Origin of the sequence: Psychroserpens sp. (genome assembly GCF_047633235.1) — a bacterium.
Classification (GTDB): Bacteria; Bacteroidota; Bacteroidia; order Flavobacteriales; family Flavobacteriaceae; genus Psychroserpens.
This window is the reverse complement of record NZ_JBLIET010000004.1, coordinates 57,672-115,342: the sequence shown is the minus strand read 5'-3', so window position 1 is coordinate 115,342 and position 57,671 is coordinate 57,672. Positions and strand designations below refer to the sequence as shown.

Annotated in this window: 43 protein-coding genes (2 of these 43 cut by a window edge); 19 read left to right on the top strand and 24 right to left on the bottom strand. The window is 33.5% G+C overall.

The features are described from left to right. Positions 1–105 carry the 3' portion of an L-threonylcarbamoyladenylate synthase gene (locus ACJAZK_RS02335; protein WP_415222415.1) on the top strand. The gene continues 516 nt to the left of window position 1, outside the view, so the window shows 105 of its 621 coding nt (coding positions 517–621); the start codon falls outside the window, past its left edge; it ends in the stop codon at positions 103–105. A 224-nt stretch (positions 106–329) separates the two neighbouring features. Here ACJAZK_RS02335 and ACJAZK_RS02330 read toward each other — a convergent pair whose 3' ends face one another. The 3 genes from ACJAZK_RS02330 to ACJAZK_RS02320 form a co-directional block, all read right to left on the bottom strand. Continuing rightward, positions 330–1,187: a flagellar motor protein MotB gene (locus ACJAZK_RS02330; protein ID WP_415222414.1), complete on the bottom strand. Its 858-nt coding sequence runs from the start codon at positions 1,185–1,187 to the stop codon at positions 330–332. Between the two features lie 122 nt (positions 1,188–1,309). Then, positions 1,310–2,290 carry a glycosyltransferase family 2 protein gene (locus ACJAZK_RS02325; RefSeq protein ID WP_415222413.1) on the bottom strand — a complete coding sequence of 327 codons (981 nt, stop codon included), beginning with the start codon at positions 2,288–2,290 and terminating at the stop codon, positions 1,310–1,312. 1 nt (position 2,291) lies between these two features. Further along, positions 2,292–2,747 (bottom strand): type I restriction enzyme HsdR N-terminal domain-containing protein, encoded by a 456-nt coding sequence (locus ACJAZK_RS02320; protein ID WP_415222412.1) that lies wholly within the window; start codon positions 2,745–2,747, stop codon positions 2,292–2,294. A 104-nt stretch (positions 2,748–2,851) separates the two neighbouring features. On the opposite strand from ACJAZK_RS02320, the gene holA reads away from it, so the two are divergent. Further along, the gene (gene holA / locus ACJAZK_RS02315; RefSeq protein ID WP_415222411.1) at positions 2,852–3,859 is read left to right on the top strand and encodes a DNA polymerase III subunit delta; all 1,008 of its coding nucleotides are present in this window, start codon (positions 2,852–2,854) and stop codon (positions 3,857–3,859) included. Positions 3,860–5,233: 1,374 nt separating this feature from the next. On the opposite strand, the gene ACJAZK_RS02310 is transcribed toward holA, so the two are convergent. Then, positions 5,234–6,127 (bottom strand): hypothetical protein, encoded by an 894-nt coding sequence (locus ACJAZK_RS02310; protein ID WP_415222410.1) that lies wholly within the window; start codon positions 6,125–6,127, stop codon positions 5,234–5,236. Positions 6,128–6,242: 115 nt separating this feature from the next. After that, on the bottom strand, positions 6,243–6,713 hold the full coding sequence (locus ACJAZK_RS02305) for a hypothetical protein (protein ID WP_415222409.1): 471 nt from the start codon (positions 6,711–6,713) through the stop codon (positions 6,243–6,245). A gap of 103 nt (positions 6,714–6,816) precedes the next feature. On the opposite strand from ACJAZK_RS02305, the gene ACJAZK_RS02300 reads away from it, so the two are divergent. After that, a complete protein-coding gene (locus ACJAZK_RS02300; protein WP_415222408.1) occupies positions 6,817–7,647 on the top strand; it encodes an alpha/beta fold hydrolase in 831 nt (276 codons plus the stop codon). A gap of 89 nt (positions 7,648–7,736) precedes the next feature. Here ACJAZK_RS02300 and ACJAZK_RS02295 read toward each other — a convergent pair whose 3' ends face one another. From ACJAZK_RS02295 to ACJAZK_RS02240, 12 genes are all read right to left on the bottom strand, one after another. Next, positions 7,737–8,114 carry a DoxX family protein gene (locus tag ACJAZK_RS02295; protein ID WP_415222407.1) on the bottom strand — a complete coding sequence of 126 codons (378 nt, stop codon included), beginning with the start codon at positions 8,112–8,114 and terminating at the stop codon, positions 7,737–7,739. A gap of 12 nt (positions 8,115–8,126) precedes the next feature. Further along, on the bottom strand, positions 8,127–9,731 hold the full coding sequence (locus ACJAZK_RS02290; protein WP_415222406.1) for a class I SAM-dependent methyltransferase: 1,605 nt from the start codon (positions 9,729–9,731) through the stop codon (positions 8,127–8,129). A 207-nt stretch (positions 9,732–9,938) separates the two neighbouring features. After that, the gene (locus ACJAZK_RS02285) at positions 9,939–10,196 is read right to left on the bottom strand and encodes a hypothetical protein (protein WP_415222434.1); all 258 of its coding nucleotides are present in this window, start codon (positions 10,194–10,196) and stop codon (positions 9,939–9,941) included. A 7-nt stretch (positions 10,197–10,203) separates the two neighbouring features. Then, positions 10,204–10,347: a hypothetical protein gene (locus tag ACJAZK_RS02280; RefSeq protein ID WP_415222433.1), complete on the bottom strand. Its 144-nt coding sequence runs from the start codon at positions 10,345–10,347 to the stop codon at positions 10,204–10,206. After that, positions 10,341–10,583 carry a hypothetical protein gene (locus tag ACJAZK_RS02275; protein ID WP_415222405.1) on the bottom strand — a complete coding sequence of 81 codons (243 nt, stop codon included), beginning with the start codon at positions 10,581–10,583 and terminating at the stop codon, positions 10,341–10,343. The genes ACJAZK_RS02280 and ACJAZK_RS02275 overlap by 7 nt, the downstream gene beginning before the upstream one ends. After that, positions 10,574–10,747: a hypothetical protein gene (locus ACJAZK_RS02270; protein WP_415222404.1), complete on the bottom strand. Its 174-nt coding sequence runs from the start codon at positions 10,745–10,747 to the stop codon at positions 10,574–10,576. Before ACJAZK_RS02270 ends, ACJAZK_RS02275 begins: the two co-directional genes overlap by 10 nt. Before the next feature lie 140 nt (positions 10,748–10,887). Continuing rightward, complete coding sequence (locus ACJAZK_RS02265) at positions 10,888–13,299, bottom strand: thiamine pyrophosphate-dependent enzyme (RefSeq protein ID WP_415222403.1); 2,412 nt, start codon at positions 13,297–13,299, stop codon at positions 10,888–10,890. Between the two features lie 152 nt (positions 13,300–13,451). Beyond that, complete coding sequence (locus ACJAZK_RS02260) at positions 13,452–16,289, bottom strand: metalloprotease (RefSeq protein ID WP_415222402.1); 2,838 nt, start codon at positions 16,287–16,289, stop codon at positions 13,452–13,454. Further along, positions 16,286–17,548 carry an endonuclease/exonuclease/phosphatase family protein gene (locus tag ACJAZK_RS02255; protein ID WP_415222401.1) on the bottom strand — a complete coding sequence of 421 codons (1,263 nt, stop codon included), beginning with the start codon at positions 17,546–17,548 and terminating at the stop codon, positions 16,286–16,288. The genes ACJAZK_RS02260 and ACJAZK_RS02255 overlap by 4 nt, the downstream gene beginning before the upstream one ends. Positions 17,549–17,727: 179 nt before the next feature. Beyond that, positions 17,728–18,414 (bottom strand): TIGR00730 family Rossman fold protein, encoded by a 687-nt coding sequence (locus tag ACJAZK_RS02250; RefSeq protein ID WP_028873586.1) that lies wholly within the window; start codon positions 18,412–18,414, stop codon positions 17,728–17,730. Between the two features lie 449 nt (positions 18,415–18,863). After that, positions 18,864–21,695, bottom strand: coding sequence for an excinuclease ABC subunit UvrA (gene uvrA / locus ACJAZK_RS02245; protein WP_415222400.1), 2,832 nt, complete (start codon positions 21,693–21,695; stop codon positions 18,864–18,866). A gap of 123 nt (positions 21,696–21,818) precedes the next feature. Beyond that, positions 21,819–22,169, bottom strand: a complete 351-nt coding sequence (locus ACJAZK_RS02240) for a hypothetical protein (RefSeq protein WP_415222399.1) — start codon at positions 22,167–22,169, stop codon at positions 21,819–21,821. Positions 22,170–22,366: 197 nt separating this feature from the next. Between ACJAZK_RS02240 and ACJAZK_RS02235 the strand changes: the two genes are divergently transcribed. Beyond that, positions 22,367–22,894, top strand: coding sequence for a hypothetical protein (locus ACJAZK_RS02235; RefSeq protein ID WP_415222398.1), 528 nt, complete (start codon positions 22,367–22,369; stop codon positions 22,892–22,894). Between the two features lie 474 nt (positions 22,895–23,368). Here the strand turns inward: ACJAZK_RS02235 and ACJAZK_RS02230 are convergent, their stop codons facing one another. The 4 genes from ACJAZK_RS02230 to ACJAZK_RS02215 form a co-directional block, all read right to left on the bottom strand. Continuing rightward, positions 23,369–24,100: a hypothetical protein gene (locus ACJAZK_RS02230; RefSeq protein ID WP_415222397.1), complete on the bottom strand. Its 732-nt coding sequence runs from the start codon at positions 24,098–24,100 to the stop codon at positions 23,369–23,371. Between the two features lie 222 nt (positions 24,101–24,322). Beyond that, entirely contained in the window at positions 24,323–27,580 is a 3,258-nt protein-coding gene (locus tag ACJAZK_RS02225) for a S41 family peptidase (RefSeq protein WP_415222396.1), read from the bottom strand. A gap of 78 nt (positions 27,581–27,658) precedes the next feature. Continuing rightward, the gene (locus ACJAZK_RS02220; RefSeq protein WP_415222395.1) at positions 27,659–27,862 is read right to left on the bottom strand and encodes a hypothetical protein; all 204 of its coding nucleotides are present in this window, start codon (positions 27,860–27,862) and stop codon (positions 27,659–27,661) included. Positions 27,863–28,071: 209 nt separating this feature from the next. After that, complete coding sequence (locus ACJAZK_RS02215) at positions 28,072–28,680, bottom strand: ACP phosphodiesterase (RefSeq protein ID WP_415222394.1); 609 nt, start codon at positions 28,678–28,680, stop codon at positions 28,072–28,074. 75 nt (positions 28,681–28,755) lie between these two features. On the opposite strand from ACJAZK_RS02215, the gene glmM reads away from it, so the two are divergent. Together glmM and ACJAZK_RS02205 are read left to right on the top strand one after the other, a co-directional pair. Then, complete coding sequence (gene glmM / locus ACJAZK_RS02210; protein WP_415222393.1) at positions 28,756–30,144, top strand: phosphoglucosamine mutase; 1,389 nt, start codon at positions 28,756–28,758, stop codon at positions 30,142–30,144. Positions 30,145–30,168: 24 nt separating this feature from the next. Then, complete coding sequence (locus ACJAZK_RS02205) at positions 30,169–31,674, top strand: aminotransferase class V-fold PLP-dependent enzyme (RefSeq protein ID WP_415222392.1); 1,506 nt, start codon at positions 30,169–30,171, stop codon at positions 31,672–31,674. Here ACJAZK_RS02205 and ACJAZK_RS02200 read toward each other — a convergent pair. Further along, on the bottom strand, positions 31,664–32,566 hold the full coding sequence (locus tag ACJAZK_RS02200) for a lysophospholipid acyltransferase family protein (protein WP_415222391.1): 903 nt from the start codon (positions 32,564–32,566) through the stop codon (positions 31,664–31,666). The two genes, ACJAZK_RS02205 and ACJAZK_RS02200, sit on opposite strands and share 11 nt — an antisense overlap. Before the next feature lie 53 nt (positions 32,567–32,619). Here ACJAZK_RS02200 and ACJAZK_RS02195 point away from each other — a divergent pair, with 53 nt between their 5' ends. After that, complete coding sequence (locus ACJAZK_RS02195) at positions 32,620–33,270, top strand: rhomboid family intramembrane serine protease (protein WP_415222390.1); 651 nt, start codon at positions 32,620–32,622, stop codon at positions 33,268–33,270. Between the two features lie 56 nt (positions 33,271–33,326). On the opposite strand, the gene ACJAZK_RS02190 is transcribed toward ACJAZK_RS02195, so the two are convergent. Next, the gene (locus ACJAZK_RS02190; protein WP_415222389.1) at positions 33,327–34,475 is read right to left on the bottom strand and encodes a redoxin domain-containing protein; all 1,149 of its coding nucleotides are present in this window, start codon (positions 34,473–34,475) and stop codon (positions 33,327–33,329) included. 195 nt (positions 34,476–34,670) lie between these two features. Between ACJAZK_RS02190 and mnmE the strand changes: the two genes are divergently transcribed. Continuing rightward, positions 34,671–36,062: a tRNA uridine-5-carboxymethylaminomethyl(34) synthesis GTPase MnmE gene (gene mnmE, locus ACJAZK_RS02185; protein ID WP_415222388.1), complete on the top strand. Its 1,392-nt coding sequence runs from the start codon at positions 34,671–34,673 to the stop codon at positions 36,060–36,062. 180 nt (positions 36,063–36,242) lie between these two features. Here the strand turns inward: mnmE and ACJAZK_RS02180 are convergent, their stop codons facing one another. Then, on the bottom strand, positions 36,243–37,241 hold the full coding sequence (locus ACJAZK_RS02180) for a metal-dependent hydrolase (protein ID WP_415222387.1): 999 nt from the start codon (positions 37,239–37,241) through the stop codon (positions 36,243–36,245). A 303-nt stretch (positions 37,242–37,544) separates the two neighbouring features. On the opposite strand from ACJAZK_RS02180, the gene ACJAZK_RS02175 reads away from it, so the two are divergent. The 11 genes from ACJAZK_RS02175 to ACJAZK_RS02125 form a co-directional block, all read left to right on the top strand. Next, positions 37,545–38,429: an alpha/beta hydrolase gene (locus ACJAZK_RS02175; protein ID WP_415222386.1), complete on the top strand. Its 885-nt coding sequence runs from the start codon at positions 37,545–37,547 to the stop codon at positions 38,427–38,429. A gap of 130 nt (positions 38,430–38,559) precedes the next feature. Further along, complete coding sequence (locus tag ACJAZK_RS02170) at positions 38,560–41,346, top strand: triple tyrosine motif-containing protein (protein ID WP_415222385.1); 2,787 nt, start codon at positions 38,560–38,562, stop codon at positions 41,344–41,346. Between the two features lie 234 nt (positions 41,347–41,580). Continuing rightward, positions 41,581–44,625: a SusC/RagA family TonB-linked outer membrane protein gene (locus tag ACJAZK_RS02165; RefSeq protein ID WP_415222384.1), complete on the top strand. Its 3,045-nt coding sequence runs from the start codon at positions 41,581–41,583 to the stop codon at positions 44,623–44,625. A 12-nt stretch (positions 44,626–44,637) separates the two neighbouring features. Beyond that, entirely contained in the window at positions 44,638–46,098 is a 1,461-nt protein-coding gene (locus ACJAZK_RS02160) for a RagB/SusD family nutrient uptake outer membrane protein (RefSeq protein WP_415222383.1), read from the top strand. Positions 46,099–46,117: 19 nt separating this feature from the next. Continuing rightward, the gene (locus ACJAZK_RS02155; protein ID WP_415222382.1) at positions 46,118–48,205 is read left to right on the top strand and encodes a hypothetical protein; all 2,088 of its coding nucleotides are present in this window, start codon (positions 46,118–46,120) and stop codon (positions 48,203–48,205) included. A gap of 12 nt (positions 48,206–48,217) precedes the next feature. After that, positions 48,218–49,900 carry a family 16 glycosylhydrolase gene (locus tag ACJAZK_RS02150; RefSeq protein ID WP_415222381.1) on the top strand — a complete coding sequence of 561 codons (1,683 nt, stop codon included), beginning with the start codon at positions 48,218–48,220 and terminating at the stop codon, positions 49,898–49,900. A gap of 281 nt (positions 49,901–50,181) precedes the next feature. Then, a complete protein-coding gene (locus ACJAZK_RS02145; RefSeq protein ID WP_415222432.1) occupies positions 50,182–53,643 on the top strand; it encodes a hypothetical protein in 3,462 nt (1,153 codons plus the stop codon). An 11-nt stretch (positions 53,644–53,654) separates the two neighbouring features. Further along, the gene (locus ACJAZK_RS02140) at positions 53,655–54,944 is read left to right on the top strand and encodes a glycosyl hydrolase family 17 (RefSeq protein ID WP_415222380.1); all 1,290 of its coding nucleotides are present in this window, start codon (positions 53,655–53,657) and stop codon (positions 54,942–54,944) included. A gap of 51 nt (positions 54,945–54,995) precedes the next feature. Then, positions 54,996–56,015, top strand: coding sequence for a hypothetical protein (locus ACJAZK_RS02135; RefSeq protein ID WP_415222379.1), 1,020 nt, complete (start codon positions 54,996–54,998; stop codon positions 56,013–56,015). Positions 56,016–56,030: 15 nt separating this feature from the next. Beyond that, the gene (locus ACJAZK_RS02130) at positions 56,031–57,530 is read left to right on the top strand and encodes a glycoside hydrolase family 30 protein (protein ID WP_415222378.1); all 1,500 of its coding nucleotides are present in this window, start codon (positions 56,031–56,033) and stop codon (positions 57,528–57,530) included. A gap of 2 nt (positions 57,531–57,532) precedes the next feature. Further along, positions 57,533–57,671, top strand: partial view of an MFS transporter gene (locus ACJAZK_RS02125; protein WP_415222377.1) — the beginning only. It continues 1,502 nt past the right edge of the window; the window shows 139 of its 1,641 coding nt (coding positions 1–139); the start codon lies at positions 57,533–57,535; the stop codon falls past the right edge of the window.

Genomic DNA, 57,671 nt, shown 5'->3' with positions numbered 1-57,671 from the left:
ATTGACGGAGGATATGGTGACAATGAAGCCTCTACGGTAATTGATTTATCTGAAGACGAGCCTATAATTGTGAGAGAGGGTAAAGGGAGTTTAGAGATTTTTTAAAACACACAGTGATTGTTGTAGTGTTTTAAAAACTGTTATACAGGTATTTGAAAAGTATTACACTTAGACCATAGAGAATCATGTTTCTCTGGTTTTGAAACGTTTATCTTTAAAAAGATAAAAACTCGTCTAGAACTTCTTTAGACCTCTGCAAATTTCAATGTAACAACAAAAAAGAAGCCCAATATTTCGATTGAGCTTCTTTTACTATTTTTTATTCTGAATTAGTTACCTTGAGATAATGCTTTCATTTCTTCTTCAATCATTTTATAGAATTGGTCAATTTTAGGAAGTACTATTATTCGCGTACGTCTATTTTTAGCTTTATTGCTAGCAGTATCATTTTCCACTAAAGGCACATAAGAGCTACGACCAGCTGCAATTAATTGTTGCGGGTTAACTTGAAGTTCTTCTAAAACTCTAACAACAGATGTTGCACGTTTTACACTTAAATCCCAGTTATCAACTAATACACCTTTAGAATAAGGTACATTATCTGTATGCGATTCAACCATAGCTTCAAAGTCTGGTTTGCTGTTGATGACTTTCGCTACTTTAGCTAATACTTCTTTAGCTCTAGTTGTAACATTATAGCTTCCAGATTGGAATAACAACTTATCTGCAATAGATATAAATACGACACCTTTTTCCACATTTACTTCAATATCTGGATCACTAATTCCAACTGCTTTCTTTAAACTTGAAACAATGGCTAAGGTTACACTATCCTTTTTTGTTAAAGCATCTTGTAGTCTTGTAATTTTTAAATCTCTTTCCTTTAAACTTTCTAAGGACTTTTCTAAGTTATCAGCACCTTTTTGAGTTAAGGTTGTTAGATTTCCCTTTGTATCAATTAAATCTTGGTTTGTTTTACGTAAATCAGATAATTGATCTTTCATTATTTCTACACGCGCCATTGAAGCAGCATTATCAGATAAACAGCTGTTTAATTTCACAGTTGCAGAATTTAACAAATCTTGTGTATCTTTTTGCTTGGTTTCGAGTGCCATAAATTCTTTTTTAGACACACACGACGTCAAAATCAACATCCCAGCAACACTTAATAGCATTAATTTTCTCATAATTATTTTTAAAAATTAGTTATAACCTTCCATTTGTTCATTTCTTGGAACATATCAAAATTAGAGAAAAGAATAATCCCTTCTAGCCTATTTAACTAAAATTTTAACACATTTACTAATATTTAAAACGTATTTCGATTTTTTATGAAGTAAGACCATATAATAGACGTGGTTGGGTAATAATTTTTTTTCTTCGCAAACTGTTTGCGTTCTTTTAAAAGTCTTGGGAGATGCGCATAAAAACTGATATGTGCCTTTATTATAGCCACAAAGTGATTGACTTTTAAATTACATAAGAATTTTAAAGCTGCAATCCCATCGAGAGTTAATCTGGTAAAGATTATTCCGAAAAGAAAACCCTCTACATTTTTAGTGATTGTAAATAAGCTATTTCTAAAATTTAGATAAGTTTTTTTAGGATTTGCCACATTTAATGTGGCACCTCCAACATGATAAACTGTTGATGCACCAACATATTTAGTAATAAAGTTAGCATTGAAAGCTCGCCAACATAAATCAATTTCTTCAAAGTGGGCAAAATAGTTTTCATCAAAACCATGGAGTGCTTCAAAAGTTGATTTTTTAATAAAAAAACAAGCACCAGAAGCCCAGAAAATAGGAGTCGTATCATTATATTGACCGTTATCTTTTTCTACGGTATCAAAAATGCGACCTCTACAGTATGCGTAACCATATTTGTCTATGAATCCGCCTCCTGCACCAGCATATTCAAAATAAGATTTGTTTTTATAGTCTAAAATTTTTGGTTGAATGATAGAAGTTTCGGAATTAGTTTCAAATTCTGAAATAATAGGAGTTAGCCAGTTTGGAGTGACTTCAATATCACTATTTAGCAAACAATACACATCGCCTTGAACATGTTTTAGTGCATCGTTGTACCCTTTAGCATAGCCGCCATTTGTTCTGTTTTTAATGATTTTTATCGTTGGAAATTGGCTAGTCACAAAATCTATAGAATCGTCAGTAGACGCATTGTCTGCAACATAAATATCTGCACCTTCAGAATATTGTATGACAGATGGTAAAAACCGCTCTAACAATTGTTTTCCGTTCCAGTTTAGTATGACGATAGCAATTTTCAATCTAATACTTTGTATTAATGTGCGAAGGAATATCCTTTAAAAACTCATAACGCTCTTCTTTAAAATCCATGATACAATAATAATGATTAATTCCGTTAGTAACCATTAAATAATTGGCATTGAGCGCTAAGTTGTAACGTGCAATTTGATCAAAGGTTGTTTGGTCAATTTTTATTTTGTGTGATTTACATTCTACGACAAGATGTATGCTTCCATCAGAATTGAAAACGACGATATCGTAACGTTTCGATAATCCGTTTACCTTAAGCTCTTTCTCTACATTGATTAATGATTTTGGATAATTTTTATGCTGAATCAAATACTGAACGCAGTGTTGACGCACCCATTCTTCAGGTTGTAGAATGATGAATTTTTTACGAATCTCATCAAAAATAGAAACTTTATTTTCGTTACTTTTGAAACGGAATTCGAACTTAGGGAAATTTAATTCTTGCATCAAGATTAATTCAGATTTTCCTCAAAGTTACTCTACTACACCTGAAAACCAAAAAGCAATTCGTTTTTTGGGATTTGGAATTTTTAATTTGGAATTTTTTAAAATTGGACGACGTAAAACAAATCGTAGCAGATATAAAGAATGGTAATCTCAAGCCCATTTATTTTTTAATGGGAGAAGAGCCTTATTATATAGATGCTATTTCAAATTATATTGAAAAAAACATCCTTGCCGAAGAAGAAAAAGGCTTTAATCAAATGGTGTTGTATGGTAGAGATGTTACCATAGAGGATATTGTGGGCCATGCTAAGCGTTATCCTATGATGGCAGAGCGTCAAGTGGTGATTGTAAAAGAAGCTCAAGATCTATCTCGAACGATTGAACAATTGACTTCTTACATAAGTAATCCGCAACCTTCAACGGTTTTGGTGATGAATTATAAGTATAAAAAGATAGACAAACGTAAGGCGCTTTACAAAGCAATCAAGAAGAATGACGGAGTCGTATTTGAAAGTAAGAAATTGTATGAAAATCAAGTTTCAGACTGGATTCGTCGTGTATTGTCTGGTAAAAATTATACAATATCTCCAAAAGCGTCTCAAATGCTTGTTGAGTTCTTAGGTACAGACTTAAGTAAAATTAATAATGAACTAGAAAAACTTAAAATCGTATTACCTGAAGGCATCCAAATTTCTGCAGAACATATTGAGCAGCATATTGGGATTAGTAAAGATTACAATAATTTTGAATTACGAAAAGCTGTTGGAGCAGGTGATACGTTAAAAGCGTTTAAGATTGTTAAATATTTTGCAGACAATCCAAAGGATAACCCGATGGTGTTAACAGTGTCGCTTTTGTTTGGTTTCTTTTCTCAACTTTTGCATTATCACGGTTTAAATGATAAAAGCCCCAGAAGCGTTGCTTCGGCGTTAAAGATTAATCCTTATTTCGTAAATGAATATGTGGCTGCTGCTCATAATTTCCCTATGCGAAAAGTAAGTCAAGTTATTTCGATCTTGCGTGAATTTGATGTAAGAAGTAAAGGGGTTAATTCTAATGCTGTACCTCAAGGAGATTTGCTTAAAGAGCTTTTGGTTAGAATATTTTCTTAGATATCCATACCTCTTATTACCACAAATATTTTTTTGTTTTCCATTCAATTTTAGATTTCCATTTATTCTCAGAACATTGCCGTCTAATAAATCAACCCAATTATCACTTGTTTTTAATGACCTAACTTTAAAAACTGGTTTTCTATATTGATTTACCCATTCTAAAAAAGCTTTAGAATCCTTTAGGGGGTTAGTATTTGATATGAATCATAGACCTTGTTATACAAGATTTCCGCTTTTTATATGTTTTCGTCATTATAAGTGCGCTTCTATTGGGATAATATAAGAGTCTAACTGTTGCAAAGCTTCGATAATTTTCGGAGTAAAAAAATCAGCCCGACTTTTTTCTTAAGAAATAGTTTTGGCGGTATTAATTTTAACTGTAATTTTTTGCATAAGTTTCTATAAGGCTATTTACGGTAAAAGGCTATTTAGATCATCTAAATAGCCTTTTTATTTTTTGTAATTTACTTCTTTTTTACAGTCTGTATAGAAAGTTATTTACTATTTCGATCGTCTCCTGGTCTTGGAGACTTGAATACGTCCATACCCTCTTCTCTGTGTTCCACTACTTGTTCTTTAATAAAATCACGGAACTCCTTGTTGCTTTGACCCTCCTGTTTGGAGAATTCAGCTACTGTCTTGGTTATTCCTCTTGACTTGGTTATCAAATATGTTGTACTCATATATAATTGTTTTAATTATTAATCGACATGGTACAGGTTTAAAACTGAAATTTTATTAATACTATCTTAAAATCAAGAGATATCTTGTTAATAATAGTCATACTCTTTTAAGAGTTTTATTAAAAGATCCTCTTCTTTAAAACTATTAAATATTGCAATGGACTTAACTATAACAATAATATTGTTTTCATAAGGACCTCTCATTTATAAATTCTTTTTTATTTGTATCGGGTTAAGTTTAAGTATGTCTTGGCATGTTATCCTTGTGAAATCAAAAAAGTAGAAGAGACTACATTTTTCGGCATTAAAATTTCAGAGATATTATTTCTAAGCCTATTTCTAAAACAAGTAGGGAGTTCTCGTTCTCCTTTGGTAACATTTTTTATACCAATGGTATGAATGAAAATTAAACCAACGAACTAAATCTAAAGTTATAGAGTATTTACTAATACTATAATTGGACAAAATTTTTTAACTTGAATGGTATGCGGTGAGGTTAATTTCTTTATCGGTTAGTAGGTAACTGTACAAAATCATAAAATCTTATTTTAGAACTGGTCATTGTTAATAACGGCACGTCGTGTATGGGTAGTTGCGTTTTTAAGCAATTGATTTAGTAAACAAATACGAACCAGAGAAAAACCCATAGATTTTTGAGTATACCTAGAAATAATAACGAGTAAAAATACTAGTTAGTTAAAGCGTCGTTTTCGTATTTGTTATGGATCACTATTATTGCTAATCCAAAAAGAACAGCTACGACAATTAATATAGTACTAATTAACCCGCTTACTCCAAATGACATTCGAATTAAAATTGTTGAAATTACAAATCCAGAGTTTCTAATGATCTTATGAAACTGATCTGTAGAAAAGAAGGAAATTAAAAGCAGGACAACATCTACCAAAATTAGTACCGTAAAGAATTGATCAAAGAATAGATTGTTAATACTTTCAAATGACGGTAATGTGCTAGAATTCACAGAAATTCCTGTAGACCAATCGATAAGTGTATATAACGCGATAGCGAAAAACAATGGCACCAAAATAACAGCAATTAATTTTTTTCTCTCCACAAATCTTTCAATAATAGGTTTAATTTTTGTGTCCTGTGCTACTTTTCGTTTTCCCTGTTTTTGAAATAGAAATATTAAATAAAAGAGTAAAAGAGAAGCCACTAAATCATAAGTAAATTGAAGGTCTCCTTTTATTTCAAACCAATCTGCTGTAAGTTCTAAAGCCGATAAATCTTTAAATAACTTACGTATAATAATAAGTGTTATAATCTGATACTGTTTGGTTATATAAGTGGTAAATGACTTAGGTAGATAGTAAATTAAGAGATAAACCTCATAAATAAGAATAAAAGAAAAAGGGGTATATACAGCTGATATAGGATTCTTTAAAAGGTCTGAGTTTGATGGAAAATCTATAATATCAAATTTCAAAAAATAGATTAGCGCTAAATGGATAAAAAAACTAAATATTGCTACTTTGAGAATGATTTTTTCTGTTTTTTCACGAGTACCCTCTGAGAGTAGTTTATCAAACAGGAATGACACTATTTTATCTTTTTTAGTCATATCGACAAATTTTTCTAGATGTGTTTATGCAGGGTTAGTTGCGTTGGCTGTAACGAAGTTAGTAAAAGAAAACCAACCTTAATAGAGTTCCTGAAATTTAAGAGGTATTTATTTTCTAAAGAGCACTTAATAGTTGATTATAGTCATACTGCAAATCTTCATGTAGGCTGAGTATCTTCTTTGTAATAGCTTCCATATTGCGATCATACAAATTGGTTAATGTTGTATTGCGATGTATAGGCGGTGACATGGCTTTTAGCTTTTTACAAAAATAAAGGAGTAGTTCAACTTCTGTCTCTTTATTGAGAGAATAGCGAATGTACTTTTTAGTATTCCGTAGAATTTTACGAACACTTTTTTTAATATAGAAATAACTATTGGTATTCATACTTGCAAACTGCTCATCAATTTCGGTCTTTACTGTTTCTATATAACCTTCTTCACTATCTGCTTCAAATAATAAATAGGTGAGTAGCTCCTTGTTTTCTTTTTTAAAACGGGAGAGACGCAAACAGAGCTCTGCTAATTCTTCGTTTGATTTGTGTTTGAGTTCTTTTCTTATAGTAACTACTGAAACTGCTTTCATGAATGTATTAAAGTATTTTGTTTGAGTCAATCATTTATTTAAATCCGTCAATGCTTACCTTGAAATAAAGGTATCTTAAAAATGAATTTAAAATTAAACTTTTATGCCATTTATAACAAATAAAACACAAGAAGAAACAGTAGATGTTTTTTATGAAGATTATGGAACTGGTCAACCCGTCATATTAATTCATGGTTGGCCTCTAAGTAGTAAATCTTGGGAGCACCAAGTTTGGAAAATCGTAGAAGCGGGTTACAGATGTATTTCTTATGATAGACGTGGATTTGGGATGTCATCATCACCTTGGAATAATTATGATTATTCATCTCTTACGGATGACCTTAATCAATTAGTGAAGCAGTTAGAGCTCAAAGATGTAATCCTAGTAGGGTTTTCAATGGGAGGAGGAGAAGTTATTCGGTATTTTACGGACTTCGGAAATGAGAATATTGCAAAGGCAGCTTTAATTAGTAGTATAATTCCTTTGGTCAAGAAAAAAGAAGATAATCCAAACGGTATTCCAGAAGAAAATTTAAGCGGAATCAAAGATGCACTAGAAAATGATCGCGTTGGTTTCTTAAAAGAATTCTCAAAAGGCTTTTATAATTATGATAATAATAAAGATAAGGTAAGTCAAGCGCAGTTGGATTATGATTTTAGTATTGCCTCGCATGCGTCACCAAGAGCAACCATAGAAACAGCAAAAGCTTGGATGCATACAGATTTTAGACTAGAACTTAAAAATGTAAACGTTCCAACATTAATTGTTCATGGAGATGCCGATAATACAGTGCCAATTCAAACTTCTGCAAAGCAAGCAGCAAAAGTAATCAAGGATAACACTTTAGAAGTTATTAAGGGTGCTCCTCACGGTCTGAACGTCACGCACAAAGAAGAATTAAATAAAATTTTAATAGACTTTTTGAACAAGTGAGGTACATTTCAGAATATAAAGTAAAGCCATTCTCTATTTTGCATTACTCATAAATGATAATTTATATAAGGCTCTTTTGCAAATAAAAACTATTTTTTCATACCGTCAATAGAGAGTTTTCCAGCACCAGCTAAAAATATGACAGCAAATGCGATAAGGTATAATAAGGCATGTTCTTTGGTGCCTAAATCATCTTTTGCATGAATCACAAAAGCAGCGACAAACATTGTAATTGCAGCTGGTAATGCCGCCCATTTTGTTTTAAAGCCTACAATAATTAAAATAGGAGCTAAGACCTCTCCAATGAGACATAAAATTAACGATGGTAATCCACCGATACCTATTGGGTCTGGGAATTCAGCTGCATTTGATAGTTTTTCTATTTTAGGAATGCCGTGAGTTAGCATAAGTCCGCCAAATCCCAATCGCAGTACGAATAGCGCTAAGTCAATAAAGTTTTTTTTCATATTATAATTAAATTAGTTGCCTTTTAATAGGTTGACACTTACGGTTGCCATTTCGTTATTTGGAAATTTAGAAAAATAGTGCTCATCTGGATGCAAGCCTGCTTCTCTAGCTAGGGCATTAAACACATCCACTTCTAATATATATTGGTCACTGTATCCATGTGTTGCATCATAAGCTGTAGCTGCTGTTTTACCAATGTTTTGAGCGACGAGATTTGGTTTTACCGTATGCAATTCTATCATTAATAAACCAAAACGTTCTACATAAGGCTTCCATTTTGTGAGATGCTCTAATAAAGAGTCTTCTACGACATTGTTTGATAATCGTTTGCCTAAACTTGCGTAAGCTCCAGTTGATTTACTAGTTCTTTGTGTTTTGGTTTTTGGTGCTTCCCAAATGCGATTGTGATCTAAAAATGTGCGTACATTAAGTAAATCGCCTAGTTCTATATTATAATCTTCTTTTAAATCTTTGGCTAGAATATCTGGTCTGCCAATGTCTCCCCAAATCACTTTTGCCCAAATATCTGCTTTGATTAAATTAGCTCTCGTGACCTTTAGTGCTGCTTGATTAAAATCTGCTCCAACCAACAATAAAGGATGCTCATCAAGCATTTTACCACGAAGTGTTTGATATTCTATCACATCAAATATATGCTGAATAAAAGCACCATTACCACAACCCATATCCAAAATACCTTTGGGTTGTTCGTCGATAGGCTTATTAAATAGTTTGATGATCACTTGATCGATAACCTTAAAATAGGTAGAGTGCGCACCACCACTTCCCCAAACATTCATTTCACGATGTACGTGTTTCTCTGTGTCTTCTGGTGACGCGGTTTTCAGGATTTTTGCATTTCCGAAGATTAAATCATCCAAATGTACAAAAGTTGGCAAGTATGAAACGGTGACACCGTAAGCACTAGCCCGTTTGGCGAAAAACAGACCTTCGTCTGTGAATTGATAGGTGTTTTTCTTTTTCTTGAACCATCCTAAATGTGCAAAGAAATTCAATATTTTTTTGAAACTCTCAGGATCTTTGTGATACTCTTCTGCAGTAAATGAGGCCTCCATAAAATACTTATGAAATAAACCGTTAACTCCTAAAAGCACAATAATTGGTGCAACAATAACACCTTCAATATGTTTTAGAATTTGGTGTTCTACAGTGTTTTCATTGGAAACATCCAAACCAAATTTCTGTTCATAGGATATAAATACTTTTTCTAAAGCACTAAATGCATCTGGGCCAATAGGGTCCTCTGGAAAGCGCACAGAATACTTGAGTAAATTGACACATTGCTCGTACAACGGAACTAATTTAAAAGCCCTAGCGCTTACCTCATTAAGTGTATAAGAAATTTGATTTGTTTTATGATCTAGATTTTGTATCAACCAACCTTGAGAACAGAGTACACGTAAAGCGACATTGAGATAACCTTCATTAGCGTTGAATGTTTTTGTCAACGTTTCTAGAGGTACAGTCTTGTGTTCTACAAGGTAATCTAAAATGCCTTTCTTGTATAAAGCATAGGCTGAAGTAGCCGTCGCAATACCATCTAAGTGTCTAAAAATAGTACCTCTTAGTTGTTCTTTATCTAGTTTTGAAAGCATAGTTTGTTGTGATTTGCTATAAAGATAAAAAAATCTTCCATAGTGTGATAGATTGTTATTGGTGATTCAAAGTTAAGTCATTATATGTCTACTTTAAATCGAGATTGCTATTGTCATATAAGAAAATAAATAGTACAGATACAGTGTTTATTTTGCACAATAACTGTAGTCTCAATACTGATAATAGTAGTTGTATCTACTACAAAATTATTCATTAATAATAGAACGCAATGATTTATGACGAATGGTTTCTTTGTCTTTTACTTCATAAGGTGCTTTTTTTAGAATATATTCAATAGCGTTTATGCTTGCATTCGTTTTTCTATTAGCTTTAATAATCTTCCATGGTGCATGTTCTTGTGCGTTTTCAAATATTGCCTCTTTATACTTTGTGTATTCTTTCCAAAGCACCAAAGCTTTTTTGTCAATATTACTGTATTTCCATTTCTTAATAGGGGGATTTATAATGTCTTTATTGCTCTGTTTTTGTCATAGAAAAGTAAAGTTTAATGAGATGTATTCCTGATTCTTGAAACATCTTTTCGAATTCGTTTATTTGACTCATGAAAAATTCATAATATTTTTGGGTACAAAAGTTACTTATTGGCTCTACAATTGCTCTGTTATTTCAACTTCTATCAAAGAAAATGATCTGACCAGCATAGCGAAGTTCCTTAATATATCTATTGAAATACCATAAGTTTTTTTAACCTTGGTAGCTTGATTTAAAGCAACAATGCACACGGCTCTTGGATTGAAGTATTCTTTAAAGCACTTTATAGTGCTACCTTTATCAGAGGCATCTCTTCTTTCAAAAATGATGGCTATTTTTTTATTCTCTTTTAAACCCAACGTTGAAAGTCCACAAGTTTGGCTTGTAATAGTAACAGTTCCTGTTCTAAATCGTATGTATCAATAACCGATTGATAACTTGGATTAGCATCTTTATGAGAGTTTAAATAGTTTAAAAGATTTGTATTGGTCTTAAGTGAATTAATAACCTCTTCTATAATCACATAATTACAGTTGAGATGTACTGACTAAAATTAAGAAATATAGAATACATACATTTATAATATATGTCAGTTTAGGAGATGTTTTAAACAAAAAACCTTCCGTTTTAGGAAGGTTTTTTTAATATTTAAAATAAGAAAATTTATCTCAATCTTGGAAAATCACTAGGACTCGCTTCATGCATCACTTCGTAAACAGCTTCAAAAATATCTTCAGAAGATGGTTTTGAGAAGTAATCACCATCTGTTCCATAAGCAGGACGATGTGGTTTTGCAGTTAAGGTTTTTGGCTGGCTGTCTAAATGCTGATAACCGTTTTGAGTATTTAATATTTCATTTAAAATATAAGCAGATGCGCCTCCAGGAACATCTTCGTCAATGACCATCAAACGGTTCGTTTTTGAGACACTTTTTACAATATCATGGTTAAGATCAAAAGGTAATAATGATTGTACATCTATAACTTCTGCATCAATTCCAACTTCTAGTAACTCTTTAGCTGTTTGTTCAATTATTCGCAGCGTAGAACCGTAAGATACTAGAGTAATATCACTTCCTTCTTTAACTGTTTCTATAACACCAAGTGGCGTTTTAAATTTGCCAATATTATTTGGCATTTTTTCTTTTAAACGGTAACCGTTCAAACATTCTATGATCAGAGCAGGTTCATCACAGTCTAAAAGCGTATTGTAAAATCCTGCAGCTTTAGTCATGTTTCTTGGCACGAGCACATGAATTCCTCTAATTAAGTTTATGATACCTCCTAATTGGGATCCAGAATGCCAAATGCCTTCTAGCCTATGACCTCGCGTTCTAATAATTAAAGGTGCTTTTTGCTTTCCTTGTGTTCTATATTGAAGTGTTGCTAAATCATCACTCATGATTTGCAAGGCATAGAGTATATAATCTAAATATTGAATCTCGGCAATTGGTCTTAATCCACGCATTGCCATACCGATACCTTGACCTAGAATTGTAGCCTCTCTAATACCGACATCTGCAACACGAAGTTCTCCATACTTTTCTTGAAGGCCTTCTAATCCTTGATTTACATCACCAATGTTTCCAGAGTCTTCTCCAAAAATTAAAGCGTCTGGATAATTACCAAATATAGAATCAAAGTTGTCTCTTATAATTAATCTTGCGTCTACTAGTTCTGCATTGTCGTCATAAGTTGGTTTTACTTCTTTAGCATGCAGTGTCGACCATTTCGATTCACTATACAAGTGTGAGCTGTATTTAGGTTGCACCTCATTGAAATAAGATTTGATCCAATTTTGAAGTGCTGTCTTTTCGGTAGAATCTTCACCAACGAGGTATCTTAATATTTTTCTGCATGCAGAAAGGACATCTTTTCTTCCTGGTTCTTGAATATTTTTTAAATCATCGATGACTTTTGTAATAAAAACGCGATTAGAACTCTTTTGTGCTACAGAAGTAATTAGTTCAATAGCTTCTGCTTTCTCTTCGAGAATAGGTTTTAAAAAGGCATCCCAAGCCGCTTTTTTACCATTACTTACGTCTTTTTTAATATTTTTATGAATGTTGTCTAGCTCTTCTTCTGTAGCTATGTTATTGTCAATAATCCAAAGCTTCATTTGAGAAAGACAATCGTATTCTTTTTCCCAATCTAAACGCTCTTTACTTTTATAACGTTCATGACTACCAGATGTTGAGTGACCCTGCGGCTGAGTCAACTCTGTGACATGAATTATAACAGGTACATGTTCTTCGCGAGCAATGCGCTCTGCTTTTTGGTAGGTCTCAATTAATGCTGTATAATCCCAACCTTTAACTTTTAAAATCTCATAACCTTTGTTATCCTTATCTCTTTGAAAACCTTTTAATATTTCTGAAATGTTCTCCTTTGTCGTTTGGTGCTTTGCATGAACAGATATACCATAATCATCATCCCAAACACTAATGACCATAGGTACTTGAAGTACACCAGCAGCATTTATTGTTTCAAAAAACAAACCTTCGCTAGTACTTGCATTACCAATTGTTCCCCAGGCAATTTCATTACCTTTCACAGAGAATTTTGTGGTATCAATACCCTCTACATTTCTGTAAATTTTTGAGGCTTGGGCCAGTCCTAAAAGCCTTGGCATTTGACCAGCAGTAGGAGAGATGTCTGCACTCGAATTTTTTTGTTCTATGAGATTTTTCCAGTCTCCATTTTCATCTAGGCTATGGGTTCCAAAATGTCCACCCATTTGACGTCCAGCACTCATTGGATCTGCGTCTATTGATGTATGTCCATATAGTCCAGCGAAAAACTGTTGTATGGAGAGTTCGCCTATAGACATCATTAGGGTTTGATCACGATAGTATCCTGATCTAAAATCGCCATTCTTGAATACTTTTGCCCAAGCGAGTTGAGGGATTTCTTTACCATCACCAAAGATTCCAAACTTAGCCTTTCCTGTAAGGACTTCTCTACGACCTAGAAGACTACACTCCCTACTTGTCATAGCAGTTTTGAAATCATCCAATATTTCATCTTTGAAATCTTGAAAAGTCATGTCAGAAGTGGCTTTGGTCATCGTTGTCATAGCTGTCTATTATTTAATGCAAATTTAGCTAAAATTTGCTAATGTCACAATGTTGAATATTGTTATAATACTGAGAATATCATAAAAAATACACTAAATTCAAGAATAATTGTTAAAATCTCTTAATATTTATCCTTTTTATTAAGAATGTATTAATACCATTTTCTTCGAAAAAGTCCTAATAAGGCTTGAGGGTCTAATGTGAATTTAATTCTAATTCTTTGATCATAGCCAGGCTGACCGATTTCCCAACCTAGATTTGAATATATGGGAAAGTACAATTCGAAATAATCGGTAACAAGATCTAGTTTTATTCCAGAGTCATATGCAAATACAGGATTGAGTCCTTTGTTTTTTACGATCCCAATATCGCCATAGGCTTCGATATATTTCCAAATTGTAGTACTTACATTAGCAGTGGTCATCCATTGATTAGCAAAAGGTGTTTCTAATCTAGATTTAAAACCTCCTTCGGCAATAATAATTTGTTGACTAAAAATACCGGAAGCTTCAGAGCGACCTAAATAGTTGTAATCAAATAAATAATCTGTAGGTCTGTCTAAGGCAAAGCTAAAATAATCTGAATTTGGGTTTGTGTTATTGTATAAGAACATTCCTGCGAATAAACGCAGATTAAATTGTCTATTGCTCTGAGATAGTTTTCTGTATTCGTAATTTAAAGCAATCTTTCCAAATTTCTCAGCAAATTGAATATCATAATACCACTTATAAAAGTTTACCAGACCTGGGTTGGAGTTTACATACCTTAAATTTAACACACTATAATCTGGTTCTAGTAAATCCTCTATGATGGCATTTTGTCCTACTTCTCTAGAGATATCAAGAAAGCGTAAATTTAAAAATTTTGATTTATCAGATCTAAAGTCATCATTATCTCTAAAATATAAGGAAACACTAGGCGTAAAAACAGTTACGAAAGAATCTTCAGCGAAGGAGTTATATTTAGCTCCCATGCCATAGGTCACATTATAGAGGTTCATATCCTCAATAAGATGTGTGTGAAAAACTGAACCACCTCCAGTTAATGACTTTGATTTAGTAGCGTATTGTGGTGAAAATTTATAATTTAAACGCTTTCTTAAAACAGTTTTATTGTAAAATTTAGCTCCTAATGTAAGTCCATCATAAATATTATTAAACTCGACTAAAGGCATGAGGAAGATTTGATTGTAATAAGGGTCTTCAATATCTTTAAACAGCTTAAACTGGAAAGGTTTATTATTAAATAAGAAACCTTTCATTGACTTATAATTATCTCTTAAATTAAATTCTGGGATAGTGTTATAATAGTTTAAGGCCAGTTTGTCGACACTGTCTCTGGGAATAGTTATGCGTTTTTCTTTTCCAATATTTTCAAACCAAGATTTAGAAACAACAGAATCTTTACTGAGTGTAAATAATGAAATAGGCATACTGTTATTTCGCTTATTTCTAATTGTAAATTGTATAGAGTCATCAAATTTCTCAATTTTATTGATTTTAAAATCTATCTTTTTTCTTGAATCTATATAATCTGTAAAAAACCAATTGATATCTTTTGAAGTTTTGGATTTAATAAGGTCTTCAAAATCTGTTGAACTCGTAATTTGTAGTTTGTGCTTTTTTAAATAATCTGAAATTGTATGCTCAACCACATTAGAGTTTACAAAGTCATCTAAATAACGTAAGCCAATTCCTGCTTTATATTTTCCAGCGATATTGGCATTAAATTTTAATAACGAATCTTTTGATGTTGTTAACGGTTGGTCGAGATTATTTCTTGCCATTTGCATAAAAAACAGCACGAAATGATCATTGTAGGCTAAATCTGCAGCATGAAAAGAACGAATCCCCCAAAAATCAGCTAAAGTTCCTAATAGTTTGGTGTCTGGATAATAGGTTTCAACATATTTCATTAAGAAATAGATTTGAATCCCGTCCCTTAACCAATAATCTTTTCGAGGATTAATTAATAATGTGTTTTCTAAATAATTGTTGAGTACTGTTTTTAGAAGTTTTAACTCGTACTGAAAATTATCTGAAAATGGACGAATAAAATCTGGTAACTGATTTAGTCCATATAAAGGATCTTTCTTGTAATCATTATTAGTTATTAAGAGACGTTCGTGTGGGTATTCTCCAAGGTTGTCTGTTATAAAACGTGTGATTTTATCTGTAATTATTGCTTTTTCTTCCGCAGGTATTCCTTTGCTAGATAAGTCTGAATAAATAGTGAAATCATCGGTTTGAACAAATTTAAATTCTGAAAATCGCGATATTATCAAATGGGTGTTAACACGATCTTTTCCGTATAAAAAAAATGTTTGCTTATCTTTATATTGTTTAATATCTATTGTATTAAGCTCGCTTATAAGTTGGTAATTGAGAGGGAATTCGATTTGAATCGTCATATCTGCTTTTGAGATATACAAGTCATCTAAATTTTTATTGCTGTAATATTGCCATTCGCCATTATAAACGGTAGGAGTGATGTACCAATATTTTAAATTGAAATCCTTTGCAGGACTGATTCCATAACCGGTAAAATTATCATCAGGTAAAACCACATCATAAGCTAAAGTAATGTCGTAAGATTGATTTGGTAATAAAGGGGTTTGAAGTTCTACTTTAACGACATCAGGAAATTCTTTTAAGTTTTCATAGGTTAACGAGGTACCTAATTTATCTTTAATGTTAGTAATGATAGTGTAACCACGTTGTTCGCTTTTTGCAAAATGAAACTTGTCATTAAATTCTTCTGTAAATCGTTTTGCTAATGGGGTTTTTTTTGTAGAATAAGAATTATTCCAATCATTGAGATAAATAGTAGATAAGGTATCATTACTTTGATTTTGATATACGATACGCTCATTTATTTTTATTGTTTTAGTCACAACGTCAATTGATGCTGCAAGGTCGATTTTATCTTGACCTATAGCGACGAAGTTCCAAAAGATGAAAGTAATATATAAAACAGAATTTATTCTCAATGGGTAACTACAAATTTTAAGGGTTTAAACTGAAATTTTGAACTTGTAATGTAATAGATGCCATTGCTCATTTGTGATGCATCTAAATATATTAACGTATTATTTATGACAACAGTTTTTACTACCTGACCCAGACTATTAAAAATGAGAAGTTCTAGATTGTTTTGTAAACGTGCATTTGCTCTAATTTTTAATACATTATCAATAACATTTGATCCTAAAATCGTGAGCATTTGTAGTGCGTTAATTTCTGTAGTTCCTAATGATTGATTAGTTCGTAATTCTAACGTAACGGGTAAATGATCACTAAAATTGTATAATGCATCTCGAACAGCAAATGAGAATTCTGGTCCAGCACAATCCGTAGAATTTATAGATTGGTTGTAACAAACTGTATTTTCATTATTTCCATATACGTCATAACTTCCAACGACAAATGATAACTCTGGGTTGGTAGACATATTTTCTGAAGTCATTATAAAATCAAAGCGGTCATCAAAACCACCTGTAGCGCCTCCAAGGCCAGTTTGTGTTCTGGTGGATTGCGTCATAACATCGACATAGTTTGTATTGTTATGCCAGCTTCCAATACGATCTGCCGGATCAATAAAAATAATTGTATTTCCAGTATCTATAAGTCTTTGAAATGCAGGCTCAGAGTTTGTATATACATTGAAATCTCCTGCGAGGACGACATTACTATCTGATGGAAAATCATCCAAATAAATAACTAAGTCTTCAACCATTTCTAATCTCAAGGCTTGGTTTGAACTTCCGCTAGAAGCTTTAAGGTGACACACAATTAAATCAATAATAATAGGTGTTGACACTTGTTCTACAGAATTTATTTTTAACTGATAATGATTAAAATCTCTATAAATCGACGTTACAGTGGCTTGACTCTCTAAAAAAAACTTAGTGCTATCAAAATAAATCAATTGTTGAAGATCATTTTGATTACCAATATTGTCATCTGATGTATTGATTTCAAATACAGCACGCTCATAATTTGAATTAATAGCTTGTAAAGAACTTAGAATAGTATTTGCTCCTTCTTCATTATTGAGTTCACAGACCATAAAAATATCTGGTCTGTAGTCATCTAAAATTAACTCTAAAGATTCTAATCTATTAGGCACAGCGTCTTCCAATGGGAAATTAAGCACATTGTAAAACATAAGCTTGAAATCTGTTTGCCCAAATAGAGAAGGTATAAAAATCGAATATGCAAAAACAAATAAAAATAATTTCTTAATCATAGGGATAACCGTGAAATTTTGTTGGTGAACGGGCTTAACATTTTTAAATTTTGGTTTAAAGTATAGGTTTTATGCTTTTATAGTTTCGTTATGGAAGCTAAAAAAAGCTCAATAAAGGTGCATAAAATCAATTTTTTATCCAAAATTCAAAAAGTTTAAAAAAGTCCTAAATATGTAGTTTAGAAATTTGGTCTCAGGTCATACTTTTTATAGAATACGTCTAGTATATCGATAACCTCATCTGTAGAATCTACTAAATGAATTAGATCTAAGTCTTTAGCACTAATATTGCCAGCATCTAGTAAAGTAGTTTTAATCCACTCCATTAATCCTCCCCAAAAATCTATACCTAAAAGGATGATAGGGAATTTTTCAATTTTGTTAGTTTGTATCAGCGTAATCGCTTCAAAAAGTTCATCTAAAGTTCCAAATCCTCCGGGCATGACTACAAATCCTTGTGAGTATTTTACAAACATAACTTTACGAACGAAGAAATAATCAAAATCTAAACTCTTATCATTATCAATATAGGGGTTGTTATGTTGTTCAAAAGGCAAATCTATATTTAACCCTACAGACGTTCCGCCAGCTATATGAGCTCCTTTGTTTCCAGCTTCCATAATTCCTGGTCCGCCTCCTGTGATAACGCCATAGCCATGGTCCACAATTTTAGTAGCCATTTCTTCTGCTAATTTATAGTACTTGTGATCTGGCTTTGTTCTTGCAGAGCCAAAAATAGAAACGCAAGGCCCAATTTTACTTAGTTTTTCATAACCATTAACAAATTCTCCCATGATTTTAAAAATCGCCCAAGAATCGTTTGTTTTAATCTCATTCCAACCTTTGTGGTTCTGTTCTTTTCTCATATGTATATCATGTTTATAATCGTTTCAAAGTCACAAATTTAAGTGAATTAGAGATAAAAATAGGTACTAAATAGTGTTTTAGTTAGATGATTTATAAACAAAAAAAGAGCAATCCGAATCAATGGAATGCTCTTCCTTTAGAATTATATATTTTAACCTGTAAAGATTTACGTTTTTTAATAATATTGTAGAGAATTCCAATAACTTTAATAACTAATAAAATATGAACTAAACAACGTCATCTAAATTGAGAAATAGTTCCTTAAAACCTTATTTGACATAAGGTTATACAAATTACTATTGCAATCTGTAAAGTGGATTGCATACGTATTAGTGTTAATGTCCTGTTTCAAGTGACATAAAAACTATAAACCACTAAGATGGCAGAAGCTATAGAATTTACATCTCTCTTCATACTGGATGTATTACTTTTTTTTTGGAAATGTGTTTTATTTTAATTCTTTTTTAAGAAATTTAGCAGTGTAACTCTTTTTATCTTTTATGATCTGTTCTGGAGTACCTTTAGCAACAACTTCACCACCACCTTGACCACCTTCATAACCAATATCAATAATATAATCGCATAGCTTTACAACATCAAGATTGTGTTCGATAATTAAAACTGTATTTCCTTTATCGACTAGCGAATCAAGTACAAGCATCAAGACTCTAATGTCTTCAAAATGTAAACCAGTAGTGGGTTCGTCTAGAATATAGAAGGTATTACCTGTATCTCGTTTGCTTAATTCTGTTGCTAGTTTGATCCGTTGTGCTTCACCACCAGATAGTGTCGTACTTTGTTGACCAAGAGTAATATATCCTAATCCTACATCCACAATGGTTTTTAATTTTCTATGAATTTTAGGAATGTGTTCAAAGAAATCTACAGCCTCGTCCATGGTCATATCTAAAACATCACTTATAGATTTCCCTTTATACCGAATTTCTAGTGTTTCTCTATTAAACCGTTTCCCTTGACAGGTTTCACATTTTACATAAACATCTGGAAGAAAATTCATTTCAATAACTCTTAAACCACCACCTTGGCAGGTTTCACAACGACCACCTTTGACATTAAAACTGAAACGACCGGGTTTATAACCTCTAATAAGTGCTTCAGGGATTTTAGCAAAGAGACTTCTAATCTCATCAAACGTTTTGGTGTAAGTTGCAGGATTACTTCGTGGTGTTCGTCCAATTGGAGATTGGTTAATATCGATCACTTTATCACAGTGCTCTAGCCCTTTAATACTTTTATATGGCATCGGTTTTTTGACACCATTAAAATAATGGGCATTCATTATTGGGTATAATGTTTCGTTGATGAGTGTTGACTTTCCACTACCTGAAACTCCCGTGACACCTATCATTTTACCTAAAGGAAGTTCAATAGAAACATTTTTTAAGTTATTACCAGTACAACCTTTAAGTGCAATCTTTTTGCTATTGCCTTTTCGTCTGGTCTCTGGAATAGGAATTTGTCTCTTTCCAGTAAGATAATCAGCAGTCAACGTATCATGAGTAAGTAGTTCTGCAGGAGTACCAATACTAATAATTTCTCCACCATATTTCCCCGCTCTCGGACCAATATCAATGACATAATCGGCACGTTGTATCATATCTTTATCGTGTTCTACAACAATCACAGAATTGCCAATATCACGAAGAGACTCTAGTGAATTAATGAGTTTCTCATTGTCACGCTGGTGTAAACCAATACTCGGTTCATCTAAAATATAGAGTACACCAACTAACTGAGAGCCAATTTGTGTTGCTAACCTAATACGTTGCGCTTCTCCACCAGATAGGGATTTTGAACCTCGATTTAAGGACAAGTAATCTAAACCAACGTCCAATAAAAATTTAATCCTCACTCTAATTTCTTTGATGACTTCTTCACCAATTTGTAATTGTGTTTTACTTAAATGGCTATTTAAAGTTTCAAACCAATCGGCAAGATCAATGATATCTTTATTTGCTAATTCAGCAATGTTTAAACCATTGACTTTAAAATATAACGATTCTTTTCTCAAACGGGATCCTTCACAAGTGGGACATTCAATCTTGTCCATATACTCTTTTGCCCAGCGTTTCAGTGACGTTGTTTCTGCGTTTTTATATTGACTTTCAATAAAATTAGCAACACCTTCGAAATCGATATTGTAGTCTCTGGTAACGCCTAAAGTTTTACTTTCTACGGAAAACTTGTCGCTCCCACCATAGAATATCATTTGTTTAGCTTCTGTAGGAATACTTTTAAAAGGATCACTCAAACTAAAATCAAAGCGTTGTGCTATCGTTTCAAACTGTTTGAAAATCCAGCTATTTTTTTGTGGTCCATGAGGTGCTAATGCACCAGCTTTTATAGATAATGAGTCATCAGGTACAATCTTGTTTTCATTCACTTGATACAAAGTCCCAATACCGTTACACGTTTGACAAGCGCCTTTCGGCGAGTTAAACGAAAAGTTATTCGGTTCTGGATTTGGATAAGAAATACCAGAGGATGGACACATTAAATTCCGACTAAAATAACGTGCTTCGTTCGTGTCATGATCTATAACTATAAGGACGTCATCACCATGATACATTGCTGTATTTATAGTTTCAGATAAACGTTTGTCATTATCATCTGTATCGTCAATTTTTAATCTATCGATTACAATTTCAATATCATGCATTTTGTAACGATCCAGTTTCATGCCTTTAACTAAATCTTTTATTTCTCCATCTGCTCTTACTTTTACGAAGCCTTGCTTAGCGATTTGTTCAAATAATTCGCGATAATGACCTTTACGAGAACGCACGACAGGGGAGAGGATATTTATTTTCTTTCCTTTGTAGCTTTCTTTAATTAATTCTTGAATTTGATTATCATTATAACTCACCATTTTCTCACCAGTATTATAACTGTAAGCATCACTAGCGCGAGCGTATAGTAACCTCAAGAAATCATAAATTTCGGTAATAGTTCCAACCGTAGATCTTGGTGATTTACTCGTTGTTTTTTGTTCAATAGCGATGACCGGAGATAATCCGTCTATTTTATCAACATCAGGACGTTCTAAACCCCCAAGAAACTGTCTAGCATACGCTGAAAATGTTTCAATATAACGTCGTTGACCTTCCGCATAAATTGTATCAAATGCTAGTGATGATTTTCCACTACCAGATAAACCTGTAATCACTACAAGTTTTTCTCTAGGAATAGTAACATCAATATTTTTTAGGTTGTGAACTCTGGCACCTTGCACCTCAATTGCATCGTCAAATTTGGTCATAAATGTATTGGAATGTGTGTTTTAATATCAAAAGTGCAAAGGTACAGATTTAGTTGCTAATTTAACGTACAGGTTCAGTGTGGGAGTAATAGTTTATCCATGTTATAAATGGATGTCTAGGTATTATTTTGAAATAGATAACTCTCCTGAATCAATAGAGTTTTCATAACTAGCTTTTACAGTACTTAAAAAACCGAAAAATTTGGATCCGTCTTCTTTTTTAAGAGTCACATACGTAGTGCCATTTTTTTTAGTTTTAATGTCTTCTACGACAACCTTATTTCCATAGACACTTTTGTAGTTGTTAACAACCCCCCGCTTCTTCAAAATATTAAGTTTTGGCAGTTTTACATATTGATATTGTTGACCATAAGGTTCATTTATCTCTAATATATCTCCAATTTTTGGTTGATCTTGTGCATTCATACTAATGCACAATCCTAAAAATAGTAATGTAAAAAATAGCTTTTTCATAATTAAAATTAATTTAAGTATTAATATCATAAATTTATTCAAAAAAGAGGACAAGAACAGTGGTTTTTACAAATAATTAACGGTTAAAAGGTTAGTACTATTTTTAAAATAATAAACCATAAATAATAAGCAGTCTATCACGACTCCATTTCTATTTTAATATTTAAATTAGTGTATCAGAATAAACAATAAAAACCATGAATATATTAGGAATAGGGTCAAGAATTAACCACAATGAATTTGGAAAAGGCGTCGTCACAAACGTCACCTCAAAAGATTATTGGGTCACCTTTATGGACAACGGATTAGAAACTATTGAAATTGATAGCGATTTTGAAGTTATTGAAGCTTGCGAAGATGACGTAGACACAATTAGTTTTGCAGATGTAGAGAGCAGCCTTGTTCATATTTTAAAAAAGTGGAGTGATGTTAGTGAGGTGGTCAACATTTCAGATAAATGGAAAGGTGGAAAACTCATCATGGAACCTGGAGATACCAATTTACGAGGCAAGGAATTAACAATAGATAGTTTTTTCCATAAAATTACTATGGTAAGAGATCGATTACGTGTTATGGAACAAAAAATCAATGCAAGTAAAAACCTTGACGAACAGGAGAAAATAGATTTGCAGCAATACATTACTCGTAGTTATGGAAGTTTAACAAGTTTTAATGTGTTGTTTAAAATGAAGTCGCAACAGTTTGTTGGACAAAAGAGTAGTTAATCATTTACACACTGCTTATTTATTTGTGTCCAGATAAGGGGGAAAAGAAGAATCTTCAAAAGTAATGATTTTTGTTCTGGTCATTTCGTCATCAATCATTCTGGAGGCAGACATTGTGAGAGTAGTATGTGTCTTTTGAATTTTCATATACCCACTATCTTCAGATTCTCATTAATATTTCATAACTTTCTTTATAATCTTTTTTTAAAGCTCCACGTAAACTATGCTGTATCGAGTCATTATCTCTATCTGAAAACACAGAATTATCAGGATTTTTTTGAATAGTATCTCCAAAATATTTGGATTTTTATCCACTAATGATGTGAGCTTTCAAATCTTGAATTAACAAATCTTTTATACTATATATCGAAAAGTCAATAAAACTGGTAGGCGCACCACGAGCTCTATCAAAACCATTCCTTATTATCAATTCTTTTTTATATTCTTATACTAGGTGTTCTGGTTTAATTATTGTCATTTTGTTGTCTTAACACCCTCAATCTCCAACCCAAAAACCAACAACTTATGAAACGTTGGTAATTCAGCTCCCGTGTTTGTCGTAACCCAATCACTCCAAGATGCTTCTAATCCATTAATTGGTAGGATGTCCACCCACATTTGATAGCTCTTTGGTTTTCCATTAGCATCAAAATGCCATAAGTATGAATCTCCAGGCGTTGAACCACCATTAATATAGGTTACTAACAGGGCTTCATTATTATCTTCTGTGTTTACAAGTCTACGTTCTACACCGGGATCAAATACTTTGTATGGAGCTACCAACCAAAAGGAATCATTATTGAAAAGATCTACTGCTTTTTGGATGTAATCTTTCTTTTCAACGCCGTCGTATTTTATATCAGAAATATAAACTTCAGACCTATCGTTATTCGCTAAGTCTAAATCGACATTAATAGTTGCCCAATATACCTCACAAGTGTTTTTTGTTTTAGACCATTTAAAACGATGGCGTTTCTTAAAGGTAAATTCAATATAATCTGTAGCTTTATACGCATCATAATTTAAAGAATTAAGCATTCTAGTAGCGAGTTTGTCTGCAGCAGGTCCTTGTTCTCCTGTTGGTAAATCTTCATTGTATTTAAAGTACATAAACCCAAAGAGCAGGAGTGTGGGCAGTGTGAAGAAGATGATGACTCCAACTATGATTTTTAGAATTTTTTTTGGAGTTGGTTTCTTTTTGAACACGGATTTATATTGTTTATTATTTCGAAATTCGAAGTTAAGATTTTTATTTAATTGTAACGCAGGGATTCTTAGAGGTGCTCCAAGTTTCAAAGCGTGATTGCTTATCATGTACCTCAATGAATCTCTGTGTAATAATGAGTTTTTTTTTAATCAAAATAATAGTATCACCGCGGTGGTCATCTTATTTATTAAATATAAACTGTAAATCAAACAGACACTAATTTAGTTGTCGTTTTTATAACCTTCAGGACGCTTGGATCGTATTGGAGCAGTAGGCTCTGGCATTAATTCAAACTCTTTAACTTTTAATTGTTTCATAGCTTCCTCAACAGCGCGTTCTAATTGAGGATCTTTACCTTGACTCACCAATTTAGGATGCTGGATCACTTCAATATCTGGAGCAACACCTTCACCTTCTACAGCCCAATTTCCATCGGTATCATAAAAACCACCACGAGGTGCAACCATACGACCACCATCTATAAACGCAGGTGTGTCCCAAGTGCCAACAAGTCCGCCCCAAGTTCTTGTACCTACTAAGGTTCCTAGATTAGCTTCTTTAAACATGTAAGGCAGTAAATCACCACCAGAACCAGCACGTTCATTAATGATCATTACTTTTGGCCCCCAAATACCTGCCATTGGTGTCGTCCAAGGACGATTGGTTTTCGTTTTACTATTAAAATAACCAAAGAGTTTACGATTCATGATGTCAATCATATAATCTGCAGCAGATCCGCCACCATTATTGCGTTCATCTATGATGGCTCCTTTTTTATCTTGCTGTGAAAAATAATAGCGATTGAATGATGTGAAACCTGGTTCTCCTGTATTTGGAATATAAACATAAGCTAGTTTTCCATCGGACAACTGGTCGACTTTGCGCCTGTTACCTTCAACCCAATCTAAATACCTTAAATTACGCTCACTAGCAACAGGTTTGATTAAAACCGTTTGAGCGCCATACATTGACGCTTTACTGTTAACTGTAATATTGATTTCACGACCAGCTGTTTGTTCTAATAACTCATACGGATTTACATTTGCAGACAGCGTAGTTCCATTTATAGCTAGAATATAATCACCTTCACTTATCGTAATTCCTGGTTGAGCTAGAGGCGCATTGATTCCTGGATTCCAACGTTCACCAGTAAATATTCTTTTGATTTGGTAAGAACCATTATTGAGTACAATATCTGCTCCTAATAAGCCAACAGGAACTTGATCAATATTTGGTAAATCACCACCACGAACATAAGAGTGACCAATTGCAACCTCACCGCTCATAATATCAACTACATAATTTAAATCGGTTCTATGACGCACATGATCAATCCATGGCGAATACCATTTATACACATCATCCCATGGTGCTCCATGCACATTGTCAACATATAAAAAGTCACGCATATAGCGCCAACCTTCTTTAAAAATCTGTTTATATTCTTCTTTAGGGTCAATTTTTATTTTAAGATTCGTATCAATTTTTCCTTCGGAAAAGTCAGCTTTTCCTTTCGTAGCGACAATTGCCCATTGTCCGTTTTTATTAAGAAGCGTAGAGTTTCTATCTTCGGAAATGAGCATCTGCTGAACACCCTCGTCAAAAAAAGAAGCTTCATCTTTTTCAGTGTCAAAATCATGAATCTTAACCGTTCCGTTGTCTTTTCCAGCTTCTACAATAAACACATGACTTTTGGGTGCTTTAGCCAACGCTATATAATTACCATCAGGTAAGTTTAGTGCAATAGCCCTATCAAACAACCCATTGGTATCAATTTTCACAAGGACATTAGCATCTGGTTTTGCATCATCTTTTGAATCTTTATTTTTATCGCTTTTTTCATCTGTAATATCTTCGAGAGATTCCTCATCTGTCTTTATATGATTAGGCGCTTTGTCTTCCGCAGATAAAACGACAGCGTATAAACTTCTCGTCGTTTTAGGATCGTAAGAACTCATATCTAACCATCCAGTAGCTAATCCATAATTAGTACTTGCTAACGTATATAAATATTTTCCCGATGCATCCCAAACTGGACTAATAGCGTCTGCAAGAGGATCTGTAATAGGAGTAATCTTTTTAGAGTCTATATTATAGGCATAAATAGATTTAAAACTGCTATTATTTTGTTTGGCATATGCTATCCATTTACTATCTGGCGACCATTTAGGATTCATGCTGCGATTTGGATGAGCGTAACCTTCGGTATCTGCAATAATTGCTTTTTTAGAGTCTAAATTAATGATCCAGATATTAAAATCTGTATCTGTGTAAGCGATATATTTTCCGTCTGGAGACCAATCTGGCTGAAAGTAAAATGTATTATTTGGTAGTTGGATGTATTGTTGGTTTTGACCGTTTTGATCTGCAATTACCATTTGATATTCTCCACTTTTATCGGAAAACCAGGCAATTTTATCACCTTTAGGCGACCAAATTGGTGCACGGTCTGCTATACCAGACGAATTTGTTAAGTTCCTCCATGTTCCGTTTTCTTTAGGAACCGTGAAGATATCGCCTCGATGCTCAAAGATGGCGCGTTTTCCATTAGGTGAAATGTTAGGATTAGATAATTGTCCTCCTGATACATCTTCCCAGCGTTCACGTGAAAAGTTGAGATCTGCTTTCACTTCAATTTGTAATGTTTTGATCGTTCCATTTTGTGGGTTGAGCGTGTGCAATAATCCGCCTTGTTCATAAATAATCCTATCTGAACTAGCGTCTAAGCTCTTGGTATCGAATTTTTTATGAAAAGTCAGCTGTTTTTCGGTTTTTGTTAAAGGATCAAAAGACCATATATTACTCGTATAATCGCGCTCAGATAAATAATAAACAATACCATTAAGCCAAACAGGATCAAGGTGACGCTCTTTATCTAATTGAGGTGTGGTTATTAATTCTTTAGTTTTTAAATCTACAATCCATATTGGCATGGCTTGACCACCACGATAATTCCGCCATTCTGGATCCCAAGAGGTGATCGGTGTGTAGGCAATATGGGAGCCATCTGCAGAAATATCTCCATAAGCAGCTCGAGGAATATCTAAAGCCACAGGTAATTCTCCTTTTGGAGATACAGTAAAGAATTTAGTGGTTTGCGTTGGTTTTCCCTCTCGGTTGGAGCGAAATAAAATGTTGTCTTCTGGTGTCCATCCTTGAACAATATCTACTGCAGAATGATAGGTGAGACGTTGTGGTTCTCCACCTTCCGAAGCGATTAAAAACACATCGACATTACCATCATATTGCGCAGAAAATGCGATCCATTTTCCGTCATTTGAAAAATGCGGATTAGATTCATACCCATCGTCGCTGGTAAGCCTGATGGCCGTTCCACCATTAGTGGATGTTTTCCAAAGGTCGTTGGCATAGACAAAAACGACATCGTTACCATGTATTGTAGGTTGTCTTAATAGTTTGGTTTGGGCAGAAATAGAGATTGTGAATAGACCTAATAGTCCAATGAAAATACTTCTCATAATGTGGTTGGTTTTGAAAGACATTGTTTTTACGTTTTAAATATACAAAAATGTTAATATAGCTTGGACATTGATATGTTAAAACCCAACACCAATATCATCATTACGGGAATCTGTACAAGCCTCTGAAGTTCTATCAGTTAATAAAAGAATTGCAACCACTTTAACAAAAACAGGAGATCGTTTATTGTTAATGCTATGCCCTCTATATTCTAGTTTCTCAAATACGGATTGATTGAAGCTATTTGGTTGAATTTTAATTTCTTCTGGCGACTCCGACATTACCAGCCTAAGGATAATCAGAGTGAGTGGCATTTCTGTCGCAAACATTGCACAAAAACATTAGCACCTTGTTGTACAAAATCGCTCCTGTTTTTGAGGCTTTTTAACGCGCAGGAAGGACTATTGCATTTTTGGTGATGATACCTCGATTAGAAATAGGTTCTATTTTAAAAGACTATAACGAAACCCTTATCAATATAACTAATAGTTTAGTTTTCATCATTTAATTGGATTTCTATGTCTTTTAATTTTAGTTTTGTAAACGTTCTAAGTTCTTCAAAAAAAGACGTAAATTCTGTTTCAAATTCTGTGTAAAAGGCTTTGAGTTCTGAAGTAGCGGTATTCATTCCAGATATATTTTGAGTTCGTTTATTCATGCCATTTAGAACCTTTTGGATGCCTTCAATTTTGGCGTAACTTAACAACCAATTATCTGCAATCATGTGAGGCATCATTTTTTGAATACGAATGGGAAGTGTTTCAAAATTATCTTCTAATAAATCATAGAAGTTATCGATATAATCAGGCAACGGAACTTCAGAATAGTGTGACCAATTTTTTGCTAGAAAGTGATCATACAAAATATCAACAATGACACCACTGTAATGTCCGTAATTTTTATGCAACCTCTTAGTGCTTATCCTTACGGTTGGATGTGCGTCTGTAAAGGTGTCTATTTGGCGATGCAATAAAATCCCTTTTTGAATATTTATAGGGTATTTTTTATAGCGTTTACCTCGTATTCCGTCAGCAATAAAATTACCAATAGTGATTTGATTATCATTGTTGGAAAGAAAAATGTGGGCTAAAAAATTCATTCGAGTAATTTACGAATTGTGAGCTTAGTATTACAATTTTGAAATAGTATATTTGTTGAAAATAAAATATCTAGGATGACACTTATAAAATCAATCTCAGGAATACGTGGTACTATTGGTGGTAATGTTGGAGATAATCTCACTCCAATTGATGCCGTTAAATTTGCGGCTGCTTATGGTACATGGATAAAACAACAACGCGATAAAGACAATTATAGAGTAGTGGTTGGTAGAGATGCGAGAATTTCGGGAGAGATGATTCAAAATTTAGTAATGAATACTTTAGTTGGATTAGGAATTCACGTCATTGATTTAGGACTATCTACAACACCAACTGTTGAAATAGCAGTTCCTATGGAGCATGCAGATGGAGGGATTATCTTAACAGCGAGTCACAACCCAAAACAATGGAATGCACTCAAACTTCTAGATGCTAAAGGCGAATTTTTAAATGGAGAAGAAGGTGCTATAATCTTAAAAATTGCAGCATCTAATGAGATGTCATTTGCAGAGGTCGACGACTTAGGTGAGATTACAATTAATGATGCCTATATTGATCTTCATATTGATGAAATTTTAAATTTAGAATTAGTAAATAAAAAGGCCATTGAAAAAGCCAATTTTAAAGTAGTAGTTGATGGTGTTAATTCTACAGGAGGAATAGCAATCCCCTTATTATTAGAACGATTAGGGGTACATGCTATAGAGTTATACTGTGAGCCTACTGGTCATTTTCCTCACAATCCCGAACCACTTAAAGAACATTTAACAGATTTATCTGAGGCTGTAGTAAAAGCGAATGCAGATTTTGGAATTGTAGTGGATCCAGACGTAGATCGTTTGGCTTTTATGGACGAGAAGGGAGAGATGTTCGGTGAAGAATACACATTGGTGGCTTGTGCAGACTACGTATTGAGTAAAACACCGGGTAACACAGTGAGTAATATGAGTTCTACAAGAGCGCTTCGTGATATCACAGAGAAACATGGTGGCTCTTATGAAGCGAGTGCTGTAGGAGAAGTGAATGTTGTCAATTTAATGAAAAAAAATAATGCCATTATCGGTGGTGAAGGCAACGGTGGAATTATATATCCGGAATCTCATTATGGAAGAGACGCATTAGTAGGTGTCGCTTTATTTTTAAGTTTATTAGCAGAAAAGCGAATGAAAGTGAGTGCGCTTAGAGCGAGCTACCCTAATTACTTTATGAGCAAAAAGAAAATACAATTAACACCACAATTGGATGTTGACGGTTTACTCGTTGCGATGGAGGATAAATATTCTAAAGAAAACCTGACGACTATTGATGGTGTTAAAATTGATTTTGCTAATTCTTGGGTGCACTTGAGAAAAAGTAATACAGAACCTATTATTAGAATTTATACAGAAGCACCAAGTCAAGAAGAGGCAGATAATTTAGCGGATCGTATTATTTCTGAAATTAAAACGTTTGCAAACATTTAGTATCTTTACTTAAAGTATTTTAATATGATTTATACCGAAGTTTCTCTGTCTAAACCATCCCAACTAGAACTGTATTTTAATCAGTTTAGGCAACATATCATTGGAATAGATCAAGAATTTGAATCGCCTTTTGGAAACAAAAAAATAATCTATACAGATTGGACTGCTTCCGGACGATTATATAGGCCAATAGAAGAAAAGCTTTGTAATGAGTTTGGCCCTTTTGTTGCCAACACACATACAGAGACAACTGTTTCGGGTACGGCAATGACTAAAGCGTATCACGAGGCCAAGCACATTATCAAAAATCATGTCAATTGTGATGAAGATGATGTTCTTATCGTCTCAGGTAATGGAATGACTGATGTGGTAAATAAGTTTCAACGAATTTTAGGTTTAAAAATACCCGAAAATTTACAACAATATACAGTGGTTCCTGATGAAATTCGTCCTGTTGTTTTTATTACTCATATGGAGCATCATTCTAATCAAACATCTTGGTTGGAGACAATTGCCAAGGTTGAGGTGATACCACCAGATGAAGATGGACTGTTTAGTATAGAAAATTTAAAGATTTTATTAGAAGACTATAAAGAGCGCACTTTAAAAATAGCCTCTGTTATAGGAGGCTCTAATGTGACAGGAATTCAAACTCCTTATCACGAGATTGCTGAGGTCATGCATGAAAATGGAGGCGTATGCTTTGTTGATTTTGCATGTTCTGCGCCCTACGTAAAAATTGATATGCATCCAGAAAATGAATTACAAAATTTAGATGCTATTTTCTTCTCTCCACACAAGTTTTTAGGAGGTCCTGGAACTTCAGGTGTGTTGATTTTTAATAAAAAGTTATATAAAAATATGGTTCCTGATTGTCCAGGAGGTGGAACTGTAAGTTGGACAAATCCTTGGGGAGAACATAAATATATTGAAAATATAGAAGATAGAGAAGATGGCGGAACTCCAGGTTTTCTTCAAACGATAAAAGCCGCTCTTTCTATTAAGTTAAAAGAGCAAATGGGAGTGGGTAATATCCTCAAAAGAGAACACGAATTGGTGAATATCGTTTTTACATCATTAGCTTCCGAAGAAAATATTCATATCCTAGCTGGTCAACACCAAGATCGTCTGGGAGTAATTTCTTTTTATGTAGAAGCATTGCATTTTAATCTTGGTGTGAAGATTTTAAATGACCGTTTTGGGATTCAAACGAGAGGTGGTTGTAGTTGTGCGGGCACTTATGGTCACTTTTTATTACATGTGGATCAACAAACGAGTAATGAATTAACGAATGAAATTTCGATTGGAGATTTAGTTCGTAAGCCAGGTTGGATACGTATGTCTATTCATCCAACAACTACAAATGAAGAAATGAATTTTGTTTGTGAAAGTATCAAAGCGTTAGCTAAAAATCATAAAGAATGGGCTGAAAGCTATCAATATGATGGAAAATCTAATGAATTTATTCATGAGTCATTGGTTGGGAAAACCCAAGATAATTCCCAAATAAAAACTTGGTTTACGCTTTAACTTTACTAAACTCTTCTGGAGATTTGTCTTTGTCTTTCCAGCGTTTATGTGTCCATAAATAATATTCTGGGGCTTCGTGAATTTGTTGTTCTACTAATCTAAAAAAGATATCTGTAATCTCGTAATTTTTAAACTCTTTTGGATGTTCTGCAATGGTTTCAAATGTAGTTTCGTAATACCCTCTTTTTAAACGCTTCACTCTAAAAAAAACGACAGCTAAGTCAAGACGTTTTGCTAGCATTTCGGCTCCAGTATGCATGGGTACTCTATAACCCATGAATTCTCCCCAATGGAGTGCTTTCCATGGCTTAGCAGATTGGTCTGAGACAAATCCGCAGACGAAATTTGTCTTATTAACTTTTGTTTTCAGCAATGTAGAAATGGTTTCTTTGGTGGTTATCAATTCGCTATTATACTTCGCGCGAATTCCTTTAATTAGTTTATCAAAATATTTGTTTTCAATACGCTTATAAACTGCATATCCTTTATTTTTGATGAAACTTTGTAGGACAAAAATCCACTCCCAACTTCCGTAATGCCCACACATTAGCGCCACACTTCTTCCGTTTTTTTCAAGATCCTGTAAAAGGTCAACATTGGTGAATGTGAAGCGTTTTTTCATTTCGGCTTCTGTAATAGTTAAAGATTTTATGGCTTCAACCATCATATCACATAGGTGGTGATAAAACTTTTTGGTGATGGCTTTAATTTCTTTATCCTCCTTCTCAGGAAAAACAAGTCTTAAATTTGAGATCACGACCTTTTTTCTATAACCAATAACTCTAAAAATTAAAAGGAAGAGAACATCAGAAAACGCATAGAGTAATCTAAACGGAAGTATAGAAATAAGCCATAAAAAGGGATAAACTAAAATGTAAATTATAAATTGCATTATTGATTAGATTTGCAGGGACAAATATATATATAATAAAACGTTAATAGTCTATGGGTAGTTTGAGTTTATTTACCATCATCATCATTGGAGCTAATGCTTTAATATCGTACAAGGGATTTAATGATTATAGTTTTTTTGAACGTTACAAGTTTAATATTGGAGGTATTAAGAGAGGAGAACAATTTAGAATGTTTAGTTCTGGGTTTTTACACGCAGATACGCAGCATTTATTATTTAACATGCTTACACTTTATTTTTTTGCAGATCGTGTTATTTATTTTGTTGGAGAAGTTAATTTCTTAATTGTTTATGTTGGAAGTTTAATTTTAGGTAGTTTATTGTCCTTATATTTTCATAAAAACGAAAACCAATACAGTGCAGTAGGAGCCAGTGGAGCAGTTACAGGGATTTTGTATGCAGCTATATTATTGGATCCTAGAATGGAACTGTACTTATTCTTTATTCCAATACCAATTCCTGCTTACATTTTTGGTATTGTATATCTTTTGTATTCTATCTATGGAATGAAAAAAAGAGTTGGTAATATTGGTCATGATGCACATTTTGGAGGAGCAGTAGGAGGTTATGTTATTACGTTGATCCTTATGCCTTCTCTTTTTGAAACAGAACTACTCATGGTCTGTCTATTGGCAATACCTATAGTAGTGCTCTTTATTATGCATAAGCTAGGTAAGATTTAAAATCAAAAGCGCCTTTAATTTATAATTAAAGGCGCTTTTCCGAAGTACACATAAATTTAATTCAGTAATTCTGCAATTTTAGCTTCCAGAGCGGCTCCTCTTAAGTTCTTAGCTACTATTTTTCCAGTTTCATCTAAAATAAAAGTAGCAGGAATAGATTTAATATTATAAGCTCTCGCCACAGGATCATTAAAATAGCTTAGGTTAGATACTTGATGCCAAGTGAGTTTATCTTGCTCTATTGCATTTATCCAAGCCTCTTTTGGATCTTTTTGTCTGCCACTGCCATCTAGTGATACTCCAATGATTTCTAGTCCTTTACTGTGGTATTTATTATAAACTTTAACCACATTTGGATTTTCTCTTCTGCAAGGTCCACACCAAGCAGCCCAAAAATCAATAATGGTCACTTTACCTAGTGTTTTTTTAAGAGATAATTGCGTTCCGTCTGGAGTAGGAGCAGAAAACTGAGGAGCCATACTGCCTATTTCTGTTGCGCCTTCAGCAGCTTTTGTTTTCTTCGCTTGACTTATCCTAAAGGTTGTTTTAGTCCCTAGATTTGAACCTTTAATATTGCTATCAAGATTATCTAAAGCTTGAGATAATTTATCAATGTCTGCCTCTTTAGAGTTTAATTCGTTATTAATAAAAATTAATGAAGCACTGTTATCTTTATTGAGCTCGATATGTCTAAAAGGTATTTTTGATTGTTCGATATTGAGTTTCACCATTTCAGTATTCACGTTTTCTAGAGCATTAGCATCTGCCGCGGTTCTCATTTGTCCTGTCAATTTGGTGCGCCTGTTGCTTAATTCTTTAATGTCGGCAAAGTAGGCTTTTAAAGACTGATTAGCCTTTGGGCCTTTAATAACAGTTTTGTCGACGTTGTCTTTATCTAGCACTATTGAGTAAACATCGTTTTCTATAATAAAAGGAGAACTTCCATTTATACTGTTCACAGATAAATACCATATTTCTGGATTATCAATTTCACCTTCAAAAACAAACTTCTCATTCATTACAATGGCAGTATCCCTATTAATCTTTCTATTGCGCTCATCGGTAGATTGAAGATACACTCTAATACCATTATAAACTCCAGGAGCATCACCAGTAATTAAATACCCGTCAAGAGGTTTCTGTTCTTCTGTTTTACATGCTATAATTAACAAGCATAATGCTAAAATTGAAACTAGCTTTTTCATGTGTTTATATGTATTGGTTATTAACGATAACATGTTGAACGTTATTAATCATTCCCTTGGTTGATAACGCTTTTAATATGTTCGTATAATAATTAAAAATTTTGTCCTACAAATATAATAAGTTACTTACGAGAAAATCAAGTCTATTTCCATAATAAAATCTAAAATTGCAATACTTTTGTAAAAAATAATTTAATGATACCTCAAGATACTATTATTGCATTGGCTACAGCATCAGGAAACGGAGCGATTGCTGTAATTAGACTTTCTGGTGGTGATGCTATCACTGTCGTTGATACACATTTTACTTCTGTAGTTAAAAATAAGTCATTACAAAAACAAGCAACGCATACGATTCACTTAGGACACATTGTAGATGACAAGCGCATTCTTGACGAGGTTTTGATTTCTGTATTTAGGAATCCTAAATCGTATACAGGAGAAAATGTGATAGAAATTTCATGTCATGGTAGTTTATATATTCAACAAGAAATTATTCAATTATTTCTTCGGAAAGGATGTCGAATGGCAAATGCCGGAGAATTTACGTTAAGAGCGTTTCTAAACGGAAAACTAGATTTGTCACAAGCTGAAGCTGTAGCAGATTTGATTGCAAGTGATAATGAGGCATCTCATCAAGTAGCAATGCAACAAATGCGTGGTGGTTTTTCTTCGGAAATTGCGAAACTCAGAGAGGAGCTATTAAATTTTGCTTCGTTAATTGAACTAGAACTTGATTTTGCGGAAGAAGATGTAGAATTTGCAGATCGCGATCAATTTAAAGAATTACTAGAGAAGATCACATTTGTACTTAAACGGTTGATTGATTCTTTTGCAGTTGGAAATGTTATAAAAAACGGAATCCCTGTGGCTATAGTTGGTGAGCCTAATGTAGGTAAGTCTACTTTGCTCAATGCGCTTTTAAACGAAGAGCGTGCTATTGTCTCTGAAATAGCAGGTACCACTAGAGATGCCATAGAAGACGAGATCTCAATTGGAGGTATTGGTTTTAGATTTATCGATACAGCAGGAATACGAGAGACTCAAGACATTGTTGAAACCATTGGAATCAAAAAAACCTTTGAGAAAATAGATCAAGCACAAGTCGTTATTTTCTTATTTGATAGCACAGAATTTAAATCAAAAGGTGTAAAACTTAAAATTGAGCTTGAAAAAATCAGGAATAAATATCCGCAAAAATCATTAATCGTGGTGTCTAATAAGATAGATCAGATTGATGATGTTCAAATTTCAGAAATGCAAAGTACAATACCTGAAATTCAATTATTATCTGCAAAAACAGGGTTCGGTGTAGAGCAACTTACTAATGTCTTATTAGATTTGATAAACACTGGAGCTTTGCGTAACAATGAAACTATTGTCACTAATTCTCGTCATTATGATGCGCTATTAAAGGCATTTGAGGAAGTTCAAAAGGTCAAAAGTGGTTTAGAAACTGGATTGTCTGGTGATTTATTGGCTATTGATATACGTCAAGCATTATTCCATTTTGGTGAAATCACTGGAGAGATCACTAATGATGACTTATTGGGTAATATCTTTGCTAATTTCTGTATTGGCAAATAGATTTTATAGCTATAAAATTATTTGACTTGCGATAATATTAAGAGGCAAACACCTTTAGTCATTACGATCTAATTGTTGATGTGCTGTGATTTCAATTTCTATCGGATTAAAAAAAGCTTTCAATTAAAATAGTAATAATTAAGCAGCTTTATATATTAAGGATACCGGTGTTCCATAGATCTAATTCCCTTTAGCACGTAGCCATAAATCTATCATCAGTTTTTTAGCATCACGTTTATCTTTTGCTTGTTCAATAAAGGTAACACGGCCAAAAGCGTCAACTTCTATTTTATACTGAAATACGAAAGCTTGAGATCCTGCCTCTAAACTAAGTAGGCCAAACCGTAAATCATTATAGTATAAGTCGCCATCTTTTTTTATGATGGTGTACCAACCTTCAGAAATTGCAATCATACGTTTTACCGTATCATTATTAGCAAGATCACCTAATAGGTCATGATGCTTTGGATACGCATCAAATGTTATGGGTTGAGTATCAAAAAAAGAATAGTTAGCTAATAAGTATTCTTTTTTTGTTTCAATATTAGCACTCCAGAGAACGGTATTGAGTGGCGAAGGCCTAGTATCTATCTGGTTAAAAGTGATGTTTTGATTTTGTAAAGCATTTTTAAATTTTGTAAATGCCAACCCTTTTAATAAAAACGTAAGGCCTAAGTAGATTGTGCTTATTGTTAATCCCAAAGTATTATACAAGCGTCGTTTTTTTGATGTTCGTTTTTGAAACAGCACTAAAATTAAGAATGCTAAAAAAGGTAAAGTATATATAGGGTCTATAACAAAAATAGTTTTAAAGGCTAATCTTAAATCTAAAGGCCAAAACAGTTGTGTTCCCCAAGTAGTGTGAGCATCTAAAATGGGATGCGTCAAAAAGGCCCAGAAAAATAACCAAGACCAGCCTTTAAAGTTTTTATAAGTTTCGTATCTAGAAACTAGCCAACCAAATATTGGTGCAAAAAGTATAGAAAATAAAATAGAATGTGTAAATCCACGATGTATTGCAAGTGCCGTAACTGTATCTGTAAAATGAGAGGCAAAGACATCAAAATCGGGAATGGTTCCTGCAATGGCTCCATAAAGCATAGCCTTGTTCCCGGCCTTTCTTCCAAGAACAGCTTCGCCAACGCTAGCGCCTAAAATAATTTGTGTGAGTGAGTCCATACGATCTACAAAAATAACTATTGAACACGATACTTTCGTATAATCAACAAAAACGTATGACTTTTTTTATATAATTAAGATTATTATTTATTTCGGTGTGGTTATAGATTCTGTCTACTCTAATTTTTAGAACTCATATTAAAGTTCATGAGATAGTTGTAATTTTGATTAACAAAGCATGATTTCTTAAATCCTAAACTTTAGAAAATAGTCCTAACGCTTAATTAATATTAATCTAGAGGCATACTATTTTTGTATAATATTGAGTTTTACTAATTATTTTATTTTTTTCAAAAACAGCTAATGAAAGTAGTCATAAAGTTCTTAATTATAATCATTTCTTTCACTGCATTTTCACAATCAGTGAGTACGCACACCTATGCAATAAAAAACAATGATTCATTAAAACTTGATGTATATACTCCATATAACATTAAAGAAGACAGTGCACTTCCTGTCGTTATTTGGATGCATGGCGGCGGTTTTTCTAAAGGATCAAGAGATGGGAAAGATGAGCAACAATTAATGAAATACCTAGCGAAAAATAAATTTATAGGAGTATCAATATCTTATAGGTTATCACGCGAAGGCTACAAAACAGGATTTGGTTGTCAATGTTCAAAACAAGACAAATTATTTACGTTTGCTAAAGCTGTGGAGGACTTTCTAGATGCCACAAACTATATAATTCAAAATGGTGATTCTCTTCATGTAAATCCAAAAAAAATAATAGCAGGAGGGAGTAGTTCAGGTGCAGAAAGTGTATTAAGTGCTGTTTATATGAGAGATTATTTTATAGAGGACACAACGAATTATGATGATATTAAATATGCTGGTTTGATTTCTTTTGCGGGTGCCATGGTTGACGAAAACTATATTACAAAGGAAAATGCTGTGCCAACAGTATTGTTTCATGGCACAAAAGATGACCTTGTTCCTTATTCTAGAGCAGCACATCATTCGTGTAAATTCGACGAGACAGGTTATCTCATTTTAAATGGATCTGGGGTAATTTTTACTATGTTAGAAAAACTAAATAAGTCCTATTATTTATTTCGAGTTGAAGGGGGACGGCACGAAGTAGCATCAATTCCTTTTTCAGAATTAGATAATATTTTACAATTTCTAAACAATACAATCACTTATAAAAAAGTAATACAAACCAAACGTTTAGAGTTTAAACAGTAGGTCTTACTCTTACTAGGCTCAGGATTGTTTTGTTTTTTGTGATTTTAGTGTTATTTTGTACAACTAATTCTTGCAAATACCCATACAAATGCAAAAAGCTAAGATTTCTTCGGAGTTCAAAATATTAAAAATGTTAGTAATATGCATTTGTTTGAGTTTTAGCTATATGTCCCAAGCTCAAGAGATACCGCCTATTCAAAGTTTTTCTCCGGAAATGTATAATGCTGAAAATCAAAACTGGGCTATTTCTCAATCTGATAATAAATACATTTATGTAGCTAATAACATTGGATTATTAGAGTTCAACGGAGCGTTGTGGAAGTTGTATGAAACACCTAATCAAACCATTTTAAGATCAGTTAAAGCGGTTGGTAATCGGATTTACACAGGTTGCTATATGGAGTTTGGGTATTGGGAACATAACACTTTTAACGAATTAATATATACATCACTAACTAAAGATCTTCAAACTTCTATGATAGAAGACGAGCAGATTTGGAATATTATTTCGTTGGAAGGGTTTGTAGTATTTCAGTCTTTAAATAGAATTTATAGTTACAGTACAGCTACAAAATCTTTTAATATTATAGATTCTGAAACAACGTTAACTAAAATGATTAATGTTGACAGAACGGTATACTATCAGAAACTAAATCAAGGAATTTTTAAAATTGAAAATGGTAAGGAGAAATTATTTTCAGATGATGATATATTGAAGACTAATAGAGTCATCAATATATTTAACCTAGATAACAAATTAATTATTCAAACCAATCAAAAAGGGTTTTTCGTTTATGAAAACGGATTACTTTCTAAATGGGAAATTCCTGCGAATGACATTCTTTCAGATTTAACGGTATACAGCAGTATTAGGCTTAGAAATGGAAGTTTCGCTATTGGTACCATTTCTAATGGTCTTATTAATATAACAAATGATGGGGAAATTGATTATTCACTAAATCAAAATAACGGACTATCTAATAATACAGTACTCTCTGTTTTTGAAGATATTGATGAAAATATCTGGTTAGGATTAAATAATGGAATTAATTGTATCAATAGTTCATCTCCTTTTAAGGAGTATGACGATAAAAGGGGGCAATTAGGAACTGTTCATGTATCTAAAGTGCATGATGGTATGCTTTATATAGGAACTAATCAAGGTTTATTTGTAAAGGCAATGGATTCTTACAAAGAATTTGAATTTGTAGAGGGCGTTAAAGGTCAAGTTTGGTGTTTGGAAGTTTTTGATACTACACTTTTTTGTGGTCACGATTTAGGGACCTTTATAATTAATGGTAAAAGAGCTGAGCAGGTTTCTAGTATTGAAGGAACTTGGAGTGTTAAGCAAATTCCAGGTAATAATGACCTATTGCTTCAAGGTAATTACAACGGCTTAAGTGTTTTAGAGAAATCTAATGAAGTATGGGCTTTAAGAAATAAAATTGAAGGGTTTAATATATCCTCAAAGTTTTTTGAAATAACAGATACAAATAAAGTTTTTGTAAGTCACGAGTATAAAGGTGTTTTTAAATTAGAAGTTGATAATGCATTCAGTAAAGTTTTAAAAGTAACAAAAGATAATTCAGTAAAAAAGGGCTTGCATTCAAGTTTACTAAAGTATAATTCTCAGATATTATATGCCTATGAGGACGGTATTTATGCCTACGACAAAACTATGGATATGTTCAAAAAAGATTCAATTTTAAGTCAAGCTTATGATTCTTTAAATTATGTTTCTGGTAAACTTGTGAATACGCCAAACAAACTTTGGAGCTTTGGGTTAAAAAATATTAAATATATAACTCCCGGGCTTTTAAATAATATACCAAAGATCAATACAATTCCATTATCAAAAAATTTACGAAAAAGTGTAATAGGCTATGAAAACATTTTTCCAATTGAAAATCAAAAATACTTATTAGGGACGTCTTCAGGGTATATTATTATTGACTTAAATAAAATGAAAAGTCAGTCTTATAATATTAATATCAATGCTATACATAATTTTGGTATTGATTCTGAAAAAAGAGTTTTGGACACCTCAGGTTCAGAAGAATTTCACCATGAGTATAACAATTTTGAGATCACATATAGTATAGCAGAGTTTGATAAATATTTAGAAGCAGAATATCAATATAAATTAGACGGTAATTATGATCATTGGAGTGAGTGGTCTAAATCCTCAACAGAGTTGTTTAAAAATCTACCTCACGGAGAATATACGTTTAGTGTAAGAGGGAGAGTAGGAGATCAAATAACTAATAATATCTCAATGTTCTCATTTAAAGTTGATAAGCCTTGGTATCTGTCAAATCTTATGGTTTCCCTCTATGTCCTCTCTGTAATTCTATTTTCAATATTAATGCATAACGTTTATAAGAGAAAGTATAAGAGGCAAGAAGAAAAGCTATTGTTTGATGCAGATAGAGATTTAGAAGTCAAGCAATTAGAAAACGAACAAGAATTAATGGCGTTAAGAAATGATCAATTAAGACAGGATATTGAGAATAAAAATCGTGAGCTCGCCATATCTACAATGAGTCTTATAAAAAAGAATGAGTTTTTAAATAATATTAAAGAAGAACTCAAAAATGCCAATAAGGCAGAGGGTCTAAATCCAGTAATTAAAATAATTGATAAAAATCTGAATAATACAGATGATTGGAAGTTTTTTGAAGAAGCATTTAATAATGCCGATAAGGACTTCTTGAAAAAGGTTAAGACAAAGCATGTCGCTTTAACTCCCAATGATTTAAAACTGTGTGCATATTTGAGGCTTAATTTATCTTCTAAAGAAATAGCTCCATTGCTCAATATCTCTCCTAAAAGTGTTGAAGTTAAACGTTACAGATTACGTAAAAAAATGAATTTACCTCACGAGGCTAGCTTAACAAATTATATTTTAGAAATATAAAAACTATACAGATAGCGTAACTAGCTATACATTACCACTACATTTTTCTTTTTTCAACGATTACAACGTTATAGTTGTGTTAATTAATACATCTTCTAACTCCCTATAAAACTCGTTTTTTTGAGAATATCTTTAATTTAGATTTAAAATATTGCGATGTATGTTTTTTGTATTGGTGATTTTTACTGAATTCTTATAAACGCTATGTAAGTTTGAGAGATAACAACTAGATATATGACAACAAAAATTTTATCCCTACTGTTTATCGTTTTTACTTGCTTCGCCTTTGGCCAAGAAGTAACTATAAAGGGGACAGTTACAGATCAAGCTTCTGGGCAGCCATTGCCAGGAGTAAACGTATTAGTAAAGAGCACCTCAAAAGGTGCATCAACAGATTTTGATGGTAATTTTGAAATTAAAAATGTTGAAATAAATTCTGTTTTGGTATTTACATATATAGGATATCAAAATCAAGAAGTAGTAGTGAAAAATGGAGATGTCTTGAGTGTTGTCCTTGTAGAGGATACAGAGTCACTTGATGAAGTCGTGGTAATTGGTTATGGGTCACAAAAGAAACGTGATATTACTGGAGCGGTTTCTATAGTAAGTGCAAAAACACTTGACGAAATAAAGCCTATAAAAGTAGAACAAGCACTTCAAGGTACGGTTTCAGGTGTTAATGTAACAACACAATCTGGTGCTCCAGGTGCTGGGTTAGACATTAGAATTCGTGGTATCTCTACAAATGGTGCTAACGGCCCTCTAGTAATTATTGATGGGTATCAAGGTGATTTAAGTGTTTTGAATCCTAATGATATTGAAACTATTACAGTTTTAAAAGATGCCCAAGCTGCTATATACGGTACAGTTGGTGCTAATGGTGTTGTTTTAATCACCACAAAAAGTGGAAAGAAAAATTCGAAGACAACGGTCTCTTATAATACATATACTGGTTTCCAGGAAACATCAAGGACGTTACCTTTATTAAATGCTTCAGAATATGCTTTATTATTAAATGAAAGCTACGCAGCAGGTGGACAGGCATTACCATTTCCTAATATTTCAGGTTTAGGGGCAGGTACAGATTGGCAAGGAGAGGTTTTTAATACAGCCGTTCCAATAATTAGTCATGATTTCAATGTTTCTGGTGGTTCAGATAAGATAACCTATGCTTTTAGTGGGTCACATTTGTATCAACAAGGTATTATTGCACCAAACAAATCAGATTTCCGAAGAAATACAGCTAGAATTTCATTAGGGGCAGATATTTCAGATAAAATAAGGGTTAAAGCAAACGCTATTTATACATATATAGATAGAGATGCTATTAATGACAATGGTTTAGGTTCTGTATTATTTAATGCGTTGAACGCACCGTCTACGTTAAATGCTTTTGATACGAATGGGCAGCCGTCATTGTTCCCGAATACGCCAGGGTTAGGTATTGAAATTATTAACCCAATTGCACAAATTCAAAACACATATAATGATTTTGATTTAAGAAAGCTTAATGGTACGGTAAGTCTAGAATATGATGTAGTAAATAATGTGACCTTAACATCACGTATAGGTTTTAATACGACTAATAGTGAGGGTAAGGTTTTTAATAAGGAAATAGATTATGGCGGTAAAGTATTTGATGTTCCTAGAAGTAGTGTGTCACAAAATGCGGTGAACGATAATGATTATTCTTTAGATATCTTCGGTACATATGAAAACTTATTTGCTGACACCCATAATGTAGGCTTTACTGTTGGAACAACAATATATAAGCAATTTGGTAATGGATTGTTTGCAACAGGATTTGATGTGCCAAATAATTCATGGGATTTCGCAGATATAGCTCTGGCCTTAGGGACAAGTGATGCACGTGACGTGGGTTCTTATGCTTACGATGAAAGACGATTGTCATTTTTTGCTCGTGCTCAATATGATTATAAAGGTAAGTATTTGTTTTCTGCAATGGTAAGACGTGATTTGTCTACAAGATTTGGACCAGAAAATAGAGTCGCTTACTTTCCTTCTGTGACTGCAGGTTGGATTGTTTCTGACGAAGGTTTCTTTGAGGATATCAGTGCAATAAACTTAATGAAATTTAGAGTTAGTTACGGTATCTTAGGAAATGATCAAATTGGAAATAACGGTTACGTTAGCTTACTAAATGGAGAAGGTGCTTATGTATTTGATGATACTTTAGTTTTAGGCCAAGCGATTGGAGCGCTACCAAATCCAGATTTACAATGGGAGGAAGCTAAGAAATTCAATGTTGGGTTAGACATGGGGCTTTTTAATAATAGAGTTGATATAACTGCAGATTATTTTATAAATACACGGGATAATCTTTTAATTACTAATATTCCAGTATCAGGTATTACTGGAGTTTTTGCTCCAGGTAGTGGTTCACCAACTGTAAATGCAGGTAAAGTAGAAAATAGAGGTTTTGAATTTGCTATTGGTTATAGAGACAACATTTCTGATGATTTTAGCTTCGGAATTAATTATAATGTCACTACGCTAAGAAATGAAGTACTAGAAGTTAATAATAGTACAGGTTTTTTAGAAGGCGGAAGTTTTGGTGTGGGACAACTAGCACCATCTAGAATGGAAGCTGGTCAACCTATTGGATTTTTCTATGGGTTACAAACCGACGGTATTTTCCAAAACCAAGCAGAAGTCGATGCACATCCTTCACAATTGGATTTAGGCGCTGCTGCTGCTCCTGGAGATATTCGCTTTAAAGATTTAAATGGTGATGGAAATATAGATGCCAATGATAGAACAAGTCTTGGAGACCCAATTCCAGATGTAACCATGGGATTAAACTTGAACTTTAAGTATAAAGGTTTTGATTTTGTCGCTTATACATTTGCTTCTATTGGGAATGATATGGTACGTAACTACGAACGTACATTAACAGATGTGAATAGATTAAATTATGTGTTAGATCGTTGGACAGGCGAAGGAACAAGTAATACGGTGCCAAGAGTTACTACGGCAGCAACAACGAATAATGTGTTTTCAGATTATTTTGTCGAAGATGCGTCTTACATAAGAATACAAAATGTACAATTAGGGTATACTTTACCAGTAAAATTCACGGAGAAGTTTAGCCTTTCTAAAGTAAGAGTATATGGAGGAGTTAACAACTTATATACATTTACAAAATATAGAGGTTTTGATCCTGGTGCTTCAAGTGGCGCTCCAATTGGAGGTGGAATCGATTTTGGTTTTTATCCGGTACCAAGAACATATTTAATAGGCTTAAATCTTAATTTTTAATCAATGATAAAGATGAAAAATAAATTAACAAACATAATAGCGGTATTTACCATTTTATTTGCCGTATCTGGTTGTACAGACGACTTTATAGAAAGACCAATCCCGTATTCAATAGATTCGGAGAACTTTTTTAATTCTGAAACCGATTATTACAATGCCTTAGTAGGTGCTTATGATTTATTACAATCTACTTATGCTAATGCAATTCTAGGAGAAATTGCTTCTAATAATACGGTATGCGGAGGAGAAAGTGCTACAGATGTCATAGGATGGCAACAAATTGACGATATGATCCATACGCCAGTGAACACTAATTTAAAAGATATTTGGAACTGGATGTTTGCAGGCGTTAATAGAGCTAATTATATCTTAGAATTTCAGAATAAAACAGAGTTTGAAGGCAGAGATATCATTATAGCAGAAGCACGTTTTTTAAGAGCCTATTATTATTTTGAATTGGTGAAATGGTTTGGCCCTGTGCCCTTAAAGGAAGTGAGATTTCAGTTGGGAGACGAAACTACAATTCCAAGAAGTCCTGTAGAAGATGTTTATGCTTTGATTGAAGCAGATTTAATATTCGCATCAAACACACTAAGTTATACGGCACCACAAACCGGTAGAGCTACAAAAGGTTCTGCAGAAGCTTTATTAGGAAAAGCTTATTTATATCAAGATAAATTTTCGGATGCTGCAATTGTTTTAGAAAATTTAATCCAGAATGGTCCTTATAATTTGGTAACAGATTATGATACTATGTTTGAGAATCAAGGTGAAAATGGACTGGAATCAGTTTTCGAAGTGCAATACACAGATGTTGAAGGTGCTGGGTTTGGTTGTTTGCAATGTAGTGAAGGCAATGTCGCTGTTGGTTTTAGTGGTATTCGTAATTATTCAGGATCTTTATTTACCTCTGGTTTCAGTTTTAATTTACCTACAGAAGACGTTTTCAATGAGTTTGAAGAAAACGATATACGTAGAGACGTTGCTATCTTAGATATAGAGGCTTGGGCTGCTGATACAGGAGCAACTTTTGGGACTGGTTTTGAGCATACAGGTTATTATAACAGAAAGTATTTACCTAGAACTAGAAGTGCTAATGCCGAAGGTGATTTAAATCTTACAAACCCTAATAACTACAGAGCCATTAGGTTTGCAGATGTATTATTAATGGCTGCTGAAGCGTTTAATAGAGGTGCTATTAGTGATGATAAAGCAAGATTATATTTAAATAGAGTACGTACAAGAGCAATTTTAGATGATGTGTTAACATCAGGAAATGCCTTAAGAGATGCCATCTATAAAGAAAGACGTGTAGAGTTGGTTGGTGAAGGTCATCATTTCTTTGATTTAGTGAGAACTGGTCGCGGAAATGAAATTGATGGTTTTTCACCAAATAAAAATGAAGTGTTTCCTATTCCTTTTGAAGAAATTCAATTCTCTAATGGAAACTGGCAACAAAACACAGGATATTAAAAAATAAAAATTGAGAAATATGAAATTAGTAAAATACGTATTTAGTATTTGTCTTATAGCATTAGCGATCTATGGCTGTGCGCAAGATGATGATAACACAAATTTTGTGGATGACGTTCCAGCGCCAACTAATGTCGCTGTGAATCTAGTGGTAACTCAAGATAATACAGGTCTCGTAACTCTTACGCCTTTGGCACAAGGTGTTACAACGTTTAACATAGATTTTGGTGATGGATCTGATGTAGCCACTACGGTTCAACCAGGAACTGATGTAGAACATGTATACGTAGAAGGAATATACCAAGCTGCAATTACAGCAATTGGAATAAATGGTTTGACAACGACTTTAAGTCAAGAAGTAGAGGTGTCATTTAATGCACCTGAAAACTTAGTCGTTACTATTGAGAATGACGCAGCAGTGTCAAGACAAGTAAATGTAACTGCATCTGCAGATTTTGCCTTGTCTTATGAAGTAGACTACGGTCAAGCTGGTACAGATCCAATGATGCTAAATATAGATGAGACAATCTCTTTTATTTATGACACAGCGGGACCTTATACAATTACAGTTACTGCGTTTAGTGCAGCTATTGAAACAACAACATATACCGAAGAGTTTGTGGTTACCGAAATTTTACAACCATTAACGGCAGCACCAATACCTGCTTTCAGAGCAAATTCAGATGTGATTTCAATGTTTAGTAATTCATATGATCTAGATGTGAATGTGAGCTCTTGGAGATCAGAGTGGAGTACAAGTGTGTTAACAGATTTTCAAATAGAAGGAAATGATACGAAGTTTTATGCTGATGCAGATTTTGTAGGTGTTGAATTTTATGGAGATGATGCAGTTAATGCGACTCAAATGGATGCATTTCACCTAGATTTTTGGAGTGTAAATGCAACCACATTCAGAATTAAATTAGTAGATCTAGGAGGAGGAGCTACAGAAGCAGAAATTGTTTTTGAAGACCTTCCGCAGAACGAATGGGTGTCTATTGAAATACCAATGAGTGATTTTACAGACGCCGGAATGACTTCTATAAGTTCGATTCAACAATTAATTTTTTCAGGATTACCAACAGGTACATTTGATTTTTTTATTGATAATGTGTATTTCTATAGAGCTCCAGGAGATGTTCCTGAAGGTTTGGAAGGTACTTGGAGAATGGCACCAGTTGCGGGTTCTTTAGGTATAGGACCAGCTGTTGGAGATGTGAGTTTTTTCTCTTGTGATGCAGACTGTGTAGAATTAAGAGCATGTTATTATGATGATACTTATGTTTTTGGTTCTGATGGTTCATTTTCAAATGATCTTGGTACAGAGAGTTGGATTGAAGGATGGCAAGGTGGAGGAGATTCTTGTGGAGCACCAGTTGCACCGCATGATGGATCAAATCCTGCAACATATACTTATGACGAGACAGCAGGTACAGTGACACTTAATGGAATAGGTGCTTACATTGGTTTAGCCAAGGCAAATAACCAGGGAGAATTACCAGTGGTAGCAGTTCCCAGTTCTATCACATATAATGTATCATTAACGGGTCCAAATGCGATGGATGTTAATATAGACATTGGTGGTGGAGTTTATTGGCAATATAAATTAGTACGAGATGGAGTAACTACTAATCCTTTGTCAGGAACTTGGCAAATGGCACCAGAAGCAGGAGCTCTAGGTATTGGACCGGCAGTTGGTGATGTGAGTTTCTTTTCTTGTGATGCAGATTGTGTTGTATTAAGAGCTTGCTATTATGATGATAATTATGTGTTTGGTACTGATGGATCATTTACAAACGATTTAGGAGCAGAGAGTTGGATTGAAGGATGGCAAGGTGGTACAGATTCTTGTGGACCACCAGTGGCGCCTCATGATGGTTCTAATCCTGCAACCTATGTTTATAATCAAGCCGCGGGTACTATTACTTTAAATGGAGCGGGTTCATACATAGGACTTGCAAAAGCAAATAATCAAGGAGAATTACCAGCCGTCACACTACCAGACGCTATAACTTATAATGTAACATTCGTAGACGCAAATACTATGAACGTTAATATAGACATTGGAGGAGGAGTATTTTGGCAATATAAACTTGTAAAAATTTAGAAAAAAATTGATATGAAAAATATAATTAAAATTGCAACCTTAATTCTTACGCTCGCACTTTTTGTGAATTGCCAGGAAGATGAGGCAGAAGTAGGGGCGATTATAGTGCCTACAAATTTGGTGATAACAGCAGACATCCTAGGATTAGATGCTGAAAATCCAAATGGTGACGGTAGTGGGTTTGTTAATTTAACGGCCTCTGCGGATAATGCCTTAAGTTATAATTTCCAATTTGGTGATGGTACTGAAAGTGCTGTGCCATCAGGTGTTAAGACGCATCGCTATAGTGTAGTAGGTTTAAATACCTATACTGTAGTTGTTAGTGCAGTAGGTACTGGTGGTGTTTTAACAACGGGAACAATAGATGTGGACGTTTTTAGTTCTTTCTCTGACTTAGAGGCTAAAGTGTTTTTAAGTGGAGGTGAAGGGAATTCTAAAATATGGTACCCTAAATTAGATGAAGCAGGACATTTAGGAGTTGGCCCAAATTTAATTCAAGATGGTGCTGACGACGGTGCTCTTAATGGCCATTGGTTTCCTCAATACGACTCTACTGCTGCTTTTGGTAAATGTGGAAGTGATGATTCAGACTGCTTTTGTAATTTTACCTTATCATTCGCTTTGAGTACCGATGAGACACTTACATTCAATCAAAATAATAATGGTCAAACCTTCTTTAATTGGGCAAGTGGATCAGCCGTTGGACAAACATTTGGGCAATTTGAAGATACTTGTTTTGATTTTGATACTTCCGGTGAAAGTGAGGTATCATTGGTACCAACTTCAACAGATTGGTCACAGGTTGCAGATCCTGATTTTCCAGCACCAAGAGGTACGGTTATGAATTTCTCTAATGATGGGTTTATGGGATATTACACTGGTGTTAACTCTTATGAGATTTTAGAAGTGGATAATAATTATCTATATGTACGATTTTTTGATGCTGCTAACCCTGTTTTGGCTTGGTACCAAAAATTTACAACAACATTGCCTACTCAAGAGTTCAACACTGTATATAATGATTTAGTGTGGGAAGACGAATTTGATGTTGACGGTGCACCAGATGCTGCCAACTGGACATATGACCTTGGAGCAGGTGGATGGGGTAATCAAGAATTACAATCGTATACAAATAACGCTGAAAATGTAATAGTAGAAAATGGTTTCTTAAAAATTACAGCGAAGGCCGATGGCAGTGGTTATACTTCTGCTCGCCTGAAATCTGAAGATTTATATGAGTTTACCTACGGAAGAGTAGAAGTAAGAGCTAAACTTCCTGCTTCTCAAGGGACTTGGCCTGCAATTTGGACCTTAGGAGAGGACTATCAAACAAACATATGGCCTGCTTGTGGTGAACTAGATATTATGGAGCAAAAAGGACAAGATAAAAATACAGTTTTAGCAACAGCTCACCATCCTGCAGTCTCTCCAGGTGCTGGAGATTCTGGTAGTACTGTGTTAACAACTTCAACAACAGAATTTCATAATTATACTATGGAATGGACACCAGATACCATCACATTTTTGGTAGATGATAACGTCTATCATACCGTTGCTAACTCGCCAGATTTACCATTTGACAGTGATTTTTTCTTAATTCTGAATATCGCTATGGGTGGAACACTAGGAGGAACAATAGATTCGGGTTTCACGCAAGACTCAATGGAAATTGATTATGTAAGAGTGTATCAATAAAAGATAAGAAATTTAAATTAAATTATTCTATTAAGCAGTTTTAGTCTAGAAAAGGGTCGAATTATTTTTCGACCTTTTTTACAAGGGATCTTATCTTTAATTTAGAAGATTCGAACATTTTGAACTAATTTTTTCGACCCAAATGACAGTTGTCGTGATATCATAAACTGCGAAACTTTAAAGGATGCAAAGCGCTTAATCATTAATATCAAATAGCACATTAGAATAGAATGCAAATGACCTTAAACGATACTTTAACACTAGAAGGAATTAACCATAATATGAGTAAATCTCAAATATACATAGGAAATAAACTAGCTTCTTTTAATGAGAATGAAGTAAAAGGAGAATTAATAACTTTTGATAATGAAGTCTATTATAAAATTTCCAATAGTAATAAAATGAGACCGTTTTTTATGAGTCTTGTTAGTAATTCTAATCACTGGATGTTTATATCTAGTAATGGTGCATTAACCGCAGGTAGAAAGGATGCAAATAATGCGTTATTCCCTTATTATACTGATGATAAGATCACAGAGTCAGCAGACATTACTGGAAGCAAAACTATTATTCAAGTGCATTTAGATGATAAAACATTTTTATGGGAGCCTTTTTCAGATAAATATCAAGGGGTATATGCTATCAAGAGAAATTTGTATAAAAATAATTACGGAAACAAGGTTATTTTTGAAGAAATTAATGAGGATTTAGAGATCTCTTTTAGATATCAATGGAATTCTAGTAATCAATTCGGTTTTGTTAAAAAATCTAAGATTACGAATAATTCAGATAAAAAATTAGATGTCACAATCCTTGATGGAATTCAAAATATTATGCCTTACGGCTTGGCATCTGATTTTCAGAACTCCGCAAGTAATCTTGTAGACGCATACAAAAAGTGTGAATTAGAGCCAGATACAGGTATTGGTATTTTTGCCTTAAGTGCAGTTATTGTTGATAAAGCAGAACCTAGTGAAGCTTTAAAATCTAATATAGTGTGGTCTTCAGGATTAGAGAATCCTACATATCTTCTTTCTTCTTTACAGTTAAAAAACTTTAGAAGAGGTAAAGAGATTTTTCAAGAAAAAGATATCAAGGCAGAAAAAGGAGCTTACTTTATTTCTAAAGATTTAGTATTAGAACCTAACAGCAGTAAGCGTTGGATGTTTGTTGCAAACGTGAATCAAACGGTGAGTGATATTAACGATATTTCTGAAATAATAAAAAGTGATATCAACCTTGAAGAATTAGTTCAAAATGATATTAAAGCGGGTACAAAACACCTTTTAGAACTTGTTGGAGCTTCAGATGGGATTCAACTTGGTGACAATAAATTAAGAAATACAAGACATTTTGCAAACACACTTTTTAATATAATGAGAGGTGGTATTTTTGATGATAATTATAACATAGAGAAAGTAGATTTTGTAAAATATATAGCAAACGCTAATAAAAAAGTTGCGAAAAAGAAAGAAGGTATTTTAAATAGTTTACCAGAAATTTTTGATGTTGATTTTATAAAAAATATAGCAGATCAGGACGATGATAAAAACTTCAAAAGACTCTGTTATGAATATTTACCTTTAAAATTTAGCAGAAGACATGGTGATCCAAGTAGACCTTGGAATAAGTTCTCTATAAATACACGTAGCGAAGTTGATGGATCTAAAATTCTAGATTACGAAGGTAACTGGAGAGATATTTTTCAAAACTGGGAAGCCTTAGCGCATTCATATCCCGCGTTTATAGAGGGAATGATTCATAAATTCTTTAATGCAACAACGTTTGAAGGGTATAACCCGTATCGCGTTACAAAAGGAGGATTTGATTGGGAAGTCATTGAAGAAGATGATCCCTGGTCATACATTGGATATTGGGGAGATCATCAAATTATTTATCTTCTTAAATTTTTAGAGTTTATTGAAAATCATTATCCAGATAAATTGGCAAGTTGTTTTACACAAGACTTATTTGTGTATGCCAATGTGCCTTATAAAATTAAGAGTTATCAGGAGACTTTAGAAAACCCTAAAGATACTATAGATTTCGATTATGATTTAAACGAAAAGATTAATCAAGAGAAAGAACGAATAGGCGTTGATGGTGCTTTATTACGAGATAAAAATTTCTTTATATATAAAGTTAATTTAGTTGAAAAATTATTAGCAACCGTTTTATCTAAAGTATCAAACTTTATACCAGAGGGAGGTATTTGGTTAAATACGCAAAGACCAGAATGGAATGACGCTAATAACGCTTTAGTGGGCAATGGTGTATCAATGGTGACATTGTATTATTTACGTCGCTTTATAAATTTCTTTGAAGATATTGTAGAAAACTCTTCTGATCAACAATATAATGTTTCAATAGAGTTAACCATATTTTTCAATAGCGTATTAGCCACGTTAAATGATAATACAGCCGTATTGTCTGGTAAAGTTTCAGATACAGATAGAAAAACTATTCTTGATGGCCTGGGGACTGCCGGTAGTAATTATAGAATTAAAATTTATAAATCTGGGTTTACAAGTGATAAGGAGATTGTTACTAAAGGTAGTCTCGTCGCCTTTTTCAATGTGTTAAAACAATACTTAGATCATACAATTTCAGCAAATAAAAGAGAAGATAATTTATATCATGCTTATAATTTAATGACGGTTAAAAGTGATACTGAAGTGTCAATATCATATTTATCTGAAATGTTAGAAGGACAAGTTGCCGTATTAAGTTCAGGATATTTACAACCAAAAGAAGCTTTAGATGTTCTAAACGCCTTAAAAGCAAGTGCCCTTTTTAGACATGACCAATACAGTTATATCTTATATCCTAATAAGGAATTATCTCGTTTTGTAGACAAAAATAACATCCCATCTATATCTGTAGAAAAATCAAAATTATTACAGCAACTTTTGGCGGATGGCAATACTCAAATTATAGAAAAGGACAATATTGGTCAATACCATTTCAATGGTAATTTCAATAATGCTGAAAGTTTAAAAAAAGCACTAATGCAGTTGCCTGAAGAGAAATATCTTTCTTTAGTACAGCAGGATAGAACCCTATTATTAAATATTTTTGAAGAGATGTTTGATCACAAATCGTTTACTGGTAGATCAGGAACGTTTTTTGGTTATGAAGGTTTAGGTTCTATTTATTGGCACATGGTTTCTAAATTACTTTTAGCAGTTCAAGAAAACTGTTTATTAGCAGTAAATCAAAATGAAGACGAGGTTACAATTGGTAAGCTTTTAGAACACTATTATGAGATTAATGAAGGGATAGGAGTACATAAATCACCAGAGTTATATGGTGCTTTCCCAACAGATCCATATTCACATACACCAGCTGGAAAAGGAGCTCAACAACCAGGAATGACAGGACAGGTAAAAGAAGATGTGCTTTGTAGATTTGGTGAATTGGGAGTTTTTGTAAAAAATGGCGTTTTATTATTTAATCCAAGACTGCTAAGAAGAAAAGAATTTTTAACAGAACAAAAGAACTTCTCTTATACTGATGTAAATAAAGAATTAAAGACATTACTACTAGAAAAAGGATCACTGTGTTTTACATACTGTCAAGTTCCTATTATTTATAAAATTTCTGATAAAAATAAAATTAGTGTTGTTTTTAAAAAGGAACCCTTAGTTGAATTTAATTCATTAAAGACAGATCGAGAAATAACTAAAAAATTATTTGATAGAACTGGAGAAGTCAACCATATAATCGTTGAACTAAATAAATAATGATTAGGAACATGAAAAGAAGTATAAAGTTATCGTCCTATGTATTAGTGATGATACTTGCTTTGTCATGTAATAATGTTGAAAAAAAATCAAAGAACTTAACAACCGTTAAAGAACAATCAAATTTGAACGCAAAAGATATTTTAGGAAACCCTAATTACCCAGCAATTTCTTATGGAGGTTACAGAGCAAAGAGTAGAACTGTTCAACCCACACTTCCTGAGTTGAAAAGAGATATGAAATTGTTGTATGCAATGGGGATTAGAATTATTAGGACATATAACGTACAGGCTGATTTGCCACATGCATCTAATGTTTTAGAGGCGATTAGTCAGTTAAAAAAGGAAGATCCAGAATTCGAAATGTACGTGATGTTGGGTGCTTGGATAGATTGTCTAAATGCATGGACAGTAGAAATCCCAAATCATGAGTTAGAAAGTGCGCAAAACGAAGGTGAAATTGCCAGAGCAGTTGCCTTAGCTAATAAATATCCAGATATTGTGAAAATTATAGCAGTAGGTAATGAAGCTATGATAAGATGGGCAACTAGCTATTTTGTAAGACCTAATGTAATTTTAAAATGGGTAAATCATTTGCAGGATCTCAAAAAATCAGGAGAATTAAACAAAGATTTGTGGATCACATGTTCAGATGATTTTGCATCTTGGGGTGGAGGCGACACAAGTTATAGAGTTCAAGATTTAGAAGAAATCATTAAATCGGTTGACTATGTGTCTATGCATACTTATGCATACCATAACTCTCATTATAATCCTGAATTTTGGAAAGTACCAGAGAATGAACAAAATTTAACTGATTTAGAAAAAATAGAGGCCTCTATGTTACGATCCTTAGAGTTCGCTAAGACACAGTATAAAGATGTTTCAGAATATGTAAGAAGTGTAGACTCTACTAAAGCAATTCATATTGGTGAAACAGGCTGGGCAACGACTTCAAACGGTCATTACGGAGTTAACGGATCTAGAGCAACAGACGAATACAAACAAGGGTTATACTATCAACATTTGAGAGCATGGACTAATAAAGAAGGTATTTCCTGTTTTTATTTCGAAGCGTTTGATGAGCAATGGAAAGATGTCCATAACGCTCAGGGTTCAGAAAATCATTTTGGATTAATCAATTTAAAAGGAGAAGCAAAATATGGTATTTGGAATCTGGTAGATCAAGGCGTATTTAATGGATTAACCAGACTAGGGAAACCAATATCCAAAACATATAATGGTAGTAAAAAAGCCTTACTAAAAGATGTCTTAGTGCCAAGTATAGAGTATCAAAGATAAAATGAAACTATTTTAGTTTCAGAAAAAATGTTTAACTAATTTATTGATAAGATGTTTAAGGTCATACTATTTGTGTTTTCGTTTGTCATGTTATTAAGTTGTGATACAAATTCTAATCGCAGTGAAGTTACCATTTCTAATCGCTCAATTCTAGTAGATAATGAACCATATATAATTAAAGGAATTTGTTATCATCCCGTTCCAAAAGGCAGTCCAAATAAAAGAAGTTGGATCACCTTAACTCAAGATTTAGAGTTAATGACAGAGGCTGGTATTAATACGATTAGAGCATATGCACCAATTGATGACATAAAAGTTTTAGATGAAATTAGTCAAGCTGGACTAAAAGTGATTATTGGTTTTGGATATAATCAAGGAGGCATTTATGATATCCAATCAGGAACTTTTATCAACTACGTTAATAAGTATAAAAACCATAGTGCCATCTTAATGTGGGAATTAGGTAATGAATATAACTACCATCCTGAGTGGTTTGGGGATGATATTAAAAATTGGTATCAAGCCTTGAATGACGCAGCAGGAATAATACGTACCAATGATCCTCATCATCCAACTACCACAGCACATGGAGATTTGCCAGACGCCATAGCGCTTTCAATGAGTCCAAATATTGATGTTTGGGGAATGAATGTCTACAGATGGGATAAACCGGAATCTATTTTCAAGGAGTGGGAGACCATAAGCTCTAAACCGATGTATTTATCAGAAACAGGCGGAGACAGCTATATGAAAATTGCAAAAGCAGGTTACGAACAAGGGGAAAATCAAAAAGCTCAAGCTGATGCCACTAAGAACATTTTAAAAGAGGTTTTCGATAATCAGAATATTTGTGCAGGTGTTACCGTTTTTTCATTTACAGACGGCTGGTGGAAAGCAGGAAATAATGATGTTCAAGATATAGGCGGTCATGCACCAAATAGTAGTGGTGTTCCTTATGACGGTGCGCCTAATGAAGAATACTGGGGAATTGTTGATATTGATAGAAAAAAGAAACAAGCCTTTACTGTTCTCAAAGAAAAATATTTAAGTCTAAGTAAAACGAACAAATAAAAAACTTGAACGCATATGAAAACAGTCAAATACAGCTTATGCCTTCTTTTAGTGTTTACAATAATGAGTTGTACTAAAAAACAAGACATTTTAGTAGTCGAAGTTTACGAAACTTCTGCTAGCGGTAATCAATTGACAAAAATCACAGAATTCCCTAAAGGAGAAACTGTAGATACAATTCATTTACTACCTGAAAAAACATTTCAAAAAATCACAGGTATTGGAGGTTCTTTTACAGAGTCTTCAGCATCTTTATTAAAACGCTTAAGCAAAGAAAACAGAGATAAAATTATTGAAGCTTATTTTGGGAAAACTGGTGCCCGTTATTCATTAACAAGGACACACATTGCCTCTTGTGATTTCTCTTTAACCAGTTACACATACGCTCCTGACGAGGGTGATGTAGAATTGACAAATTTTTCAATAGACGAAGATCGCGATGATTTAATCCCTATGATTAAGGATGCTCTTGCGGTTTCTAAAGATGGTTTCAATATTGTAGCTTCACCTTGGACAGCACCGCCCTGGATGAAAGATAATAAAGCATATGTCGGCGGAAAATTGCTCCCAGAATATTATGAGTCTTTTGCATTATATTTTTCTAAATATATAGATGCTTACAAAGCTGAAGGTATTGATATTTGGGGTTTAACACCAGTTAATGAACCACACGGAAATGGTAATAATTGGGAAAGTATGCACTTTTCTCCAGAAGAGGAAACAGATTTTGTTCAAAACCATTTAGGGCCAAAATTAGAAGCCGATGGTAAAGGGGCTATAAATATTCTTGGATATGATCAAAATAGAGGTGGTCTAAGAGAATGGGTTGACGTGATGTACAAAGATGAAGCAGCTTCGAAATATTACGCTGGTACAGCTATTCATTGGTATGAGAGCACCTATGATTACTTTCCAGAAGACTTACAGTATGCTCATAATAAATCGCCAAATAAATATTTAATCGAAACAGAAGGTTGTGTAGATTCTGAAATCCCTAAGTGGAGAGATGATGAGTGGTACTGGTCTAAAGAAGCTACGGATTGGGGTTGGGATTGGGCTTCAGATAAAGATAAACACCTACATCCTAAATATGCACCAGTCAATAGATATGCTAGAGATATTATTGGTTGTTTAAATAATTGGGTAGATGGTTGGATTGATTGGAACATGGTTCTAGATAAACAAGGTGGACCAAATTGGTTTGAAAACTGGTGTGTCGCTCCAGTTATCGTAGATCCAGATAATGACGAGGTTTATTTTACACCAATATTTTACACAATGGCACATTTCAGCAGGTATATACGACCAAATGCAATGATAATAGGGGTTCAAAAAACAGACGATTCATTGATGGTTACAGCAGCGAAAAACCCAGATGGTTCGATTGCTGTAGTATTGTTCAATGAAGGCAATACAGCTAAAAACTTTTCCTTAACTCTGGATAAGAAAACTATAAATATTAGAGTAAACGAACAAGCGATACAAACTATAATCATACCAACTAAAACAAAATAACTATGTCAATTATCAAAACGGTAAGTAGAGATAAGGTTCCTTTAGGTCAAAAAGCAGCTTTTGGCTCAGGACACTTAGTACTTAATTTATTGCCAGGAGCTTTAGCTGTTTTCATGTTTTTTTTAGTGACTGCATTTGGAA

Excerpts from the sequence above, each read along its gene's own strand:
- ACJAZK_RS02330 (WP_415222414.1), bottom strand. The coding sequence starts at position 1,187 with ATGAGAAAATTAATGCTATTAAGTGTTGCTGGGATGTTGATTTTGACG.
- ACJAZK_RS02320 (WP_415222412.1), bottom strand. The coding sequence starts at position 2,747 with ATGCAAGAATTAAATTTCCCTAAGTTCGAATTCCGTTTCAAAAGTAAC.
- ACJAZK_RS02310 (WP_415222410.1), bottom strand. The coding sequence starts at position 6,127 with ATGACTAAAAAAGATAAAATAGTGTCATTCCTGTTTGATAAACTACTC.
- ACJAZK_RS02305 (WP_415222409.1), bottom strand. The coding sequence starts at position 6,713 with ATGAAAGCAGTTTCAGTAGTTACTATAAGAAAAGAACTCAAACACAAA.
- ACJAZK_RS02300 (WP_415222408.1), top strand. The coding sequence starts at position 6,817 with ATGCCATTTATAACAAATAAAACACAAGAAGAAACAGTAGATGTTTTT.
- ACJAZK_RS02295 (WP_415222407.1), bottom strand. The coding sequence starts at position 8,114 with ATGAAAAAAAACTTTATTGACTTAGCGCTATTCGTACTGCGATTGGGA.
- ACJAZK_RS02290 (WP_415222406.1), bottom strand. The coding sequence starts at position 9,731 with ATGCTTTCAAAACTAGATAAAGAACAACTAAGAGGTACTATTTTTAGA.
- ACJAZK_RS02265 (WP_415222403.1), bottom strand. The coding sequence starts at position 13,299 with ATGACAACGATGACCAAAGCCACTTCTGACATGACTTTTCAAGATTTC.
- ACJAZK_RS02255 (WP_415222401.1), bottom strand. The coding sequence starts at position 17,548 with ATGATTAAGAAATTATTTTTATTTGTTTTTGCATATTCGATTTTTATA.
- ACJAZK_RS02250 (WP_028873586.1), bottom strand. The coding sequence starts at position 18,414 with ATGAGAAAAGAACAGAACCACAAAGGTTGGAATGAGATTAAAACAAAC.
- uvrA (WP_415222400.1), bottom strand. The coding sequence starts at position 21,695 with ATGACCAAATTTGACGATGCAATTGAGGTGCAAGGTGCCAGAGTTCAC.
- ACJAZK_RS02240 (WP_415222399.1), bottom strand. The coding sequence starts at position 22,169 with ATGAAAAAGCTATTTTTTACATTACTATTTTTAGGATTGTGCATTAGT.
- ACJAZK_RS02235 (WP_415222398.1), top strand. The coding sequence starts at position 22,367 with ATGAATATATTAGGAATAGGGTCAAGAATTAACCACAATGAATTTGGA.
- ACJAZK_RS02225 (WP_415222396.1), bottom strand. The coding sequence starts at position 27,580 with ATGAGAAGTATTTTCATTGGACTATTAGGTCTATTCACAATCTCTATT.
- ACJAZK_RS02220 (WP_415222395.1), bottom strand. The coding sequence starts at position 27,862 with ATGTCGGAGTCGCCAGAAGAAATTAAAATTCAACCAAATAGCTTCAAT.
- ACJAZK_RS02215 (WP_415222394.1), bottom strand. The coding sequence starts at position 28,680 with ATGAATTTTTTAGCCCACATTTTTCTTTCCAACAATGATAATCAAATC.
- glmM (WP_415222393.1), top strand. The coding sequence starts at position 28,756 with ATGACACTTATAAAATCAATCTCAGGAATACGTGGTACTATTGGTGGT.
- ACJAZK_RS02205 (WP_415222392.1), top strand. The coding sequence starts at position 30,169 with ATGATTTATACCGAAGTTTCTCTGTCTAAACCATCCCAACTAGAACTG.
- ACJAZK_RS02200 (WP_415222391.1), bottom strand. The coding sequence starts at position 32,566 with ATGCAATTTATAATTTACATTTTAGTTTATCCCTTTTTATGGCTTATT.
- ACJAZK_RS02195 (WP_415222390.1), top strand. The coding sequence starts at position 32,620 with ATGGGTAGTTTGAGTTTATTTACCATCATCATCATTGGAGCTAATGCT.
- ACJAZK_RS02190 (WP_415222389.1), bottom strand. The coding sequence starts at position 34,475 with ATGAAAAAGCTAGTTTCAATTTTAGCATTATGCTTGTTAATTATAGCA.
- mnmE (WP_415222388.1), top strand. The coding sequence starts at position 34,671 with ATGATACCTCAAGATACTATTATTGCATTGGCTACAGCATCAGGAAAC.
- ACJAZK_RS02180 (WP_415222387.1), bottom strand. The coding sequence starts at position 37,241 with ATGGACTCACTCACACAAATTATTTTAGGCGCTAGCGTTGGCGAAGCT.
- ACJAZK_RS02175 (WP_415222386.1), top strand. The coding sequence starts at position 37,545 with ATGAAAGTAGTCATAAAGTTCTTAATTATAATCATTTCTTTCACTGCA.
- ACJAZK_RS02170 (WP_415222385.1), top strand. The coding sequence starts at position 38,560 with ATGTTAGTAATATGCATTTGTTTGAGTTTTAGCTATATGTCCCAAGCT.
- ACJAZK_RS02165 (WP_415222384.1), top strand. The coding sequence starts at position 41,581 with ATGACAACAAAAATTTTATCCCTACTGTTTATCGTTTTTACTTGCTTC.
- ACJAZK_RS02160 (WP_415222383.1), top strand. The coding sequence starts at position 44,638 with ATGAAAAATAAATTAACAAACATAATAGCGGTATTTACCATTTTATTT.
- ACJAZK_RS02155 (WP_415222382.1), top strand. The coding sequence starts at position 46,118 with ATGAAATTAGTAAAATACGTATTTAGTATTTGTCTTATAGCATTAGCG.
- ACJAZK_RS02150 (WP_415222381.1), top strand. The coding sequence starts at position 48,218 with ATGAAAAATATAATTAAAATTGCAACCTTAATTCTTACGCTCGCACTT.
- ACJAZK_RS02145 (WP_415222432.1), top strand. The coding sequence starts at position 50,182 with ATGAGTAAATCTCAAATATACATAGGAAATAAACTAGCTTCTTTTAAT.
- ACJAZK_RS02140 (WP_415222380.1), top strand. The coding sequence starts at position 53,655 with ATGAAAAGAAGTATAAAGTTATCGTCCTATGTATTAGTGATGATACTT.
- ACJAZK_RS02135 (WP_415222379.1), top strand. The coding sequence starts at position 54,996 with ATGTTTAAGGTCATACTATTTGTGTTTTCGTTTGTCATGTTATTAAGT.
- ACJAZK_RS02130 (WP_415222378.1), top strand. The coding sequence starts at position 56,031 with ATGAAAACAGTCAAATACAGCTTATGCCTTCTTTTAGTGTTTACAATA.